Source organism: Erwinia psidii, assembly GCF_003846135.1.
GTDB classification, from domain to species: Bacteria; Pseudomonadota; Gammaproteobacteria; order Enterobacterales; family Enterobacteriaceae; genus Erwinia; species Erwinia psidii.
Genome location: NZ_RHHM01000015.1, coordinates 1 through 57,671, shown reverse-complemented (window position 1 = coordinate 57,671; position 57,671 = coordinate 1). Strand labels below are relative to the sequence as shown.

Below are 57,671 nucleotides of genomic sequence, written 5' to 3'. Positions count from 1 at the left end.
AGCTGACCAGCTGTTCAGGGAGTTTGGCTTCACCGTGGAAAATGTGGTCGCCAAAGCGAAAGAACTGCTGTAAGTCTCAGGTTCGCCCGCCAGCGGGCGAACCTGCTTTACGTTATACCAGGGTTTCTTCTCTCAGGTGCAAATCGTGGCTCAACGACATCACTGGCTCTGGTATCCTTGATGCTGCGTTTTTCTCTGCTTCCTGTGGCTGCGGCTCATAGGGTTTTGAATGACCATAGAAGCGTCCGTTGGGATTGACCGACAGCGAGTCGCATTCAACGGTACCGTTCAGATGGCCGCTGGCATTGACCGCCAGTTCGAGGCTCCTGCAGACACCTTTCAGCTCACCGCTTATCTCAATCCGTTTGGCATAAACTTCACCATCCACCCGACCATTTTTTTGCACAAAGACCGTCTTTTCAGAAGTAACAGTGCCGTTTACTGCACCATTGATATGAATATCACCCACTGCACTTATCTCCCCCACGATCAGGCAGGTTTCAGGGATCGTCGTGGTATCTGGTACATCGTTTCGGGAAACGGCAGAGATGATGTCCTCAATATTGCCGTTTTTTGCCAGCTCGTTCTCTTCCGGCGAGACACCTTCGGGCTGCAGGGAAAGAGAGGAGGTGGGCTGATTAACGGTGCTTTCCTTACGTCTGAACATAGTTGGTTCCTTTTTGGATAGTAAATACCTGAGTGTCACTCCGGCGACAGTGGCTGATATCAGCCCGGTCAACAGTTTTGGGTACTGACGCCCCAGTTCCAGTGACGTTTCCCAGCCCAGGCTGAAGGTAGCCAGCGTTAAAGACCAAATCAGCCAGACAAGCCAAAGCAGGTTGTAGTTCATATTTCGGTGCGGTTTAAGCCAGGGGGAGAAAACGATGGGCAGGTGAGTTGAAGACAGGTATTGAGCCGTGCGGCTTTTACCTTATACTTTAAAGCCCTTCGTTCCTTCCCTGGAACGATTGTTAAACAGTCACGCTTACTGTTGTGTCTGCGGTGTACGCTAATTAACTTGGTTTTGCTAACACCAGACAACGGAATATTACATCTGGCGTCATTTACTTTACTCTTCAGCGTAAGAGGGGAGGTCTGATTTTAAGCGCTACCATTGCTAAATGTGATCCTCGTCAGAGTTTTAGCTTATTGATGAGGTTACTCATTCCAATTATTCCGCACTATGATTATTGTAGCTGAAACGTTTCAGTAGGCGTTGCCACAGGCAAAAACAAGGTTGAGTCTGGTAACAGCAGAGCAAGAATTCTCTGTACAAACGCAGATACCTGGCTCAGGCTAACGCTCCAGTTTTGCACTGAATTCTGATGCAGGAGTGATATGACGGTTCGCATTGCCATAAACGGTTTTGGTCGCATTGGACGTAATGTATTGCGGGCGCTTTATGAATCAGGACGCCACGATAACATCACCGTAGTTGCCATCAATGAGCTGGCTGAAGCTGCCGGTATGGCACATTTACTGAAATACGATACCAGCCATGGCCGTTTCGCCTGGCCTGTCCGTCAGCAGCGCGATTCATTGTGGGTTGGGGAAGATTGCATTCGTCTTCTGCACCGTGCCGGGATTGAGGATTTGCCCTGGCGTGAGCTGAATGTGGATGTGGTACTGGACTGCACCGGCGTGTATGGCAGTCGGGCTGATGGGGAGGCCCATCTTAGCGCCGGGGCAAAAAAAGTCCTGTTTTCACATCCGGGTGACAACAACCTTGATGCTACCGTAGTTTATGGTGTCAATGAAAAAGCGTTGAAATCGGATGACCTGATTGTCTCTAACGCCTCCTGTACCACGAACTGCATTATCCCTGTGATCAAACTGCTGGATGATGCCTTCGGCATTGAGTCTGGCACAGTGACCACCATTCACTCTGCGATGCATGATCAGCAGGTGATTGATGCCTATCATTCCGATCTCCGGCGCACCCGCGCGGCCAGTCAGTCAATCATTCCGGTGGATACCCGCCTTGCTGCCGGTATTTCACGAATTTTTCCGAAATTCAGTGACTGCTTTGAAGCGATTGCCGTGCGTGTGCCAACGATAAACGTGACTGCCATTGACCTGAGCGTGAGCGTTCGTTCTGCGGTCAACGCCTGCGAGGTCAACGCCCTGCTACTTGATGCCGCAGAGGGGGCATTTAATGGTATAGTTGACTATACGGAATTACCGTTAGTCTCCATAGATTTTAACCACGATCCGCACAGTGCCATTGTGGACGGCACTCAGACGCGGGTCAGCGGTCAGCACCTGATCAAAACGCTGGTCTGGTGCGACAACGAATGGGGCTTTGCTAACCGGATGCTTGACACCACGTTAGTGATGGCCGCCAGCGGCTTCAGCCAGGGCGCGGATTGCGCTTTTAAAATTTAGAGAATCAACGAGAGGACTCACCATGTCTGTAATTAAGATGACCGATCTGGATCTTGCCGGGAAACGTGTACTTATTCGCTCCGATTTGAACGTGCCGGTAAAAGATGGGATCGTTACGTCAGATGCACGTATTCGTGCCTCGCTGCCTACCATTGAAGCTGCCCTCAAACAGGGTGCAAAAGTGATGGTAACCTCGCACCTGGGACGTCCAACCGAGGGCGAATACAATGAAGAATTCTCCCTGCTTCCTGTTGTTAACTATCTGAAAAATAAAATTTCCTCCCCAGTGCGGTTGGCTAAGGACTACCTCGAAGGCGTCGATATTGCAGCCGGTGAGCTGGTGGTTCTGGAAAACGTTCGCTTTAACAAAGGCGAAAAGAAAGACGACGAAACTCTCGCTAAAAAATATGCGGCGCTGTGCGATATCTACGTAATGGATGCCTTTGGTACCGCGCACCGCGCCCAGGCTTCCACGCATGGCGTTGGAAAATTCGCGCCCGTGGCCTGTGCTGGTCCGCTGCTGGCAGATGAGCTGGAAGCGCTGGGTAAAGCCCTGAAAAACCCCGCCCGTCCAATGGTTGCCGTCGTCGGTGGTTCTAAAGTTTCCACTAAATTCGATGTGTTGAATTCGTTGGTGAAAATTGCGGATACCGTGATTGTGGGTGGTGGTATTGCCAACACCTTCGTGGCTATTGATAACAATGTGGGTAAATCACTGTACGAGCCAGATTTTGTTGAGGCAGCGAAGAAACTGCGTGATGAATTCGGCATTCCTGTCCCAACGGACTCCCGTGTGGGGACAGAATTCTCTGAAACTGCGCCATCTGTTGTGAAGAAAGTGACTGAAGTAAATGATAATGAAGAGATCATGGACTTTGGTGATGAAACCGCGCTGGCGATGGCTAAATTACTGAAAGAAGCCAAAACTATTTTGTGGAACGGCCCGGTTGGCGTATTTGAGTTCCCTAACTTCCGCAAAGGAACCGAAATTGTGGCGAGAGCCATCGCGGACAGCGACGCATTCTCTATCGCCGGTGGCGGTGATACGCTGGCGGCTATCGATCTGTTCGGTATCGAAGATAAGATTTCTTATATCTCTACTGGCGGTGGTGCTTTCCTTGAGTTTGTGGAAGGCAAAAAACTGCCGGCGGTTGCAATGCTTGAAGAACGCGCTAAACAGTAATTTTGCGGCGGGAGTTGATCTCCCGCGATAAAAAATTTGCCTCACTGACCAAATCCATTACTACGACCGACGAAACAGGACAAAACACATGTCTAAAATTTTTGATTTCGTAAAACCAGGCGTTGTCACCGGTGACGACGTGCAGAAAATTTTCAAAGTTGCCAAAGAGAATAAATTTGCGCTGCCAGCGGTAAACTGCGTGGGAACTGATTCTATCAACGCCGTTCTGGAAACGGCAGCGAAGGTCAAAGCACCGGTTATTATCCAGTTCTCCAATGGTGGTGCCGGATTTATCGCCGGTAAAGGCATTAAGTCTGACAAGCCGCAGGCTGCTGCAATCCTCGGTGCAATTTCTGGTGCTCATCACGTCCATCAAATGGCGGAACATTACGGCGTACCGGTCATCCTGCATACTGACCACTGTGCCAAGAAATTGCTCCCCTGGATCGACGGACTGCTGGACGCGGGTGAAGCCCACTTTGCGAAAACTGGTAAGCCGCTGTTTTCATCCCACATGATTGATCTGTCAGAAGAATCTCTGGAAGAAAATATAGAGATCAGCGGCAAGTATCTGGCGCGGATGGCGAAGATCAACATGACGCTGGAAATTGAACTGGGTTGTACCGGTGGTGAGGAAGATGGGGTTGATAACAGCCACATGGATGCCTCAGCCCTGTATACTCAGCCTGAAGATGTTGATTACGCTTATGAAAAATTGAGCGCCATCAGCCCACGTTTTACCATTGCCGCTTCTTTCGGTAACGTGCACGGTGTTTACAAGCCTGGCAACGTCAAGCTGACCCCGACCATTCTGCGTGATTCTCAGGAATACGTGAGCAAGAAACACAATCTGCCACATAACTCGCTGGATTTTGTCTTCCACGGTGGTTCCGGTTCTTCTGCTGCTGAAATTGAAGAGTCCATCAGCTACGGCGTCATCAAGATGAACATTGATACCGATACCCAGTGGGCGACATGGGACGGTATTCTGCAATACTACAAAAAGAATGAAGGCTACCTTCAGGCCCAATTGGGTAACCCTGAGGGCGCTGATAAACCAAACAAAAAATATTATGACCCGCGCGTATGGCTGCGTTCAGCCCAGACTTCAATGATCACCCGTCTGGAGCAGGCATTCAAAGAACTGAACGCGGTAGATGTTCTGTAATTTTTTTCATCGACTTCATGAGTCCCACCCCGGGGCCTTAATGAGATGATGCCATCCACCCTGTGAGCGGCAAGCTGACAGGGTGTTTTTTCAGCTTTGTACCACCGTCCCGGAAGGTGGTGATTGTTCCTGTCAGGCTACCACCGCCGCAGGAAGCCCATACCACAAAATTGCACCACGCTGTTCTTTCAACTGGTGAACACACTTATTCATCATCGACCTGCCAACATTCATTGCCACAGCAGCAGCGGGAACGGTGCGAGAACAAGCTGGGCAGCTTCAGGGCGAAATTCGGGGCTAAAATTCCGGCATAACGTAACCTGTTTTGGTCAGGAGACAATAATATGGTAAAGACATCCGTTTTGGTTCCACGCACTTTTTGAGTTTTTGGCGTTGAAATTAATCATCCGGTACGCTTCCGGCGTCAGAATTTTCAGGGACTCATGCGGGCGTTCACGGTTAGTCATTTCTCGGTGATTTCCCGCACCTCGTTCAGTGACCCAAACAGGTAAAAATCCAGTATCTCTGTCCTGTCGGTCCGGTTCACGTTAAAAAATACATTCTGTGTTAGCTTGTCCGGTTTAATAAATTCCGGGGTCACACCACGATTGCCGGCCCATTCGGTCAGGTATGGCTTCTGATATTGCGGCTTCACGACAGAAATTCTTAACCGTTCTGCCGACCTCAGAGGACTTGAGGACGGCAATAATGCAATATGCAGTAAACGGATTTTACGTATGGCGATCTCCTTTGCGGCAGTGCACAAGTCGGCCGGAAGATCTCTAAAAGTGAATGGCGCCATTATGCGGGATGGTTACATAATGACCTCCCCGCTGAAAACAGAACCAGTATAAATTAAGAGTGCCCGGTCATTTTTCCACTTCACCGGGGACTTTACCGTCTGCCCGGATAACAAATTATTAATTTCACAGGCTATTTGGCAGGCGACGCCATTTTTGGTTAGGATTAGGGTTTGGGATGTCAGCCGTGCTGGCAATGTATAACTGGTCACGGAGCGCCGTGAATAACAGGACAGGTAAATGGAAGATCTTAATGTAGTCGATAGCATCAATCACGCGGGGGGCTGGCTGGTGGACCATCAGGCACTTTTGGTGAGCTATGCCGTCAATATTGTCGCGGCCATCGCTATTATCATTATCGGGATGATTTTGGCGCGTCTGTTTTCCAATGCGTTAAACAAGCTCCTGATTGCCCGGCACATTGATGCCACCGTTGCTGATTTTTTGTCCGCACTGGTGCGTTACGGGTTGATAGCCTTTACGTTTATCGCGGCGCTTGGTCGTATTGGAGTGCAGACAGCGTCGGTCATCGCGGTGCTCGGTGCGGCGGGTCTGGCGGTTGGTCTGGCATTGCAGGGATCGCTGTCGAATCTTGCGGCGGGTGTACTGCTGGTGACGTTCCGTCCTTTCCGTACCGGCGACTTTATTGATATCGGAGTGATGGGGACCGTGATCAGCGTTCAGATTTTCTCCACCACCCTGAAATCATCCGATGGCAAAATTGTGGTGGTGCCCAACGGTAAAATTATTGCGGGTAATATTGTCAATTATTCCCGCGAACCGGTGCGTCGCAACGAATTTATCATCGGCGTGGCGTATGACGCCGATGTCGATCAGGTCATCGGGCTTTTGCAGGACGTTGTTGATGCTGAACCACGCGTACTGAAAGATATGGGGGTGCAGATCGGTCTGAATGAACTGGCAGCCTCTTCGGTCAATTTTGTTGTGCGTTGCTGGAGTAATGCGGGTGATTTGCAGAGCGTGTACTGGGATCTGATGAAAAATTTCAAGCGCACGTTGGATGCGAATAATATCGGTATTCCTTATCCGCAGATGGATGTGCATTTGCATCATGAAAAGTCTGCGAAGCCGGCGGAAACGGCATCAGAATCATAACGCGACGCGGTACAAAACCGAATTAACCCTGCGTCAGGGTGGCCACCTTTTTTTATTCTTCTTCATTAGAAATACTGATTTAAGATTAAATTATTGAATTTTTTCTAATGATTTTTCTTCGCTACACTCCTCGCAACGGTTGATACGAGGGAAAAGGGATGTTGATGGTATATATGCAGGGGATGATGTTTGGGGCTGCCTTAATCATGCCGCTGGGTCCGCAAAATATGTTTGTGATGAATCAGGGAATGCAGCGTCAGTATCACCTGATGACGGCGGGCCTGTGTACGCTGAGTGATGTCATACTGATATGTGCGGGGATCTTTGGCGGCAGTGCGCTGCTGGTAAAATCCTCACTGCTGCTGAATCTGGTCACCTGTGGCGGCGTTCTTTTTCTGTTGTGGTATGGCGGGGGAAATTTTCGTGCTGCACTGGTCGGCATAAATAAAGTATCCCCGGATAGGGTAATAATACACGACCGGTGGCGAAGTATTGTTACGGTGATGGCAGTCACCTGGCTTAATCCGCATGTCTGGATCGATACTTTTGTGGTGACAGGCAGCGTGGGAGGACAGCTAGCCGCGGCGGCGCGTGGCTGGTTTGCATTCGGTTCTGTCAGTGCTTCGCTGCTGTGGTTTTTTAGTCTGGCGTGGCTGGCTTACTGGCTTTCTCCCTGGCTGCAAGCAGCCAGGGTGCAGCGCATGATTCATTTTTTGGTCGCGATGGTGATGTGGTGGATGGCTCTCAAACTGGCACAGGGAGCTTTCTGGTAAGGGAACTTACGTGGGCAATGGCAGTATCAGGTGGCGCGTTTTAAGGCGCTCCAATACGTCTGCTGTACTCTGATGCACAATGGTAACGTACGCCCATGGCAAGGGGGGAAAAACACACCGTTTGAAAAATTTCGTTTATCTGTTATAGCTAATCTATACTTATCCACCAAAGATCCAGGTGATATTTTTCCGAAAGAAAACCTCATAATAAAATGCTTAGTGCAAAAAACCGGGAAAGTAAAAAGCATTGATATAAAAAAAGACAATCATCTTACTGAGTAAAACGCACAATTCTTCTGGTGGGAATAAATAATTTGGAAAAATTATACGGATTATTTTTTATGTGTATATTAGCCGGTCTGCCAGCATTCAATATCGCGGCGCAGCCATTTTTAAAATTTCAATCTTTGGATTCGTCCTTGTATGCTTTTGGTGGCAATAAAGTCGATCCTTCAAAAACGTTATCACCGGTGGTTGAAGCCTGGGGGGACTACAGTATTGGTGATATGTATGTCTATGGTATCTGGCAACGTTCTTTACAGGGAGACTATGTTGGTAGCACAAGCACTTATTATTATAAGGCCGTGCCACGATTAAGTCTGTCCAGGAACATCAATAAAGATATCTCTTATGGGGTATTTAAAGACGCATCGGCTGCATTGTGGATATCACGCAGCAAAGGGGAGGGCTTCAGCTATTATCCAGGACTGGCACTGGACTGGCAGATCCCAGGTTTTTCATGGTTACGAACCATCTATTATTATGAGCATAATTACCATAAAGGCTGGGATGATCGGCGTTTACATATTGATTATGGCTATCCATTTCATACTACTATGGGGGATTTTCGCATTGTCGGTACTTTTGATATGACATCCGGTCAAGGAAATAACCCTGTGATGATCGATTTTAAACCTGAATTACACTACGACTTAGGTCAGGCACTGGGCTACCCGTCAGGGCATTTATGGCTTGGTGCAGTGATTGAACCAATTAAAAATAAATACAAGATTGAAGACTCATCCTACTACCACAGCAACCAGTTTAGTTATGGCATAATGGTTCGCTATAGTTTTTCTTTTTTTCCAGATTAACTTTCAGAACAGTAATGATAAAGAGGTGGAGTTCGATGGGGTATAATCCAGGTAAAATCTATTGCTGGTCCGTGTTAATTGTTTTTAGTTTGCTTTTTTTTATTATTACGGCAACAACATTTACTTCATTAGGTGTTGTGCTACCTGCAATGGTGCAGGAATTTAACTGGAGCTGGGCCAGTGCTGGGTTAGGATTCTCATTGCTTGGATTAGCTTGTGGGCTATCCAGCTATCTGCCAGCGATAACTATCCGCCATTATGGTGTCAGGATGACACTGTTTATTGGGGGCATTATTCTGGCTACGGGGTTTGCCTGTTTATATGCTCTGCATACATTGCAGGTATATTTTATTGCAACGATAATGTTGGGTATTGGGTTTAGTTTTGTGGCGACAGTACCAGGTACATTTGTTCTGAGCCGCCTGTTTCAAAGACAGACGCTTACATTTGGCATCTATTTTTTTGTTGGTGGTTTGGGTGGCGTTGTAGGACCGTTTCTCTATTTTTTATCCGTCGGGGTATGGCATAGCTGGCGTATGCACTGGGCGATAAGCGGTATCTCAATCGTGGTGATGCTGGCCATCACGATTATCACCATGAAAGAAAATGCAACGGAACAGGCACACAGTGAAAGTATCAGTAAACACCCCCTTCGCCATCAGAATGCCGCTAAGCCGGATGTGCAGCAAACCTGGTCTGTCACCGAGGCATTTAAAACCTGGCAGTTTTATGTCATTGCTGCCGCGTATACCTCTTTCCTGCTTTGTGACATCACGGTTAACAGCTTTGCTGTCACCCAAATCTGCGAACAGGGGTATTCCGCCACCTTCGCCGGTAGTCTGCTAAGTATTCAGGCATTAATTAATGCATTTTCCCGTGTCGGTGGTGGTATTTTGGGGGAGTTTGTTCGGTCGAAAAAACTACTGCTTATCAGCCTTTCCTTTATTATCGTGGGCATGCTTGCGATAAGTCAGGCCAATTCATCGTTGGCACTGTTCTTATTTACAGTCGGTATAGGGGTTGGTAGCGGCATAATATTTTTAGCAAGCAGTGTATTGCTGACCGAATACTATGGCCGACAGCCTTATCTTGAACTGTTTTCTGTCATGAACCTGATTTCAACCATTGCCTGCTTCGGGCCGCTGCTGGCTGGCATGATCAAAGATATTGGCGGAACCTTTTCGAGTGCTTTTCTGATTTATGCAGTGGTTCCACTGGTTATTTTTCTGCTGGTCATCCCGATGAAAAGACCTCAGAAGACAATCAATACGCATAACAGTGTGATATCTGAATAAGCCTCCTTCGCAATTAAAAATGGTGATATCTGAGAGAACTGAACATGTCTGATTCGAAAAAAAATATTGAGTTTGGTGTATTTTTACCCATTGCCAGTGGTGGATGGATTATTTCAAAAAATACCCCACCACTGACGGCTTGCTGGGCGCAAAACCGTGAGGCGGCTATTCTTGCCGATCAAATTGGCCTCGACTTTATTATGTCGATGGGGAAATGGCGCGGATTTGGTGGAGAAACAGATCACTGGGGAGCTTCACTTGAATCCGTTACCCTGATGGCGGCGCTGGCAGAATGTACTCATCACGCGAAATTAATCGCCACCATGCATGCAGGATTACATAATCCCGCCGTCACCGCCAAGATGATCACCACCCTTGATCAAATCAGTCATGGTCGCGCAGGATTAAATATTGTTTCTGGTTCATTCAAAAATGAATTTCATCAAATGGGCGCCTGGAATGAGCAGTTATCTCATGACGATCGCTACGATATGACCGAGGAGTGGACCACCGCAATTAAACGTTTGTGGTCCGAGCCAGAGGTCACATTTGATGGTCACTATTTCCAGTTGAATGCATGTGTTTCTGACCCCAAACCAATCTCCACACCACGACCTTATCTTCTTTGCGCTGGCCAGTCAGAAAAAGGGATGAGATTCACCGTACAAAACACGGATGCCTGTTTTATCGGTGGAAAAGATGAGGTGGAAACGAAAAAACTCAGTCAGATGGCTCGTCGCATCGCACGGGAATACCAGACAGAGATTAAAGTCTTTTGTATGTGTACGCTCATTATTGCCGATACGGATGCAGAGGCCGAGGCGTTGGCAGAGCATTATCGGGAAGGGCTGGATGTCGGTGCTGTTGAAGGAATGATTAGTAGTTTTGGTGTTGATATTGCAAGTGCCAAAAGCATGTTTGAACGTGCCTGTAATGCATTTATGACCCATACCGCCATTGGTTGTGCGCAAACCTGCCAGCAGCAGGTGGAGGAACTGATCCGGGAGTGTGAACTGGATGGCGTGATGCTGATTTTCCCGGACTATTTTGAGGGTCTGACACGCTTTGGTCGTGATGTGTATCCGGGGTTGAAAGTGTCCCTGGCTTCACATGCTGTGTAAAGGTTGATTGCAGCGTCTTGAAATATCATTGACGGAGTTTGTACTTTATCAGCGAAAAGAGGTGGTGAGCCCAATAGCTGAATATATATTGGTCGTATTGCATCAACGGCAGCAGTCCGGCAAAGAAGGCGAGTCAGCAGACAGGCAGACTGTTCTTCTCCGTCCATGTGCCGATACGGCCTTGTCCATCACTCAATATTTACCCAACTGGTTCTCAAACTGGCACAGGGGGCTTTCTGGTAAGGGAACTCACCCTGGCAATGGCGGTCATAACCTGGCGCGTTCAGGACATTGACAGGTTCTGAGGAACAACATGCTGACGGGGCGCTTTCCCGCTCCCGTCCCGACTATAACAACCAGCTCCCAGGGAGAAACCCAGTGAAGCTCACCACTATGGCTCTGGCCGCAGTAATTGGAGTAGGCGCCTTACCCAGCGTCTTACTGGCGGATGAACTGCCGAACGGCCCACATATTGTCACTTCTGGCCAGGCCAGTGTGGAGGCCATTCCTGATATCGCCACGTTGTCGATCGAAGTGAATGTTTCTTCAGGTGAGGCGGCAGAAGCCAAGAAACAGGCTGATGCCCGTGTGGCACAATATTTTGATTTTCTTGCTAAAAATGGCATTGAGAAAAAAGATATCAGTGCAGCCAATCTGCGGACGCAGCCAGAATATGATTATCTGAAAGACGGCAAATCGCAGCTGAAAGGCTATCGCGCTGTACGCCAGGTACAGGTTACCCTGCGTCAGCTGGATAAACTGAACGGGTTGCTGGATGGTGCACTCAAATCCGGTCTGAATGAGATCCGTTCTGTGGATCTGGGGGTGTCTGAACCTGCCCGATATCGTGATAAGGCCCGTCAGGCAGCGACAGAGGATGCCATACAGCAAGCCGGAGCGCTGGCAAAAGGCTTTAATGCGAAGCTGGGGCCAGTCTGGAGTATTCGTTATCATGTGGCAAATTATCAGCCAATGCCGGTTTCCCGCATGTTTAAAACAGCCGATGCAGCGCCGATGGCTTCTGCCGCACAGACCTATGAGCAGCAGAGCATTCATTTTGATGATCAGGTCGATGTGGTCTTCGAACTGCAGCGCAATCAGTAAAGCAGACGCACTTTCCTGCTCAGGGAGCCTGACGTAGTACCCGGTGGCCGTGGGCAATAAGCGCGTCGGTCACCTTACGCATCAGACGACTCTCCGGTGCAAAGCGGTGCCAGTAGAGCATCCTGCGCTGGAGTAATCCCGGCGTAAGGTCAATCAGTTCGCCCTCGGCCAGTTCGCGCTCGATTTGCAAGTGTGGGATCATACAACAGGTAGTGCCCTGGCGTGCCAGTTGTACGAACGCTTCTGAGGAGTTCACGATATGGCAGGGGACACTGCCCGGTGACAAATCAAAATTCTGCTGTAGAAAAGCCTGATGCATATCATCCAGATGGTCAAAGGCCACCGCTGGCGCTTTTAACAGTGCAGAACGGGTCACGCCGTTTTTAAAATAGCGTGCCGCAAACGATTTCGAGCCGACAAAAAGGTAATCCAGCGCGCCAAGCTGGTCAACCAGACAGCTTGGTAACGGTTGTGGCTGGATACTGACCGCACCGACCACTTCACCCCGGCGTAGCCTTTCCTGCGTGCGGCTTTCGTCCTCCACCTGTAAGTTAAGGCGCACCGGTGAGTCGGTCAGCACTGTTTTCAGGGCAGGCAGCAACCATGTTGCCAGACTGTCTGCGTTGACCGCCAGCGACAGGAGGAGTGGGGTGGTGCCACCATTTTCATCGCCCAGCCACTCTTCTTCCAGCAGCTCAACCTGATGCAGTAACGCCAGCAATTTTTGCCCCTGCTCTGTCGGCCGTGGCGGAACCGTCCTTACCAGCAGCGGCTGACCGAACATGTTTTCCAGTTGTTTGATACGCTGAGAAACGGCTGACTGGGTAATGCACAGTTTTTGTGCGGCACGTTCAAAACCGCGTTCACGGATCACTGCATCCAGCGCCTGAAGCGTTCGATAATCCGGGCGTTTCATTGGTTCATTCAACTCTCTGTCAGGTGTGGATGGAGCACTATGCCATAAATTTGTCACTTTGCGCTGTACAACAATCAGCGGTGCTTTGTGTGCCGGGCTGCAAACTGTCAACAAATGCTGCATGGCAGGGGCAGGGTTGTTTTATACTGTCGCCTTACTGTAGCAGCACGGATTGTAAAATTATCATGACGCAGGATGAACTGAAAAAGGCCGTTGGCTGGGCGGCTCTGGACTATGTTAAACCGGGTACGCTGGTGGGTGTGGGCACCGGGTCGACTGCCGCGCATTTTATTGATGCGCTGGCTACCATTAAACATCAGATCGATGGCGCCGTATCCAGCTCAGAGGCATCAACGCTTAAACTCAAAAGCCTGGGTATCCCGGTGTTTGATTTCAATGATGTGGATTCACTGTCGGTGTACGTTGATGGGGCTGATGAAATTAATGGCCAGATGCAAATGATCAAAGGGGGGGGGGCAGCGCTCACCCGTGAGAAAATTATCGCGGCGGTAGCGGATAAATTTGTGTGTATCGCTGATGAGTCAAAGCAGGTTGATGTGTTGGGAAAATTTCCCCTGCCGGTTGAAGTTATCCCGATGGCACGCAGTTATGTCTCGCGTGAACTGGTGAAACTGGGGGGACTGCCGGAATTCCGTCAGCATGTTGTGACTGACAACGGCAATATCATCCTTGATGTCCATAACCTGCAAATCCGTGATGCCATTGGGCTGGAAAAGTCGATCAACGCACTGGCTGGCGTAGTGACTGTCGGCTTATTTGCAGCCCGCCCTGCAGATATTGCGCTGATCGGCACGGCATCTGGCGTGAAAACTATTGTGAAATGATTTTGCTGTCATTTGTGACGGTGAGTTCAGCAAAAAAAATCTTTTATTCTGTTGCTGGTTTTTAGTGATTTATGTCACGAAATTTACCCTGATCGGGCTATCCTGCTAAAAATAATGTAGGCACCCTGATTATCTGTTGACGTTTTTACTTTGCGTTATGCCCAGGCTGGCAAGTGGGCAATCGTTTGTATTGCCGCTGGCGTAAATTTTGATATTTTGACATAAGGCTTAGCTATACCAGCCACATCTGAAGTCTGCAAAATAGGATCGGGAAATGGCAAAAGTATCACTGGAGAAAGACAAAATTAAATTCCTGTTGGTGGAAGGCGTGCATCAGAGTGCAGTGGATAATCTCCGTGCATCTGGTTACACCAACATTGAATTTCATAAAGGCGCACTGGACAGCGAACAACTGAAAGAGTCGATCCGTGACGCTCATTTTATCGGCATCCGCTCACGTACTCATCTCAGTGAAGAGATCTTTGCCGTGGCGGAAAAACTGGTCGCGGTGGGATGTTTTTGCATTGGTACTAATCAGGTCAGCCTCCCTGCGGCTGAAAAACGTGGGATCCCGGTCTTTAACGCCCCTTTTTCCAATACCCGATCCGTCGCCGAACTGGTTATCGGTGAGCTGTTACTGATGCTGCGTGGCGTCCCCGCGGCGAATGCCAAAGCGCACCGTGGCGTATGGAACAAGCTGGCGGTTGGCTCGTTTGAAGCGCGTGGTAAGAAGCTCGGTATCGTTGGCTATGGACATATTGGTATGCAGCTGGGCGTTCTGGCAGAAAGCCTGGGAATGCATGTGTTCTTTTATGATATTGAGAGCAAATTGCCGCTGGGCAACGCGACCCAGGTCACCCACCTGTCCGATCTGCTAAACATGAGCGATGTGGTCAGTCTGCATGTCCCGGAAACTCAGTCGACGCAGAATATGATCGGGTCGCAAGAGCTGGCGATGATGAAACCCGGCTCACTGTTGATCAACGCGTCACGTGGCACCGTGGTTGATATTCCTGCGCTTTGTAAAGTGCTGGCTGATAAGCACCTTGCCGGTGCGGCAATTGACGTATTCCCATTGGAGCCTGCAACGAACAGCGATCCCTTTAATTCACCACTGTGTGAATTTGACAACGTGATCCTGACGCCACATATAGGCGGTTCGACGCAGGAAGCGCAGGAGAATATCGGCATCGAAGTGGCGGGCAAGCTGGCGAAATATTCTGATAACGGCTCCACGCTCTCCGCGGTTAACTTCCCGGAAGTTTCGCTGCCGATGCACGGTGACCAGAGCCGTCTGCTGCATATTCATGAGAACCGTCCTGGTATACTGACCGCAATTAACAACATTTTTGCCGGGCAGGGGATCAATATTTCCGCACAGTATCTGCAAACTTCGCCGTCAATGGGCTATGTGGTTATTGATATTGACGCCCCGCAGGATATCGCGAACACCGCATTACAACTGATGAAGTCGATTCCGGGGACGATTCGGGCCCGTTTGCTTTACTGAGTTTTTCGCTGAAAGCGTTCAAAAGGGCGATGCAAATCCGCCCTTTTTTATTGCCAGGCGTAGCCCTCTGACAGGTTTCACCATTGCCAGATCTTCGAGGGCGTTATCATCGCCGGTAAGGGTACATCCCATGCTGCCACGGGCAGCGTTTCCACCTGCTGGCAATCATGTGCCAGACCAACAGGCAGAAAACCATGCTGCTGCCAGTTCTGTAATGTCCGGTCATAAAAGCCTCCTCCCATGCCCAGACGTTGCCCCAGGGCATCAAATGCGACCAGCGGAACCATCAGCACATCCAGTTCTCTCAAGGGGACGAGGTGGCGAATATCCAGCCGTGGTTCAGCAATACGCAGGCGGTTGATGGTGAGCGGGGTGGTGGGCTGATAGCGAATAAACAGCAGCTGGCCTGTCGAGAAAGGGTGAAGTACGGGAAGGAAGATGTCCTGTTGCCTCTGCCATAACCGGGTAATAAGCGGCTGTGTGTCCAGTTCGCCATCAAAAGAGAGAAACAGGGCTATTTTTCTGGCCTGACGGATGGGCGCAAAACTGAGTGCCTGCTGGGCGGCCTGCTCTGCGGCATGCTGCTGCTGTGCCGGGGTTAGGGCCCGACGCCGTTGGCGTATGTGGGTACGGATATCCTGGCGATGAGAGGAGACAAGAGACATCAAATTTCACCGTAGCGGAAGGAACGTAATGACGGCTTACTGCTGTTGAAGAAGGCTGACCGTTCAGCCGGAACTGGCGCTGGCCAGTAAGAATGAATAACGGGTAAGAAAAGGGATCTCCGAGATGCCGCCGCAGGCTGTAACCCTTGAACCCTTGGTTCAAGGTGAGCATGTCGTCGTCACCATCAGGCTTCCCGGACGGGCCGGGCATGCACACAGGTCACAGAGCGCCACACTCTGTTGGTATGAAATATCGGCTCAGGGGACTGGCCCGCTTGCAAACATCTCAGAGAATTTTTACACCGTCGTCACTCTATCATAATAAACGCTGATGTGTTATTCGAATCGCGGTCCGGTACGGTCGGTAATACGACCCTGCTCAAGCAATGCCTGTTCAATGGTTTGCTGTAGCATACGGATGCGTTGTTCCATGTTGCTGGCGTAATCGCGGGTTTTTGTTTTCTCCTGCGCCAGCTCATGACAAATATTCAGTGCAGCGATAAAAACAAGCTGCTCAGTATTTGTGACTCTAGTGCGAACTTTTAAATCCTGCAACCGCTGATTAAGGTCTTCTGCTGCCATGTTCAGCGCATCTTGCTGTTCAGGCGGACAATTCACCCTTAAGGAACGGCCAAAAATTTGAATATCTACGGGTTGAGCAGACATGAAACCATCCTGACTGATTATTTCGCCGTTAATCTCCCTTACCACTCAATGGGTTGGGAGGGGCGAAACTATAACTACCCCACTGAGAAGAAACAACCCCTTTCTGGAATCATCGAGGCACCTGATGGTAGCATAACATGAACTTAACCAGCCAACGATGACCAAAACGTATGTCACTATCAAACACAATGCCGGGTTATGATGCTCTGGCTTTAGCACTTACACAGCAGGGCGTGGCAATGACGCCTGCCGAAATGCATGGGCTGATTAGCGGATTGATTTGCGGCGGCAACAGAGGCGCTGGCTGGCAGACGCTGGTTTTTGATCTGACCAACGAGGGAATGGCTTTCTCCCAGGCACTTGCTCAACCTCTGCAACAGCTGCATCAGGCGACGGGTGATATGCTGGAAGACGAAGGTTTTATGTTTCAGCTTTATCTGCCAGAAGATGACGATATCAGCGTGTTTGACCGCGCCGATGCGCTTGCAGGCTGGGTGAACCATTTCCTGTTAGGGCTGGGCGTATCGCAACCGAAACTGAGCCAGGTAAAAGGTGAAACCGGCGAGGCCATTGATGACCTGCGCACCATCGCTCAGCTGGGCTATGATGAAAATGAAGATCAGGATGAGCTGGAGCAATCACTGGAAGAAGTCATTGAATATGTGCGGGTGGCGGCACTGCTTTGCCACGATACGTTTACCCGTACCTTGGCGAAGCAAGCGGCAGTGAAAAAAAATACCCTGCATTAAGCACAGATTGCCCCGGTAAGGACTGCAATAAGGAGAAATTGATGACACAGCAAGAGTTCGTGCGCCGTCGCCGTGCGCTACTGGCAAAAATGGCCCCGGCCAGTGCGGCAGTGATTTTTGCCGCGCCGGAAGCGACACGCAGCAATGACAGCGAATATCCTTATCGTCAGAACAGTGATTTCTGGTATTTCACTGGTTTCAACGAGCCGGAAGCCGTGCTGGTGCTGATTAAAAGCAGTGAAAGTCATCATCACAGCGTACTGTTCAACCGGGTTCGCGATCTGAGTGCAGAGATTTGGTTTGGCCGTCGGCTTGGGCAGGATGCAGCGCCGCAGAAACTTTCTGTCGATCGCGCGCTCCCGTTCGACGACATCAGCGAACAGTTACCACAGCTTCTGAACGGACTGGACGTGATTTATCACGCGCAAGGCCTGTATCCACAGGCGGATACCCTGCTATTTGCCGCGCTGGAAAAGTTACGTCGTGGTTCCCGTCAGAACCTCACCGCACCTGCCACGCTCACCGACTGGCGTCCGTGGGTGCATGAAATGAGGCTGTTTAAATCCCCGCAGGAACAGGCCATTCTGCGCGAGGCAGGCCGCATAAGCGCACTGGCACATACCCGAGCCATGCAGCAGTGTCGTCCTGGCATGTATGAATATCAGCTGGAAGGTGAGATTCACCACGAATTTAACCGACACGGGGCCAGATTTCCTTCCTATAACACCATCGTTGGTGCCGGTGAAAACGGCTGCATACTGCATTACACTGAAAACGAATGTCAGATGCGTGATGGCGAACTGGTACTGGTTGATGCGGGGTGTGAACTGCAGGGCTATGCCGGTGATATCACCCGAACTTTTCCGGTTAACGGTAAATTCACCGCGCCGCAGCGGGCGATCTATGACATCGTGCTGGCATCTTTATATAAAGCACTGGCGCTGTTTCGTCCGGGGACCAGTATTCGCGAAGTGAATGACCAGGTGGTACATATCATGGTCAGCGGTTTGCTGAAGCTTGGCGTTATGAAGGGTGATGTGGACACGCTGATTGCCGAACAGGCCCATCGTCAGTTTTATATGCATGGCTTAAGCCACTGGCTTGGGCTGGACGTTCATGATGTAGGATTTTATGGCCATGACCGGGACCGCATTCTGGAACCTGGCATGGTGATAACCGTCGAGCCGGGGCTGTATATTGCCCCGGATGCCGATGTGCCGCTGGAGTATCGCGGTATCGGTATCCGCGTGGAGGATGACATCATTATTACTGCGGACGGTAATGAGAATCTCACCGACAGCGTGGTTAAAGACGCGGATGAAATTGAAGCATTGATGGCGGCAGCGAAGACGCGATGAACATAGTGATTGCAGGCGGAGGAATGGCCGGAGCCACGCTGGCACTGGCTATTTCTCATCTTACTAAAGGAAAGGTAGCTATCACCCTGGTGGAAGCTAGTGAACCGGCAAATCGTAAACATCCGGGCTACGATGGCCGGGCAATAGCGCTGGCTGATGGAACCTGCCGGCAACTGGCAGCGATTAATTTGTGGCCAGCACTGAAAGCCTGTGCCACCCCCATTAGCGAAGTCCATGTCAGCGATCGTGGTCATGCAGGCTTTGTCTCTATTGAGGCGAGGGATTATGGCATTGCTGCATTGGGGCATGTTGTCGGGTTACACGATGCGGGGGCGCATCTGTTCGCACTGCTGGAGAAGGCGCCAGGCGTGCGGTTATGCTGTCCGGCAACGGTGTCATCGGTAGTGCGAAGTCCGCATCAGGTCAGCGTGAGGCTGGATAATGGTGAAGTGATTAATGCACAACTGCTGGTGGCGGCAGACGGTTCCCAATCTTCCGTTGCGGCATCCTGCGGCGTTCAGTGGCAGGTTGAGGATTATCAGCAGGTGGCGGTAATTGCCAATATATCCACCGCGCAGTCCCATAAAGGCAAGGCGTTTGAACGCTTCACTCCGCACGGCCCGCTGGCGCTGTTACCGATGTCTGAGGGGCGCAGTTCGCTGGTATGGTGCCATCCGCTGGCAGCCCGGGCGCAGGTTGATGGCTGGAGCGAGCAGTATTTCCGGGATGAATTACAAAAAGCTTTTGGCTGGCGGCTGGGGCGCATCACTCAGGTGGGACAGCGTTACAGCTACCCACTGCGACTTCAGGTAGCGACACAGCATATTTCGCACCGTCTGGCGCTGGTGGGCAACGCCGCACAGACCCTGCATCCTATTGCCGGACAGGGGTTTAATCTGGGCCTTCGCGATGTTATGTCTCTGGCGGAAACGGTAGCGGCTGCATCCTGTCACGGGCAGGATATCGGTAGCTATGCCATTCTGCAGGATTATCAGCAGAGGCGGCAGGCAGATGCCGCGATGACCATTGGTGTCACTGATACTCTGGTCAGGTTATTTGCCAATCGCTACACACCGCTGGTGGTGGGGCGTAATCTGGGGCTGATGGCGATGGATTCCCTGCCGATGATGCGTAACTGGCTGGCCAGGCGCACATTAGGCTGGGTTAAGCGTTGAGGAGAGTCAGGTGATGCAAACGTATGATGTTATCGTGGCGGGTGGCGGTATGGTCGGTCTGGCCGTCGCCTGTGGTTTACAGGGAAGCGGTATGAAAGTGGCGGTGCTGGAGCGGGAGACGCCGCCGCCGCCAGATTCCGGTGCGGCAACGGCGTTACGGGTTTCAGCCATCAACGCGGCCAGTGAACGCCTGTTGCAGCATCTGGGCGTCTGGAACCGCATTCTCGCCTGCCGCGCCAGCGCTTATCAGGCTATGGAAGTGTGGGATCGCGACAGTTTCGGTCATATCACGTTTGATAACGGACAGCAGGCGTTGTCCCACCTCGGACATATTATTGAAAATGTCGTAATCCAACAGGCTTTGTGGAACAGGGCCAGCGAGCTGAATGACATTACCCTGATTGCCCCCGCGCAGTTACAGCAGGTTGCGTTTGGCGAAAACGAAGCCTTTGTCACCCTCAGTGACGGCAGTATGCTCAGTGCGCGGCTGATGATTGCTGCTGACGGTTCCAACTCCTGGCTCCGCCAACAGGCAGATATTCCGCTGGTGTTTCATGATTATGAGCATCATGCACTGGTGGCGACTGTACGCACGCAGCAGCCACACGATGCCGTTGCCCGTCAGGTTTTTCATGGGGAAGGGATTCTGGCGTTCCTGCCATTGAGCGATCCTCATCTCTGCTCAATTGTCTGGTCGCTTCCACCACAGGAAGCGCTACGGCTGCAGTCAATGCCGGAAGCGGTATTTAACCAGCAGCTGTCGGTAACTTTCGATATGCGCCTTGGCTTATGTGCGCTGGAAAGCGAACGAAAAACCTTTCCGCTCATGGCGCGCTTTGCCCGCAATTTTGCCGCCCATCGTCTGGCGCTGGTTGGTGATGCCGCTCACACCATTCACCCGCTGGCGGGGCAGGGGGTGAATCTTGGCCTGATGGATGCGGCGGAGCTGGTGGGAGAACTGAAGCGTTTACATCAGCAGGGCAAAGACATTGGTCAGCACCTTTATTTACGTCGCTATGAACGCAGCCGTAAATACAGTGCAGCAATGATGTTGGCCGGGATGCAGGGCTTTCGCGAGTTGTTCAACGGCAATCATCCGGCGAAAAAACTGTTGCGGGATGTCGGCTTAAGCCTGGCCGACAAACTACCCGGTTTAAAACCACGTCTGCTCAAGCAGGCTATGGGCCTTAATGATTTGCCGGAATGGTTGCGGTAAATACTCATCAGGGCAGCGCCGTGCTGCCCTGAGTTATGCTGATACTGATTATTTTTCTTCGCTTTTAACCAAATATCCTTTTCCCTTTTTTCGCCAGTCCGCCTTATTACCCCTGTCCTACTGCCATACCAATCCCTCAGCTCAACCGCTTGCCCCATTTCAGGACATCATTTGAGAAATTCTAATTTTACCCACCTGTTCGCATTATATTTTCTCATGACTAAATGAAATCCGGGCAGATATATTCTGGCTGTATTTGCCTGTTTTTTTGTTTTTAAACTGACCTGGTGCGTAATGTATAAAATATATGTCTTTCTTTGCGTATTTTTATGGTTAAAAACCCTGAGTGGTTACCTGCCACGCTTTTTGCACCATAACAATTTCGACCTCATTCAACTTATGGTTAATGATCCTGTTCGGTGATAAGTTCAGCCTCAGGGTAACGTTTGCGCCTGCCTGTCAGGCAGACGCACAGCAACCAGCACAGTACAGGAAAAGGATATGACTCAGCAGACTCCCTTATTCGAACAACATCAGGCCAATGGTGCCCGTATAGTGGACTTCCATGGCTGGATGATGCCACTCCATTACGGCTCCCAGATCGATGAGCACCACGCGGTGCGCACCGATGCCGGTATGTTTGACGTGTCACACATGACCATCGTCGATCTGCATGGCGCACGCACCCGTGATTTCCTGCGTTACCTTCTGGCTAACGACGTTGCCAGACTGACCCAGCCGGGCAAGGCGCTCTACACCGCGATGCTGAATGCGTCTGCTGGTGTCATCGATGATTTAATTGTTTACTTTATGCGCGAAGACTTTTTCCGCCTGGTGGTTAACTCGGCCACCCGGGAGAAAGACCTGGCCTGGATCGGTCAGCATGCCGGGCCGTTTGACGTGCAGATCGTCGAACGTGACGATCTCTCGCTGATTGCCGTACAGGGGCCATATGCACAGGCCAAAGCACAACGTCTGTTTGATCGGGCGCAAACCGATGCCGTCGCCGGGATGAAGCCTTTCTTTGGCGTTCAGTCCGGCGAGCTGTTTATTGCCACCACGGGGTATACCGGCGAAGCCGGTTACGAGATTGCCCTGCCGAATGAGCTGGCGGTGGATTTCTGGCAGAAACTGATCGCGGCGGGAGTTAAACCTGCCGGTCTGGGCGCGCGCGACACCTTGCGCCTGGAAGCTGGGATGAATTTGTATGGCCAGGAGATGGACGAAGGGATCTGCCCGCTGGCAGCCAATATGGGCTGGACCGTGGCGTGGCAGCCTGAGGATCGTGATTTTATTGGCCGCGAAGCGCTGCAAACCCAGCGGGAAAAAGGCACCGAACAGCTGGTCGGCCTGATAATGACCGAAAAAGGGGTGCTGCGTAATGACCTGCCGGTGCGCTTTACTGATGCCGGGGGCAACCAGTGCGAAGGCAAAATCACCAGCGGTTCTTTCTCGCCGACCCTGGGATACAGCATTGCGCTGGCCCGCGTTCCGGCGGGAATTGGAGCAACGGCTGTTGTGCAAATCCGCAACCGTGAAATGCCCGTTACCGTCACCAAACCGATTTTTGTTCGCGCCGGTAAACCGGTCGCATAACGTCCTCCGGGCCGCGAGCTGTGGCTGGCGGCCCGTGATGGCAAGCCATTTAATAATTACTTTCAGGAGAGCTGGCGATGAGCAATGTGCCAAATGAGTTGAAATACCGTGACAGCCACGAGTGGGTGCGTAAAGAAGCAGATGGCACCTGGACCGTAGGAATTACTGAGCACGCACAGGAGCTGCTGGGCGATATGGTGTTTGTTGATTTGCCCGATGTTGGTAACACATACAGCCAGGGCGATGACTGTGCCGTTGCTGAATCCGTAAAAGCGGCTTCTGATATCTACGCCCCGCTCAGCGGTGAAGTGGTTGCAGTAAATGACGCGCTGAATGGCGAGCCGGAACTGGTCAACAGTGCGCCCTATGCCGAAGGCTGGCTGTTTCGTATCAAAGCCAGTGATGAATCTGAACTGGATTCACTGCTGGACGCCGACGCTTATAAAACCAGCATTGATGAATAACCCGTAATCAGGATTTATTGCTAATGACTCAGACTCTCCGCCAGCTTGAACATACCGGCGCATTTATCGAACGCCACATCGGTCCTTCAGAGGAGCAGCAGGAGGCGATGTTAAACGCCATCGGCGCCCGTTCTCTTGGCGATTTGATCGCCTCCATTGTGCCAGCAGACATTCAGCTCCCCGGCCCTCCGGCAATGGGTGATGCCATGACTGAGCATCAGGCTCTGGCGGAGCTTAAGGCAATAGCCAGTCAGAACCAGCGCTACAAATCCTACATTGGCATGGGCTATACCCCGGTGCTGACACCGCCGGTTATTCTGCGCAACATGCTGGAAAATCCCGGCTGGTACACTGCTTATACGCCGTATCAGCCTGAAGTGTCCCAGGGACGTCTTGAGGCGCTGCTCAACTTCCAGCAGGTGACGCTGGACCTGACCGGTCTGGATATCGCTTCCGCCTCACTGCTGGATGAAGCCACCGCAGCCGCTGAAGCGATGGCGATGGCAAAACGTGTCAGCAAGCTGAAAAATGCTAACCGTTTCTTCGTGGCTGATGACATTCACCCACAGACGCTGGACGTGCTACGCACCCGGGCAGAAACCTTTGGTTTTGAGGTGTTGATCGACAAGGCAGAGAAGGTGCTGGAGCATCAGGATGTGTTTGGTGTGCTGCTGCAACAGGTGGGCACCACGGGAGAGGTGCATAATTACGCCAGCCTGATGGCAACCCTGAAAGAACGTAAGGTGATTGTGGCGGTGGCGGCGGACTTTATGTCGCTGGTGCTGCTGGCGGCACCGGCCAGGCAGGGGGCCGATATTGTGTTCGGCTCTGCCCAGCGCTTTGGGGTGCCAATGGGCTATGGTGGGCCACACGCCGCTTTCTTTGCTGCCCGCGACGAGCACAAACGCTCAATGCCTGGCCGTATCATTGGTGTTTCCCGCGATGCCGCCGGGAATACTGCGCTGCGTATGGCGATGCAGACGCGTGAGCAACATATTCGTCGCGAGAAAGCCAATTCCAACATCTGTACTTCTCAGGTGCTGCTGGCCAATATCGCCAGCCTGTACGCCGTTTTTCACGGCCCGGTGGGGTTAAAGCGCATCGCCACGCGCATTCACCGTCTGACCGATATTCTGGCTGCCGGACTGCAAAAAGGCGGTCTGAGGCTGCGCCATCAGAGCTGGTTTGACACACTGACCGTGGAGGTTGCCGACAAAGCCGCCGTGCTGGATCGTGCGCTCAGCTTTGGGGTGAACCTGCGTACTGATATTCATAATGCGGTGGGTATTACGCTGGATGAAACCACGCTGCGTGAAGATGTGGCGGCGCTGTTCTCCATTCTGTTGGGAGAAAATCACGGTCTGGATATTGAGCAACTTGATCGGGAGCTGGCGGCCAACAGCCACTCTGTACCTGTCGGGATGCTGCGTGAGGATGCGATCCTGACCCATCCGGTATTTAACCGTCATCACAGTGAAACGGAGATGATGCGTTACATGCACAGCCTGGAGCGCAAAGACCTGGCGCTGAATCAGGCGATGATCCCGCTGGGATCGTGCACCATGAAACTGAACGCTGCCGCCGAGATGATCCCCATCACCTGGCCAGAATTCGCAGAACTGCATCCTTTCTGTCCGGCAGGGCAGGCCGAGGGCTATCTGCAAATGATTGCTCAGCTGTCTCAGTGGTTGGTGCAGCTGACGGGCTACGACGCGCTTTGTATGCAGCCCAACTCAGGTGCTCAGGGAGAATACGCAGGGCTGCTGGCGATCCGCCGTTACCACGAAAGCCGTAATGAAGGCCGACGTCATATTTGCCTGATCCCCAGCTCCGCTCACGGCACCAATCCGGCATCTGCCCAAATGGCGGGAATGTCAGTTGTGGTGGTGGCTTGCGATAAACAGGGCAATATCGACCTGCACGATCTGCGTGAGAAAGCTGAAAAAGCGGGTGACGCGCTCTCCTGTATCATGGTGACTTACCCGTCGACGCACGGTGTTTATGAAGAAACCATTCGTGAAGTGTGCCAGATTGTTCATCAGTACGGTGGCCAGGTCTATCTTGACGGAGCGAACATGAATGCCCAGGTCGGTATCACTACGCCTGGCTATATCGGTGCGGATGTATCGCATCTCAACCTGCATAAAACGTTCTGTATTCCACACGGCGGCGGTGGCCCGGGTATGGGACCCATCGGCGTGAAAGCCCATCTGGCACCTTTTGTTCCGGGTCACAGCGTGGTGCAGATTGACGGCGTGCTGACGCAACAGGGAGCGGTTTCCGCCGCGCCGTTCGGCAGCGCCTCCATCTTGCCGATCAGCTGGATGTATATTCGCATGATGGGCGCCAAAGGGCTGAAGCAGGCCAGCTCTGTGGCGATCCTCAATGCCAACTACATTGCCACCCGTTTACAGTCAGCTTATCCCATTCTTTATGCCGGTCGTGATGGTCGCGTGGCGCATGAGTGTATTCTGGATATTCGTCCGCTGAAAGAACAGACCGGTATCAGCGAGCTGGATATTGCCAAGCGCCTGATTGATTACGGCTTCCATGCGCCAACGATGTCCTTCCCGGTGGCGGGTACGCTGATGGTTGAGCCGACGGAATCAGAGAGCAAAACCGAGCTGGACCGCTTTATCGATGCGATGCTGGCTATTCGTATGGAAATCGACCGCGTGGTATCGGGCGAATGGCCGGTGGAGGATAATCCGCTGGTTAACGCCCCGCACACGCAGAAGGAAATCGTGGAAGAGTGGTCGCATCCGTACACCCGTGAGCTGGCGGTCTTCCCGGCAGGCAGTGAGAATAAATACTGGCCAACGGTGAAGCGTCTTGATGACGTTTATGGCGACCGTAACCTGTTCTGCTCCTGTGTCCCCATGAGTGAATACGACCAGTCCTGCTGATTTTTGGCTACGGTAAAAAGGGCACATCATGTGCCCTTTTTTATTGTCTATGGCTCCCTCCAGCCAGGCTGGGGGTTCAGAAAAGCTTTCAGCTTTAAGCCAGTTATTAAAACCCCTTTTGATTTGTTAAAACATCTTGCGCTCTGGCAACTGCAAAAGTTCAACAGGAAATCAAAGGGGGTCCCAATGGGGGACGAAAAGAGCTTAGCGCCTACCCGATGGAACTGTAAATATCACATAGTTTTTGCGCCAAAATACCGAAGACAGGCCTTCTGCGCTGAGAAACGTCTGGCGACAGGTAGCATCTTAAGAAAGCTGTGCGAGTGGAAAACGTGCGTATCCTGAAAGCTGAATGCAGCGCAGATCATATCCATATGCTTGCCGAAAATAAGTGTGTCGGGTTCGATAGGATATCTGAAAGGAAAGAGCAGCCTTATGCTGTATGAGCAGCCTGGTGATCTGAAATTCAAATACCGCAGCAGGGAGTTCTGGTGCCAGGGCTACTATGTGGAAACGGTTGGCAAGAACACGGTGAAGATACAGGAATACATAAAGCACCAGCCTGAAGAGGATAAAATGGGAGAGCAGCTATCGCTCCCTTATCCGGGCAGCCCGTTTACGGGCCGTAAGTAACGAAGTCTGATGCAAATGTCGATCGTATGCGCCTGTTAGGACGCTGCTGGTAACAGGGCCTTACAGGCGCACCTGAAAAACCTCCGGCTATGCCGGAGGATATTTATTGTGGAGCGGCAGATGAAAATCGCATTAGTAACCGGTGGCAGCCGGGGTATTGGACGTGCAACCAGTATGTTGCTGGCCCGTCAGGGATACTGTGTGGCGGTGAATTATCATCAAAACAGGGAAGCCGCGGAAGAGGTCGTAAAGCTTATACATCAGCAACGCGGTCAGGCATTTATTCTGCAGGCGGATATTGCTGATGAAGACCAGGTACTGGCGATGTTCCGGCAGATCGACAGCCTGCCGGGAACACTGAGCGGGCTGGTGAACAATGCCGGGATCCTGTTTCAGCAGTCAGCGGTTGAGCAACTGACGGCAGAGCGGATTAACCGGGTGTTCGCCACCAATGTTACCGGGCCTTTCCTGTGCTGTCGCGAGGCGGTTAAAAGGATGGGGCACCATCATGGTGGCCAGGGTGGGGCTATCGTTAATGTGTCCTCTGCTGCTGCCCGTATTGGTGCGCCTGGAGAGTACGTGGATTATGCTGCCTCTAAAGGCGCGATGGATACCCTGACCAGAGGGTTATCGCTGGAAGTGGCAGCACTGGGTATTCGGGTGAATGGTGTGCGGCCCGGTTTTATCTACACCGGGATACATGCCGACGGCGGTGAGCCGGGCAGGGTTGATCGGGTTGCGCCGGCTATTCCGATGCAGCGCGGCGGTCAGCCGGAAGAGATCGCTCAGGCTATCAGCTGGCTGCTGAGTGAAGCAGCTTCTTACGTCACCGGTACTTTTATCGATGCGGCCGGTGGGCGTTAAAATCGCAATAAAAGCGGCACCATCGGTCAGGTGTATCGGTCGCCTTAAATGGCGACCTTTTTTCCGATCGTTTATCCAGGGTAGGCGTTAATGCATGCCAGCGGTAACTGAACGCGCTGGCTTCGTTTCAGAGAGATTCGCCGTTGCTGGCAATAACGCGCTGATACCAGTCAAAGCTTTTTTTCTTCGAACGCTTCAGCGTGCCGCTGCCATCGTCATTTTTATCGACGTGAATAAACCCATAGCGTTTGCTGTACTGACCGGTGGTGAAGGAGACGCAGTCAATGCACCCCCACGGCGTGTAGCCCATCAGCTCAACCCCATCACAGACCACTGCCAGTTTCATCTGTTCGATATGCGTCCGCAGATAGGCGATACGATAATCGTCGTTAATCTGGCCGTCAGGTCCGGCCCGATCAATCGCACCGAAGCCGTTTTCGACAATAAATAACGGTTTCTGATAGCGCTCGTACAGGGCGGCAAGGCTGTAACGGAGTCCGACCGGATCAATTTGCCAGCCCCAGTCAGAGGCTTTAACGTGAGGATTAGGTACGCTGCCTTCAAAACCTGAAACGGCGTTGCCGCTGCCTTCGGCATTGGCCTGCACCGCGTTGCTCATGTAATAGCTGAGGCCAAGGTAATCGGCACAACCTTCACGTAGCGCGTTGGCATCCCCCTCATGCATTTCAATGTTATAGCCCTTACGCGCCCATTCATTGACAATGTAAGAGGGGTAGTAACCGCGCATATGCACATCGCTGAACAGATAGCGTTCACGCATCGCCTGCTGGGCCAGCATCACATCATCGGGATGGCAGGACCACGGGTACAGCGGCACCATGGCAATCATACAGCCAATCTGAAAATCCGGGTTGATCCCGTGGCCCAGTTTGACCACCTTCGCGCTGGCGACGAACTGGTGATGCAGCACCTGATACATCGCCTGCTCAGGTTTATCGTGGTCGGTAAACACCACACCGGAACAGCAGTAACCGAACAGCGGATACTTCCAGTTGCGCTGATTATTGATCTCGTTAAAGGTCATCCAGTATTTCACTTTGCTTTTGTAACGTTCCAGCACCACCTCGCTGAAGCGAACAAAGAAATCCACCACTTTGCGGTTCAGCCAGCCACCATACTCCTTCACCAGGTGATACGGCATTTCGAAGTGCGACAGCGTAATAACCGGTTCGATATTGTATTTCAGCAGTTCATCGAACAGGTCGTCATAAAACTGCAGGCCCGCTTCATTCGGCTCCAGCTCATCGCCATTGGGGAAAATGCGCGTCCAGGCGATTGAGGTGCGAAAGCACTTAAACCCCATCTCGGCGAACAGCGCCACATCCTCTTTATAATGGGAGTAAAACTCCACGGCCTGATGGTTAGGGTAGCTGTAGCCTGGCTGAATGCCATCGGTCATCACCCGGTCCACGCCGTGCGCGCCGCCGGAAAGAACATCCGCAATACTGACGCCCTTACCGCCCTGGTCCCAGCCGCCTTCAACCTGATGCGCGGCAACGGCACCTCCCCAGAGGAAATCTTTTGGTAACTGCTGATGTGTGGTCATCAATTCTGTCCTTTTAGCTGATACATTTTTTAGTGGCGATTCAGGCCTGTGAAGGTTCTGGCAGGCCAGTGCGGCGTGCCTTAGCCATCGGCTGCTCTTTAAATCCGGCAAACCAGGTAAACACCACGCCGGGCACGAAGGCCACGCCTATCGACAACAGGAAGCCGATAAACTGCGGCATATGTCCCTCTTTGAAAAACACCGGCACTACAGCAATGCCCGGCAGGCAATAACGCCATGAAACGGCGTTGAAAAAAACTGCAACAGTTTGTTCTGAGGCACCCGCCAGGCAGCCGCAGATCATTGGCCGTTTCAGCCGTAGTGCCACGCCATAGATTGCCGGTTCGGTAAGACCAAACAGCGCGGTCATTCCGGCTGAAAGGGCGACCAGTTTCACTTTGGCATCTTTTGCTTTCAGCCATACCCCGAAGGTGGCCCCAGCCATGGCAAAGACGGCGGACGCCTGCAACCCGATGAAGGTGTCGTACCCCAACATGGCATAATTACCCACGGTCACCGGTGTGATGCCCCAGTGCACGTCCAGCGTCACCAGCGGCATCCACAGTGCGCCAACCACCAATCCGGCAATGGGCGGGTTAAGGTGATACAGCGTGTTATAAACACCGCCGATTGCGCCGCCTGTCGCATTCCCAATCGGCCCGAAGGCCAGCAGCGTCAACGGCACCATAATGGCGATGCCGAACATCGGCGTGAACAGGTTGCGGATCACCAACGGCAAAATGCGTTCAAAGAAATGCTGAACATATGACATTATCCAGACCATCAGGATGATCGGGATCACCGAAGCGCTGTAAGTCAGGTATTTGACCGGAATGCCGAAAAAGTCCAGCGTTGGTGCATTCACCGGGATCCCGACAACCTCCACCAGGATTTTGGCGATATCCGGGTTGGTTACCGCCTCTTTCATCAGTTGTTGCATGGCGGGATCGGCTGAGTTGGCAAGCACAATGTTATTGGCGGTCAGCACATTAATATAATCAGGGCTGATTAGCGCACAGGCGGCAATGACAGCGGTGAAAGGGTTAACGTTAAATTTCTTCGCAGCGGTAAAAGCCACCATCACCGGCAGGAAGGTGAAGCCGGTCCACGAGATAAAGTTAAGAATACGGTATGCACCGCTGGCCTGATCCATCCAGCCCAGCGCGGTGATCAGCGAGAGAATGCCCTGCAGGACACCACAGGCCGCCAGCGGATAGAGAAATGGGGCGAAAATACTGGAGATGATATCCATCAGGCGGCTGATGATACCCACATTTGGGGCAGCTATCGCGGCATTATCGTCAATATTCACCTGCTTCATTACTGCCTGGCCTCGCCGACGTGGTTGCCAATCACCACCTGTAACTGACCACCCGCCTCAATTACAGTAATAGCGCCTTTTACTCTTTTTACCTGTTCTTTATTAACGCTATCGTGTTTTTTAAAATAAAGCGCAGTCTTGTGGCACAATGCGTGACATTGATCACGTTATCATTGCCACCAACAAAGCGAATAATATCTTCAGCAACCTTATCGTAATTCAGAGCCATGTTACTCCTTGCCAGGGTTCATTAATTTCGGAGGGAGAAACTTCTGGAATGTTCTTTATTATTATCGCAAGTGTAGCAAGGTGGCGAAGAATGTCACGATATAATAAATTCACAGGCAGGTGATTTGTCACATTGAAAAAACAGATTGTTTTTTTATTTCAGCTGTCTGGCCAGTTGACGACCAATCGTTTCCAGAATATAAATTACCGGCAACTGGGTCGTGACGTCATATACCCCGGCCATACGCAACTGTGGCATATGGTAAGACAGATTAAAGTCGGCTATGCGAGCCAGCGAAGAGTTATCATTATCGGTGATTGATATCACCTGGCAGTGATGCAGGTTAAATGGCGTGGCCAGACGTAGTATTTCCGGTGTTTCGCCTGGGACAGATAAGGTAACCGCGACGACGTATTTATACATATCACTGTTAACCGGATATTAAGGATCGTCAATATGGTTGCTGAATTTTCCAACGTTAGAAAAAAACGTGCGCCATATTTCCCCAGCGTCCCGGACGTTCCCGCTCCAACAAATATGATACGTTCCGCTTTAACCAGATGTTTTACCGCTTCCGCTATTAACGTTTCGAACTCAGCATTATTAATGCTTTTACGATTTCACTGATACCGGACTGGCCCGGCAATGGCTGTTCCTGCTCAAGATATAATTTAAAGCGGATACGAAATTCTGAATAGCCATCGCAGTGCATCTTTTTGCAAAAACGTAACGCGGTTGTGGTCGAAACCGCTGACGCATCGGCCAGTTCGCGAATAGTCATATACATGATCTTGTCACGGTTTTTTTATTGCGTAATGGTAGATCTGTAATTCCAGTGCGTTGAAGGTGGCAGGGGTATTATGGCTAAACATAGCGGTGCTCGAATTGCGTGGAATCGCTACTTTAGCAGATTTTTTTACTGTCAGGCAGGCGTTTTACTCATGCAGGTCGCAGTGGCGTCTTTACGAAACCAGTTCACCCTCTGATTTTAGGCTGTTTATGTTACAGGCGTTCACAGTTTATTTTTAGCTTACATGTGTACTCTGAAATTGTTCTCAGTTACTCTTACACCGCTCAATTTTTGCGCGGGCTGGCCGATATTACATTAGTGCTGAACGCTGATACCAACTGGCCTCAGACACGTCCGTTTCATTCCAGGGAGTAATTGTTATGACTAATAAAACGTTATTAGCACACGACTATTCGCTGGCCGAGGAAGTGGCAAACAGCATCAGCCACGGTATCGGCTTTATTTTTGGTATTGTCGGGCTGCTGCTGTTGCTGAACCAGGCGGTCAACAGCCAGGCTGGCCCCCTGGCTATCACCAGCTACAGCCTGTATGGCGGTAGCATGATCCTGCTGTTTCTGGCGTCCACCCTTTATCATGCGATTCCGCACCCGCGGGCGAAATACTGGCTGAAAAAGCTCGACCATTGCGCTATTTATATTTTGATAGCGGGCACTTACACTCCTTTCTTACTCGTCGGGCTAAATTCTTCGCTGGCACATGGCCTGATGGTGGTTATCTGGAGTCTGGCGTTAATTGGGGTAGTGTTCAAACTGGCGTTTGTTCACCGTTTTGAGGCGCTGTCGGTGATAACCTATCTGCTGATGGGCTGGCTGTCGCTGATTGTGATTTATCAACTGGCAATCAAACTTTCGCCGGGCGGGGTCTGGCTGCTGGCGGCGGGTGGGGTGATTTATTCGCTGGGGGTGTTCTTCTATTTGTCGAACCGCATCCCGTACAACCATGCTATCTGGCATGGGTTTGTGCTGGGCGGCAGTATCTGCCATTTCCTGTCAATTTATTTCTATATCTCATGACGCCCGTGGTTTTTCATCCCAACGCACACGGCAGAGAGTGTGGTGAGCGGAAACCTGGCGTGGCGGTTCGCGCCATTGACGGCGCGAACCAAGGCCCGTGGCGTTTTTGTCCGCCGCCAGCATCTTCTTTACGGAGACTGTTTTATCAGGCTGTGCGGCACTGACCGCCTCATCAGGTTAACTCGTAGGGCAGCGGCCGGATGGTGAGTTTGCCGCCTTCATCACCCTGTACGCGCAGTTCGCTGTCCGGTTGCAAATCATTATTCAGCACCACCTGTACCCACGCGTCACCATTATCAAGCGTGCAGGCTGCCAGAACGGTTCCGGTGCGACGCCAGTTATCACCCAGTTTTATCTCCAGCGCATCGCTGGCCGCAGGGAGACGACTGGCGACTCCAGCCAGCCAGTAGAGCGCCCGCTTGTTGGCACCGCGGAATTTCGCACGGGCAACCATCTCCTGGCCGGTGTAACAGCCTTTCCTGAAACTGATGGCATCCAGCGCCTGAAGATTGGTGGCCTGTGGAATTAACTGGCAGCTGTTGACGTCATCAATGACCGGGAAACCCGCTTCAATATCCATTGCCAGCCACTGTGAGCTGTCGGTCAGCTGTGCCTGGCCTTCCAGCACCGCACAGAGAGCTGACGCCTTATCACTGCTGGTGACAACCAGGAAGCGTTCGGCTGGCAGGGCAAACCACAGCAGAGAGGTTTTCTCATGCTGTATGACTGGATTGTCCGCATCCGGCAGCGTGTTGAAAAAGTGGGCTAAAGCAGAACGTGCCTGTAAGCCGGCGATGCCAAGCAGTACTGCTTCGTCGTCGGCGGTAATACTGACTTTAGAAAACACGGCATATTTTTTCAGTTCGGTAATTTGTGTATCGCGCAGACTGCGTCGTACCAGATAAGACAGCCCTTCACCACGATGAAACAGACGCAGATTGCTCCACATTTTACCTTTGGCGTCGCAATGTGCCGCTGGCAGGTGATTAGCTGCATCCAGAGCGGCAACATCCAGCGTCACCTGTCCCTGGAGATAGCTGATACGGTCAGCGCCGGTAACGTTAACCAGCGCCCACTCTTCCAGTGAGACAAGCGTAAGTGGCAGACGTGATGATGCCACCGGTTGACGAGGCAAAAAAGGGAAAGTCGGCATAATGTCTTCCTGAATAAAATAAACCTCCCGTCATGTTAAAAGAGCCGACCGGCTTTGCAACCGCTTTTCGGGAAATGAGGCACAAAACCTGTGATCTCCCTGTTATTGCACCACTGCTTTGCGAAGCGGCTCGTAAGCTGAAAATTGCTGCATCAACTTCCCGCTAAAACGCGATACACTGCTCTGCATGTTTGACTGACTGACGATGGATAAAATGGATATCAGCAATAAAGCCCGCGTTCACTGGGCCTGCCGTCGTGGCATGCGTGAACTGGATATCTCAATCATGCCGTTTTTCGAGTATGAGTATGATTCACTGAGTGACAGTGATAAACACATCTTTGTCCGCCTGCTGGAAAATGATGATCCCGATCTTTTCAACTGGCTGATGAACCACGGCGAGCCACCAGATGCTGAACTGAAGCGTATGGTGCATCTGATTCAGCAGCGAAATAAGCAACGTGGCCCTGTGGCACTGTGATCTGCGGATTTCATGGCGAGCGCAGTGGGTTTCCCTGCTGCTGCACGGCATGGTGATCCTGATTTTGCTACTGGCACCCTGGCCTGCCAGTTATACGGTTGTATGGATGCTACTACTGACGCTGGTGGTATTGGAGTGTGTACGCAGTCAACGGCGAATAGGCAGCCGTGAAGGAGAAATCGCACTTTTCGAGGGGCGACAGTTGCAATGGCGGCAGAGACGTTGGCAGATATCCGGGCGTCCGTGGATAACCCGTCAGGCGATTCTGCTAACGCTGCGTTCTGCAAACGGGGAGCGGGAAAAATTGTGGCTGCTGTGTGACAGTATGTCCGGGGAAGCGTGGCGCTCACTGCGAAAGCAGCTGCTCCGTCCTGCCCGGCGTGCCTGATAACGCCGAAGACGTCGGCGTATGGCACCCAACTGACCCACCGTGGATATTCTGCCGGTCAGCTCAAAACCCGGTTGAATTTGTTGCCTACGCGCCGGACAGATACCCGGCGTACGGTTTTTCTTTGCGATGTCAACAGTGCAGGCAGACGGCTTTTTTACCTGTCAGAGTAAGTCGGCCATCTCGGTCAGAATCTGTTCACACCACTGTGCGATGCGCTCATCGGTAGCGTCAAACTGATTGACGTCATCCAGGGCAAGGCCAACAAACTGGCTGCCATCCGACGTAAGTGGTTTTTTGCTGGTGAACTGATAGCCCTCCTTTGGCCAGTAGCCAACGAATTTCACTGCCAGCGGAACCAGAATGTCATGCAACATGCCAAGCGCATCAAGAAACCATTCGCTGTAATCTGCCTGATCACCCATACCGTAAAGCGCGACCACCTTGTCGCGTAGATTAAGCGATGGCAGTTTGTGCCAGATGGCTTCCCAGTCTTCCTGCAACTCGCCAAAATCCCAGGTGGGAATACCCAGAATCAACATGTCATACTGTTCCATCAGTTCGGGAGCATCGTCTTTCAGATTGTGTAGGGTAACGAGATCCTCACCGATAAAATCGCGGATTTTCTCTGCTGCCATTTCGGTATAGCAGGTGCTTGAACCGTAAAAAAGGCCAATATTCATTTCTGGTAAGCTCAATGTTCGTGGTGCAATGGCGCGGATTATATCAGAATTGAACCCTGGCGGGGTGTCGCCAGCATCGGCGTAATGAGGAGGCGATGTGCAGGACTGCAACCTGATAGAGCAGTTTCTTGACGCAATATGGCTGGAGCGAAATCTGGCGGAAAATACGCTGGCTTCCTATCGGATCGACCTGAGGTTACTGGCAGACTGGCTGGCTCATCACAACCTTGATTTATTGCAGGTAACGTCAGCTGAATTGCAGGGCTTTCTGGCCGAAAGGCTTGAAGGAGGCTACAAAGCGACCAGTTCTGCACGGCTGCTCAGTGCCATGCGTCGTCTGTTTCAGTACCTCTACCGTGAAAAGCTGCGTGAGGACGATCCCAGTGCGGTGCTGGCTTCTCCAAAACTGCCGCAGCGGTTGCCGAAGGACCTCAGTGAAGCGCAAATTGAGCGTCTGTTGCAGGCGCCGGGAACGGAACAACCTGTTGAGCTACGCGATAAAGCCATGCTGGAGTTGTTATATGCCACCGGTCTTCGCGTGACGGAACTGGTCAGTCTGACCTTCAATAATCTCAGCCTGCGGCAGGGTGTCGTGCGTGTGACAGGAAAAGGTAACAAGGAGCGGCTGGTGCCGCTGGGGGAAGAAGCTATTTACTGGCTTGAGCAGTTTATTGAGTATGGCCGTCCGTGGTTACTTAATGGGCAAACCCTCGATGTGCTGTTCCCCAGTAATCGGGCGCAACAGATGACGCGTCAAACTTTCTGGCATCGTATTAAACATTACGCCACACTGGCAGGGATCGACAGCGAGAAGCTGTCTCCACATGTATTGCGACATGCATTTGCCACTCATTTGCTGAACCACGGTGCCGATCTCCGTGTCGTACAGATGCTGCTTGGACACAGTGACCTGTCGACCACGCAGATCTACACGCATGTCGCGACAGCGCGTTTGCGTCAGTTGCATCAACAGCATCACCCTCGCGCCCGGCGTGAAGACAAACAGCCTGATAATGAGGCTTAAAGGACATTAAATGAACAAGCGTCACCTTTTACTTTCTCTGCTGATCACCACCGTCACTGGTTTTGCACATGCTGATGATACGGCTATCCGCCAGTCGCTGGCGAGGCTGGGTCTGCAACAGATTGATATTCAGCCCTCCACGTTGCCAGGCATGAAAACCGTTCTGACTGAAAGCGGCGTGCTGTACATCACTGAAGACGGCAAACAATTTATCCAGGGGCCGCTGTACGATGTGAGCGCCGCCGGGCAGCCAGTCAACGTCACTAACAAACTGCTTGAGAAAAAAGTCGATGCGCTGCGCGATGAGATGATCATTTACAAAGCGCCGAAAGAACAGCATGTCATTACGGTATTTACCGACATCACCTGTGGCTACTGTCATAAGCTGCACTCGCAGATGGCGGATTACAACGCGTTGGGTATCACCGTGCGTTACCTTGCTTTCCCGCGTGAAGGGATGAATGGCCAGGTTGCCAAAGAGATGAAGTCCATCTGGTGCGTGGCGGATCGCAAGAAAGCCTTCGATGCGGCAATGAAAGGTGAGGCCGTATCGAAGGCAGACTGCAAAATCGATCTTGCCAAACAATACCAGTTGGGGGTGCTTTACGGTATTCAGGGGACGCCGGCGATCCTGTTACAGAATGGCATGGTTATCCCTGGCTACCAGGGTCCTCAGGAAATGAAGCAGATGCTTGACAGCCAGAAGCGTGGTTGATCGAATTGAACGCTAAAACCGAACTTCGCCGCCGGGAGGCAGTGGAAGACTGTTCGCTTTCTGACCATCTTCATCCTTTGCTCCGCCGCCTGTATCTTTATCGCGGCATCCGGCAGGAAACTGAACTGGATCGCGGGGTAAGAAACCTGCATCCGTTCCATTCCCTGAACGGTATTGAACGCGCAGCAGAAATTTTGCATCAGGCCATTACTGCCAACCATTGCATGATGGTCGTCGGTGATTTTGACGCAGACGGCGCAACCAGTACCGCGCTGGCGGTGCTGGCATTGCGCGCGATGGGCGGGCACAACGTCAAATATCTGGTGCCTAATCGTTTCGATGATGGTTATGGTCTCAGCCCGGAAGTGGTGGAGCAGGCCGCTGCCCGTGGTGCACAGCTGATTGTCACCGTGGATAACGGCATATCTTCCCATGCGGGCGTCAGCCTGGCGCATGAAAAAGGGATTGCCGTGGTGATTACCGATCATCACCTGCCCGGTGAAACGCTGCCTGATGCAGATGCTATCGTTAATCCAAATCTGAACGATTGTGCTTTTCCTTCCCGTTCTCTGGCTGGCGTCGGCGTGGCTTTTTATCTGATGCTGGCCCTGCGTGCCAGATTGCGCGAGCAGGGTGCAGAGGCATTGCCTAACCTGGCGGAACTGCTCGATCTGGTGGCGCTGGGCACGGTTGCCGACGTGGTGCCGCTGGATATGAATAACCGCATTCTGGTCTGGCAGGGGCTGAACCGTATTCGTGCAGGTAAATGTCGTGCCGGTATCAAGGCGTTACTGGAGGTGGCTAACCGTGATGCCCGTCAGCTGGCCGCTAACGATCTGGGCTTTGCGCTGGGACCGAGGCTGAATGCGGCGGGACGACTTGATGACATGTCCGTCGGCGTGGCGCTGCTGCTCAGCGAGGATCTTGCACAGGCACGGATGCTGGCGGCGGAGCTGGATTCACTGAACCAAACCCGTAAAGAGATTGAGCAGGGGATGCAGGCAGAGGCGCTGGCGTTATGTGAACGGCTGGAGCAAAGCAGTGAGTCATTGCCGTTAGGTATCGCCATGTATCACCCGGAGTGGCATCAGGGGGTAGTGGGTATTCTGGCCTCCAGGCTGAAAGAGCGTTTTCACCGGCCGGTTATCGCATTTGCCCCGGCGGGCGAAGGAATGCTGAAAGGATCTGGTCGTTCAGTTGCCGGGTTTCACCTGCGTGACGCGTTGGAACGGCTCGACACGCTTAATCCCGGACTGATGCTCAAATTTGGCGGACATGCTATGGCTGCCGGACTGACGCTGGAAGAGGCGAGGTTTGAGGAGTTCCGCCAGCATTTTGGCGTGCTGGTGGGTGAATGGCTGGACGCGGCGTCGTTACAAGGGGTTATCTGGTCTGATGGTGAGTTGTTGGCGCAGGAGCTGACGTTGCCAACGGCGGAGTTGCTGCGTGATGCAGGCCCCTGGGGACAGGCTTTCCCTGAGCCGCAGTTTGACGGTAAGTTCACGCTCATCCAGCAGCGGCTGTTGAAGGAACGCCATCTGAAAGTGATGGTAGAACCGCTGGGCGGTGGCCCGCTTCTTGATGGTATTGCGTTTAATATTGATACCTCGCAGTGGCCCGATGCCGGTGTAAAACAGGTTGAACTGGCCTATAAGCTGGATATTAACGAGTTTCGCGGCAATCGCAGCGTTCAGCTGATCATCGATCATATCTGGCCGTTGTAAAATGCCATGCGCTAATAACCGCACCCTCTGCGTGCGGTTATTCCGGCGTGACAGACCCTTGCCGCTGGCCTGCCAGTGTATCAACCTGCCTGATTATTCCTCAGCCGATGGTAATCCGCCCCTGTAATCCTGTGGCTGCATAATTCCCCTCAGCGTCACTTATATTGCTGCGCGCCGATGGCGGATTTTATATCGGGAAAATTGTGTAAGTGGCCGGAAATAAAAAACGCTGAGTGAAATTGCATTTAAAAATGTCCTGAACTTATTTAAAGAAAATGGCGACCGTTTTTAACGAAGAAAGCAAAGTATAAAATTTGCCGGATAGCAGACAGCGGGTGAGTCAACGGCATCTCCGTAGCCGGATCTGATGATCGGAATGCGGTGATGTCGTGCGAACAGTGCACGGATTTGCTCAGCAAAATCGCGCCTTTCAATGCTACAAACCATGCACAAATTCGGTTAAACTGCCTCATTACATTACAGACCGTTGAAGACCCAAATTATGTTTGAAATTAATCCTGTAAAAAACCGGATTCAGGATCTCTCTGAGCGCAGCGGCGTTCTCAGGGGGTATCTTTGACTACGATGCAAAGAAAGAGCGCTTAGAAGAAGTTAACGCCGAGCTGGAACAGCCGGACGTGTGGAATGAGCCGGAACGCGCGCAGGCGCTGGGTAAAGAGCGTTCCTCACTGGAGGCGATTGTCGCAACGCTTGAGCAGATGAGCCAGGGGCTGGAAGACGTTTCCGGTTTGCTGGATCTGGCGGTGGAAGCGGAAGACGAAGACACCTTCAACGAAGCCGTGACAGAACTTGATGGGCTGGAGAAGAAGCTCGCTGAACTGGAGTTTCGTCGTATGTTCTCCGGCCAGTACGACAGCGCCGACTGTTACATTGATATTCAGGCTGGTTCCGGTGGTACTGAGGCTCAGGACTGGGCCAGTATGCTGGTGCGAATGTATTTACGCTGGGCCGAAGCGAAAGGCTTTAAAACTGAAATCATTGAAGAATCCGAAGGCGATGTCGCAGGTACAAAGTCTGCAACGCTGCGGATCATGGGCGACTATGCCTTTGGCTGGTTGCGCACGGAAACCGGCGTACACCGCCTGGTACGTAAAAGCCCATTTGACTCAGGCGGCCGCCGTCATACGTCGTTCAGTTCTGCGTTTATCTATCCTGAAGTGGATGACGATATTGATATTGAGATCAACCCGGCGGACCTGCGTATTGACGTTTACCGTGCTTCCGGCGCGGGTGGTCAGCACGTAAACCGTACTGAATCGGCGGTACGTATTACCCACATTCCTACCAATACCGTGACGCAATGTCAAAACGATCGCTCTCAGCATAAGAACAAAGACCAGGCGATGAAGCAGATGAAGGCGAAGCTGTACGAGCTGGAAATGCAAAAGAAAAATGCAGAGAAACAGGCGATGGAAGATAATAAATCTGATATTGGCTGGGGCAGTCAGATCCGCTCTTATGTGCTGGACGACTCGCGTATTAAAGATCTGCGTACCGGCGTGGAAACCCGCAATACCCAGGCGGTGTTGGATGGCGATCTCGACCGATTTATTGAAGCAAGTTTGAAAGCAGGGCTATAAGGAACTGACATGTCTGAACAACAACCGCAGAGCGCTGACGCCGCACTGGATCTGAATAATGAACTGAAAGCGCGTCGCGAAAAACTCAGCGCGCTGCGTGAAAATGGCGTGGCATTTCCGAACGATTTCCGTCGCGACACGATTTCAGAGCAGCTTCATGCTGCCTATGACGCGAAAGAAAACGAAGAACTGGAAGCTCTGGGCGTGGAAGTGAGTGTCGCCGGGCGCATGATGACCCGTCGCATCATGGGTAAAGCTTCCTTTGTGACCCTGCAGGATGTAGGTGGTCGCATCCAGCTTTATGTTTCCCGCGACGATCTGGCGGAAGGTATCTATAACGAGCAGTTCAAGAAATGGGATCTCGGTGATATTGTTGGCGCCCGCGGTAAGCTGTTTAAAACCAAAACGGGTGAGCTGTCCATCCACTGCCATGAACTACGCCTGTTGACCAAAGCACTGCGTCCGTTGCCGGATAAATTCCACGGCCTGGCCGATCAGGAAACCCGCTATCGCCAGCGCTATCTTGATCTGATCGCTAACGACGAATCCCGTAATACTTTCAAAGTTCGTTCAAAGATCATGGCCGGTATCCGCGCCTTTATGGTGGGGCGTGACTTTATGGAAGTGGAAACGCCAATGATGCAGGTGATCCCCGGTGGCGCGTCAGCCCGCCCGTTTATCACCCATCACAATGCGCTGGACATCGATATGTATTTGCGCATCGCCCCGGAACTTTATCTGAAGCGTCTGGTGGTGGGCGGTTTTGAGCGCGTTTTTGAAATCAACCGTAACTTCCGTAACGAAGGTATTTCACCACGTCATAATCCTGAGTTCACCATGATGGAACTCTATATGGCGTATGCCGATTACAGGGATCTGATCGAACTCACCGAAAGCCTGTTCCGCACTCTGGCCCAGGACGTATTGGGAACCACGGTGGTGCCTTATGGCGAGCAGCAGTTTGATTTTGGCCAGCCGTTTGCAAAGCTGACGATGAAAGAGGCGATCCTGAAATACCGGCCTGAAACCATTCTTGCCGATCTTGACGACATTGACAAAGCGACCGCCATCGCGCAGTCGCTTGGCATCAAAATCGAAAAGAGCTGGGGACTGGGCCGTATGGTGACTGAGATCTTCGAAGAAACAGCAGAGCACCATCTGATCCAGCCTACCTTTATTACCGAGTACCCGGCAGAAGTGTCACCGCTGGCGCGTCGCAATGACACCAACCCGGAGATCACCGATCGTTTCGAGTTCTTTATCGGCGGTCGTGAAATCGGTAACGGCTTCTCCGAGTTGAACGATGCGCAGGATCAGGCTGAGCGTTTTCTCCAGCAGGTTAATGCCAAAGACGCCGGTGATGATGAAGCCATGTTCTACGATGAAGATTATGTCACGGCGCTGGAGCACGGTTTGCCCCCCACGGCCGGTCTGGGCATTGGTATCGACAGAATGGTAATGCTGTTTACCAACAGTCACACTATTCGCGATGTGATCCTGTTTCCTGCCCTGCGACCCGGCAGTAAATAACTGATTCTGCATTGTGCATCAGGGGCGAATATATTCGCCCCTTTTTTATGGTGAGGCAGACAGCGGAAAAAGAACGATATACTTTTTGCCATTGCTGAAGATACCGATTACGGATTAAATTTTGTCCGCATTTTTCCGACCGGAACGTTATCAACTCCGCTATAAGCAACAGGGAATATTCTGTCAGAGCAACGCCGTTTTTTGTAAGGGTAACCTGGCGTTATGTACAATTATTTCGGCCTGTATGGCAGGCGTAATTTCGTAACAGCAGGTAAACAGTATTAAGTTTTATGCAGATTCCCCCCAGAAATAACTGATTCAACTATGCTCTGAGAACGCTATCGGGCGTTAATTATCTATCAGGGAGTCAATCGGATGCATAAATGTTCAGCGATCGTCATCACAGCAGGTCTGCTTATGGCTATCAGTTCGCAGGCTGAAGCAAAAGGTTGCCTGAAAGGGGCCGCCGTTGGAGGCGTGGCGGGGCATATCAAACATCACGGTGTCGCCGGTGCGGCGGCTGGCTGTGCGATAGGGCACCATATGGCCAGTAAAAAACAAAAAAAAGCTGACAGCAAACAGCAGGCTCAGCAATAAGCGGATTACCTTGCTGTTAATCTCTGGCGCTACTCCACGTCGGCTATCTTCAACGCTCACCGCTGGCTGAAAATACGCATGGCGTCAGCGGTTTGCTAAATGGTCTGACGGGTGCCTACCCGTCATCAAGTCAGTTGAGCAATCCCGCGCCGACATTCACTGATAATCCCAGAATGACCAGATTGAAAATAAAGGAGATCGCTGACTGTAGCAGCGCGAGTTTACGCATTTCTGTGGTGCCCGTTGCCACGTCCGCTGTTTGCGAGGCGACGGCAATGGTAAAGGAGAAGTAGAGAAAATCCCAGTACCCTGGATGGGTGGGTTTTTCCGGGAAGATCATCGGTGTGACGCTGTTGCTAAAGTGCAGGTAGTGCTGATGAGCATAATGCATGGCAAAGGAACTGGGCAATAATGCCCATGAAGCAAACAGTGTTGTCACTGTCAGCAGCAGATGCAGCGCTCGCGGTGTGCCGGTGAGATGTTTTAGCGTGGGCAGTTCACTGATGATCGCGATGATACTGGTTGCGCAGGCGAGGATAACGAGAGTCAACACCAGGCTGGCGCTCTGATCCTGTATTTGGGCAATGCGTCTGATTCTTGCTGCGTCAGTGCGCAGCATGCGAAACCAGATCAAGAACAGATAAAGCCATGCCAGTATATTCCAGCTTATCAGCAAACGTTGCAGATGCCCTGATTGTGCGGGCAGTAAAAAATAGCTGAACACGCCGGCAGCGATGGCGGTCAGCAAACGTGAACGTGCGAAAAGATGCGTGGTCAGTGAAGCGGCCATGATATCTGTTTTCTTTCCGGCGACTTAATCAGTCAACTGTAGTCGGTGCCAGCGAAAACGCGCGGGCTTTCTGCATGTTAAATGTCGCGGTGACGCTTCAGGCACCGGGGAGCGGTAAAGGATACGCTGTCGCGTTCTCCTGTTACATAATTGGTGAGTATGAAGAACGGCATGCTGATCAACCTGAGTGCCGTTCGTGACCGTGCGATTATGATTTGATGGCACCGTCCAACCAGTCTTTAAAGCTGGCATAGGGGATGTACAGCGACGCGTCTTTATACAGCGTCTTGCCGGTTTTCATGTCATTAATGCGCGAAGAATAACCGACAATTACTCCGGCAACAGAGTCATCAGAGGCATTGTAAACCGCCCCCCCGGACATGCCCTGAACCACACCCGCATCGGAGGCCACCACCACACATCCCAGTTTATTCCAGTCATTTTTCAGCCCGGTATTCACCAGATTGGTGCCGCTTGAAGCAACCGGCATTGCGGAGATAAAGCTGTAGCCGTACATATTGATTTTGTCGCCAATGCGACCATTGCGAAAATGGGGAGGTTTAAGATTGGGATTATGATGATACACCACGGCGAGATCGCACAGCGGATGTCTGGCTTTCACCCTGTACAGTGAATATTTCGCCACATGGGCTGCTGTCAGGCTGTATTCCGACGTCAACGGGATAGTGGTGCCCAATGTACCCGCACCCAGTATCGTAGGTATGCCGGTCACGGTCATATCAACCCGTTTTTCTGCTTCTTTGCTGTACTCATAATGTCCAACTGAGCATCCTGCCAGAATCAGAGAAAACAGGCTTATTGCGCATCGCATTTTTAATCCTCGGCAGGGAATTGATCAAGCACGTACATGAAACGCCCGGTAATCCATCATCGAGGTATCGGTAAACGCTCAAAATCTTTACTATTTTAACGTAACACAAGCCTGATACATTCGGGAAAAAATGACAATTCTTTGTCGCCCTGAATGGTAAAACTAAGATCGTTCCTGGTTTTAACTATAAGCAAATTTTATCATTGAGCCTGATAAAGCCTGGCCCATGAATAGCGTTTTGCAGGGTGAGAATGCGGTCCGCCCGGGCTTGGGCCTGCGTGCTGATGGAGCCGCGCGCAAAACTGACGCTTGACGTTAACCGTATGTCGTCATCTGCAAGCTGTGCTTAAATGGTATTTGTGACGCAGATCAATTTTAGCTAAAACAAACGCTGAGTCCATTCTCTTACCTGCCCATTATCGCTGGCAGGAAGCCTGAAGAATATCTGGAGAAAGAACATGCCCGTTTCCTTACTGGCGCTGGCGTTAAGCGCCTTTGCTATCGGCACCACGGAATTTGTCATCATGGGGCTGCTGCCGGAAGTCGCTGGTGATCTTAAAGTATCGATCCCGTCAGCCGGTTGGTTGATCAGCGGATATGCACTTGGCGTGGCGATTGGTGCGCCCATTATGGCGATATTGACGGCGAAGCTGCCACGTAAAAGCACGCTGATTTTACTGATGGTCATCTTCATTGTCGGCAATGCCCTGTGCGCTCTCGCTGGCGACTATCATCTGTTAATGCTTGCCAGGATCATTACCGCCCTGTGTCACGGCGCTTTTTTTGGTATTGGATCGGTGGTGGCTGCCAGCCTGGTTGCACCAGGCAAACAGGCTTCAGCGGTTGCACTGATGTTCACCGGACTGACGCTGGCCAATGTGCTGGGGGTGCCTCTGGGTACGTGGTTTGGTCAGCTTTTTGGCTGGCGATCTACCTTCTGGGGAGTGTCTGTGATTGGACTGCTGGCTTTTATGTCGCTGATTTTCAGTCTGCCTGGCAATCGTGATGAAAAACCGGTCCATCTGGCAAGTGAGATTGGCGCACTGTCCAACGGCAGACTATGGCTTTCGTTGCTGATGACGGTATGTTTTGCCGCGGCAATGTTTGCGCTTTTCAGTTATATCGCGCCACTGCTGTTGCAGGTTACCGGGATCGGCAATCGGGGCGTGAGCTGGACACTGTTCCTGATCGGTGCGGGTCTTACCGCAGGCAATATTCTTGGCGGCAGACTTGCCGACTGGAAAGTCTCTTTCAGTCTGATACTCAGCTTTTCGCTGATTGCGCTGTTCTCTCTGGCGTTCAGCTGGACCAGCCATGTGCTGTGGCTGGCAGAAATCACCCTGCTGCTGTGGGCGATAGCAACCTTTGCTATTATACCGGGCCTGCAAATCAACGTGGTGCGCCACGGCAAAGAGGCACCCAATCTGGTGTCAACGCTCAATATTTCGGCATTCAATGTGGGAAATGCGTTCGGTGCCTGGGCCGGTGGCGCGGTGATCGCGGGGGGCTATGGGCTGACGGCGGTGCCTGTGGTGGCAGGTTTGCTGGCACTGGCAGGGTTGCTGGTTTGTTTGCTGACCTTTAGCCGTTCTGGTGGGCAGCCGCAGGCGGTGATGTTGCAAAAAGAGTCCTGACCCGCCTTTTGCCCCAGCTGCCCGGCGAGCGAAAATGTGCTTCACCGGGCATGAAAAGTCCGTAATGACGCGATCCCGTTTAAAGCGACTCAGCTCATCAGCGCCGACAGGCGCTGGTTAAACAGACTGGCCTGCTGTCGCAGGTGCGTGCTGAAGCCTTCCACCAGTGCGGAAGAGGGGCGATGTCGCGGTCTGATCAGACTGACCGTAAAAGGTACGTCGATACTGAAGCGCCTGATCGCCACGCCGCTGTCGGCATAGTCCAGCGCCGTCAGGGGGTTCACCACCGAGACGCCGATCCCCGCCCTGACCATCGAACAGACCGAGGCCGCACTGTGCGTTTCCATCACCATCCTGCGCTGTACGCCATACTCGTTGAAAAGATGATCCAGGAGCTGACGGTAGCTGTCGGTGCGCGACAGGCTGATATAATTCTGATGGCTAAAATCCTCAGGTGTCAGGCAGATTTTTTCTGCCAGTGGATGTGCCTCCGGCAGGACGCACACTTCCATTCCGGTAAACAGTTCGGTTCGTTCCGTACCCGCAGGTGTCTGCGTGGTTTCTGTCAGTCCCAGATCATAACGCTGAGCGGACAGCCACTCATCCAGTAGCGGCGACTCCTGAGCAATAATATTCAGGCTGACGTCCGGGTAGCGCTGTAAAAAGGAGTGACAGAGTAGTGGCAGCAGCGACTGAGAAAAAACTGGCAGGCAGGCGACGGACAGCTCCCCCTGGCGAAACTGGCGAAGGCCTTCAGCGGCACTGATAATCCGGTCCAGCCCGTACCATGATCGCTGGACTTCTTCGAACAGTCGTAGCCCTTCGGTTGTTGGTTGCAGGCGGCCACGAACGCGATCAAACAGCGTCAGCCCGCTGAGTTTCTCAAGCCTTGCCAGCTCGCGGCTCACCGTCGGCTGGGAAGTATGCAGCAGTGCGGCCGCTTCAGTGAGGTTGCCGGTGGTGACCACCGCATGAAATATTTCGATATGCCGCAACGTGATACCTGCCATTGCCCGCTCCATCAAAAAGAAAGCCATATCATGGATGAATAGACTTAGATAAAACAGATATTTTTCATCACTGGCGGGGTGTGGCGTAATAGGTTTTCACATTCAGGAGAAACACCATGCCACGTCTGCTTAACAACACCGACACTGCGCTTAACCGTGACAACCTTCTGGCGCTGGTGCAAAAATCAGCCAGCCCACTGTGGGTCTATGACGCTGATATTATTCGTGCGCGTATAGCACAGCTGAAGCAGTTTGACGTGGTACGCTTTGCCCAGAAAGCCTGCTCAAATATTCATATCTTGCGGCTGATGCGGGAGGCCGGTGTCAAAGTGGATTCGGTTTCTGTCGGTGAAATTGAACGTGCACTGGTGGCCGGGTTTAAACCCGGTGGCGATGAGATTGTTTTTACCGCTGATCTGCTCGACCCACCGACGCTGGCGCGGGTAGCCGAACTCAATATCCCGGTTAACGCTGGCTCAGTGGATATGCTGGAGCAGCTGGGAGAGGTGTCTCCCGGCCATCCGGTCTGGCTTCGTATCAATCCCGGTTTTGGTCACGGTCACAGTCAGAAAACCAACACCGGGGGTGAAAACAGTAAACACGGTATCTGGCCTGAGGATCTTGCGCTGGCGCTGACGGCCATACAGCGGCATCAGCTGAAGCTGATGGGCATCCATATGCACATTGGTTCCGGCGTCGATTATGCGCATCTGGAGCAGGTATGTGATGCAATGGTCAATCAGGTGGTCAGTTTTGGCCAGGATCTCCATGCCATCTCCGCCGGAGGCGGTTTGTCCATACCGTATCGCCCCGGTGAGGAAGCGATCAACACCGACAACTATTTCAGTCTGTGGCATGCGGCGCGTCAGCGCATTGAGCAGCACCTTGGTCATCCGGTGAAGCTGGAAATTGAACCCGGTCGCTTTCTGGTGGCGGAATCCGGCGTGCTGGTTTCCCAGGTCCGCGCGGTTAAGCAGATGGGCAGCCGTCACTTTGTGCTGGTGGATGCCGGTTTTAACGATCTGATGCGCCCGGCGATGTATGGCAGCTATCATCATATCTCCGCGATAGCGGGGGATGGACGTGAGCTGAATGAGCATCACACCCAGGAAAGCGTGGTTGCCGGACCGCTGTGTGAATCAGGCGATGTATTTACCCAGCTGGAAGGGGGCACCGTAGAGACGCGGGCATTGCCCGCGGTACGTGTCGGTGATTACCTGGTGTTTCATGATACCGGTGCCTATGGCGCATCCATGTCTTCCAATTACAACAGTCGTCCTCTGCTGGCGGAAGTGCTGTTCGATGCGGGTCGGCCAGTACTTATTCGCCGGGCGCAAACGATGCAGGATCTGCTGACGCTGGAACAGTCGCTGTAACACGCCGCTTCAGCCCGGTGCACCCACCGAATGACGACGGACCAGTGTCGGGCTGAACATGTTTGTTACCTCAGGCAGCGGCTGATTATTCGCTAACGCCAGCGCCAGCGCGGCGGCCTGTTGCGCCATGGTAACAATCGGATAGCGAACGGTGGTCAGACGTGGCCTGACATAGCGAGAAACCAACACATCATCAAAGCCAATCAGTGACATCTCCTCCGGCACCTGCACGCCGTTATCACTGAGCACCGCCAGTGCACCGGCTGCCATAGAATCGTTATAGCAGGCGACGGCACTGAAAGGCTTACCCCGTCCGAGCAGCTCCGTTATTGCCTGTTCACCGCCCACTTCATCCGGTTCTCCGTGCGCCACCAGATGGTCATTGCAGGGTAAATTATGCTCACGCAGTGCATCGTAATAGCCCTGAAGACGTTCCTCCGCATCGGAAATGGCGTGATTGGAGCAGATAAAGGCAATATTTTGATGCCCCTGCTGGATCAGATGGCGAGTCGCCAGCCAGGCTCCGTAGCGGTCATCCAGCGCGATGCAGCGTTTTTCATATCCCGGCAGCGCCCGGTTAATCAGAACCATACCGGGGATCTGTGTCATCAGTGATAACAGCTCATCGTCGGGGATCTTTTTTGCGTGGACCACCAGCGCACCGCAGCGATGGCGAATTAACTGCTCAATAGCCTGACGCTCTTTCTGTTCAATATGATAACCGTTACCAATCAGTAAAAAATTGCCGGTTTCATAGGCAACCTGCTCGACCGCTTTCACCAGTGCACCGAAAAAGGGGTCAGAAACGTCGCTCACCAGCAGCCCCATCGTTTCGGTGGACTGTTGCGCCAGCGCTCGGGCGTTGGCATTGGGATGATATTGCAATTGCTGCATTGCGCGGTTTACCGCCTGACGCGAAAGATGACTTGCTTTGGGCGAGTTGTTGATAACGCGGGAAACGGTGGCGACGGAAACGCCAGCCAGTCTGGCAACATCCTTAATCGTGGGCATAAATCGTAAGCCTTCCTGGGTAAACGTTTACAGGCGTTAAGTGTTGCGGAATTCTTCTGCCACTTCAAGCACTCAGAGTGTCAGTGATGTCGCAAAGCTGAAGAAAATGGCGCTAAATATGCACCGCCGGGTCATTCAAAAGCGACACTGAAAAATGCTATTCTGCCGATAAATTACGCGGATAAGCCTAACGGATCGCCAGATGACCATTATAAAAGTGCCGCACCTTGCCCACTGGGGTGCTTTCACCGCCGTTGTGGAAGACGGAAAATTGTTGCGCTGTGAGCCTTTTTTCGCCGACCAGGACCCGTCTCCGATGCTTAACACCATTCCTGAACTGGTGTATTCCGATAAACGGATCCGACAGCCAATGGTGCGTCGTTCGTGGCTAAAATCCCGTGAAAAAAGCGACGGTCGCCTGCGTGGGCGGGAGGATTTTGTGGCGGTGGACTGGGAAACCGCACTGGATCTGGTGGCGGAAGAGAATCGTCGGGTCCGCGATCGCCATGGGCCAGAGGGCATTTTTTCTGGCTCTTACGGCTGGTCCTCTGCCGGACGTGTTAACCATGCCCGTACGCTTGTCCGCCGCTTTTATTTTACCGGCGGCGGTGGCGTGGATCAGCTGGGTAACTACAGCTGGGGAGCGGCGCAGTTTTTTCTGCCTTATATCATTGGTACTTACCTGCCACTGACCGGCCGTGTCACCGACTGGCCAGAGGTGGTTGAACACTGCGACATTTTTGTCGCCTTTGGTGGGTTGGCGCTGAAAAACAGTCAGGTGGCATCCGGTGGCGCGGGGCAGCACAGCCTGAAACCAGCGCTGTTGGCGCTGGCGGCGAAGGGCACGCCGGTAATTAATATCAGTCCGATGCGCGATGACTGCCCGGCATTTGTCAATGCAGAGTGGATCCCGATCCGGCCGAATACGGATGTGGCGCTGATGCTGGCGCTGGGGTATGAAATCGAACATGCCGGTGCCGTGGATAATGCGTTCCTCGCTTCACACTGCGTTGGCTACCCGCAGCTGCGTAGCTATCTGCTGGGGGAAACGGACGGCACGGCTAAAACGCCGGAATGGGCCAGTGATATTACCGGCATTCCGGCACAGCGAATTAAAACGCTGGCCGGGCAACTGGTGGGCAGGCGCAGCTTTATCACCTGTTCGTACTCGGTACAGCGTGCCCATCGGGGGGAACAGCCTTACTGGATGATGATTGCGCTCTCCTCAATGCTTGGTCAGCCGGGACTGCCGGGCGCGGGTTTCTCGTTCGGTCATGGCTCAATGAACAGCGTCGGCAATCCTCGTATTGAAGGCCCGGCTCCGCTGATGTCCACCGGGGTCAATCCGATTGCCGATCGTGCCATCCCGGTTGCCCGTATCAGCGATATGCTCCTTCATCCCAACGAGCCTTACCGTTTTCAGGGGCAAACGCATACCTATCCTGAAATCCATCTGATCCACTGGGCGGGCGGCAATCCTTTCCATCATCATCAGCAGCTGAACCGGCTGGTGGAAGGCTGGCAGCGACCGGACACGGTGATCGTGCAGGATATCGTCTGGACACCGGCGGCGCAGATGGCGGATATCGTGCTGCCGGTCACGACGACACTGGAGCGCAATGACATTGGTGGATCCTCGCGTGACCGCTTTGTGCTGGCTATGCATCAGGCCATCAAACCGCAGCATCAGGCACGTAATGATTTTGATATTTTTGCCGATCTGGCCGAACGTCTGGGCTACCGGGATACTTTCACGGAGAACCGCAATGAGGCGGAGTGGATAGCGCATCTTTATCACCAGTGCGCGCAGGCGCATCAGGAAAAGGGCATCCACTGGCCTGATTTCCACACCTTCTGGTCAGAGGGGTATGTGGAGGTGCCGCAGGGTGGCAAGCCTTTTATTTTTATGGAGGCATTCCGCCATGATCCGGTTGCTAACCCGATAAAAACCGCCAGTGGTAAAATTGAACTGTTCAGTAAGACCATCGCGGATTATCAACTGGACGACTTCGCGCCGCACCCGGAATGGCGGCCACCTGAAGAGTGGCTGGGGGCAGGGATCAGCCAGCGTTTCCCTCTGCATATGATCTCAATCCAGCCAGGCGACCGTCTACACAGTCAGATGGATCCCACGCCGACGGTTCAGGCAAATAAAACGGCAGGCCACGAAACGCTGTGGATGCATCCTGATGATGCCGCTTCGCGTGATATTGCTGATGGTGATGTTATCGACGTCAGTAACGATCGCGGACGGATGTTGGCGGGGGTGCGGCTGACTGACGGTGTTAGCCCCGGCGTGGTGCTGATTTCCACCGGAGCCTGGTTTGATCCCGGCTTTGGCAGAGCCTGGAAATCTTACGATCGGGCCGGTAATCCGAATGTACTGACGCTGGATATTGGCACCTCTTCGCTGACCCAGGGGCCAAATGCCATGAGCTGCCTGGTGGAGATAAAACGCGCCGCGCGGGGCTGAAATCGTCGGGCAGTAAAGCCAGGCGGAAAAATGGCGCACAGGATGTAGCGCTTTTGTTGTTGGCCAAAGGGTAGCGCAGGAAGATTGCAATTTAAGATAACAATCTCATACATGGTTACATTTTGCAGGTAACTGTTGCGAATCATGGCTGGCTACCGGATTAGCCGTATTGCTACAGTTTCAGTCCCAGAGGTATTGATGGGTGAACTTCAAAAAGCCTTCATGCTTTGTTTCACCGACCTGCGCAGACGCGCAGGTTTTTTTTGCCCCAATTCGGCAAAAATTTGCTAATTAAATGAATTTTATATAAAAATATTGCTTTTTTGGCCACCTGGTGACGGTGTAATCACAGGCTGAAACACAGTTTCCCTGTTCTCCGGTCGACATTTTTTATATAACCCACTGTCAGTTATCCCACCAGCTTATGAAAGAACCATGCCCCGCTTAACGAAATTACCGGCTAAAGACCAGGCTAAAACGCCTTTTCACCCTGTTCGTTTCCGCCTGATTTGCCTTGGCGTTCTGAGTTGTCTGGTTTTTTTGCTGGCCAGGGTTGCCGATCTTCAGTTGATCAATCATCCGATGCTGGAAAAACAGGCGGATGAACGATCCCTGCGAACGGTGGTGCTGCCTACCAACCGGGGTACCTTGCTGGACCGAAATGGTGAGACGCTGGCATTAAGCGTGCCTTCGCGCGATATTATTGCCGATCCGCAGCGGGTGCTGGAAGCCCACCCTGATTTCACCAGCGCAAAATGGCAGTATCTGGCAAACGCGCTTGAACAGCGCCCGGAAGATATTGCCCGGCAAATTAACGCCAACCCCGCGCGTCGCTTTCTTTATCTCGGCCACAAAATTGAGCTGGGTATTGCTAAAGATATCGCCAAACTTCATCTGGCCGGGATCACAACCGTTTATGACGACAGCCGTTTTTATCCGATGAGCGAAGCCACCGCGCCATTGATCGGCATTGTCGGTGCGGAAAATAATGGTCTGACCGGGTTGGAAAAAGGCTTTGATAAGGTGCTTCAGGGAGCGCCGGGTGTGGAAAAGTATCGCCAGGATGCCAACGGTAATATTGTGGCGATGATCAATTATGAGCCGCCCCGCCAACCACCAACGGTGCAGCTCAGTATTGATAAATTTGACCAGTACACGCTTTATACCAAACTACGCGATGGGGTGATGTTGAACAAAGCGGACTCCGGTGCCGCGGTACTGGTTAGAATTGATACCGGCGAGATTCTGGGCATGGCCTCCTATCCGTCATTCAACCCCAATAATTTTGGTGATGTTTCTCCGGCACAGATGCGTAATACGGCCATTAACGACAGCTATGAACCAGGGTCAACGGTTAAGCCGCTGGTGGTGATGGAAGGATTGATCCGCAAGCTGGTGCGACCAGATTCGGTGCTGGACACCACGCCGTATCGTGTCAACGGCCATCTGATCCGCGACGTCGGTCACTGGCCGCGTCTGACCATGACCGGCATTTTGCAAAAATCCAGCGACATTGGCGTATCGCATATTGCGCTGGCGATGCCTGCTGAAGTGCTGGTCAATACCTATCGTTCGTTTGGGCTGGGCAAGCCAACCGGGCTGGGGTTGACCGGTGAAAGCGTGGGCTATTTCCCGCTACACCGCGAGCGCTGGGCTGACATTGAACGTGCCACCTTCTCATTTGGCTATGGTTTGCGTGTAACACCGCTGCAAATTGCCCGTGAATACGCCACACTCGGCTCCTTCGGTATTTATCGGCCGTTATCAATCACTAAAGTGACTCCGCCGGTGATGGGGACCCGGGTGGCTGATGAGGATACGGTCCGTGCGGTGGTACATATGATGGAGAGTGATGCGCTACCGGGAGGAAGTGGAGTACGGGCGGCGGTGCCGGGGTACCGCCTGGCGATTAAAACCGGTACGGCAGAGAAAATGGGCAGCAGCGGTAAATACGATGGTGGCTATATTAACTACACGGCAGGTGTGGCACCGGCCAGTAATCCGCAGGTGGCACTGGTTATTATGATTAACCATCCAACGGCGGGAGATCACTTTGGCGGTTCGGTTGCCGCGCCGGTGTTTGGCAATATTATTGGGCCGGTGCTGAAACATATGAATGTGGCACCGGATGCACTGTATGACACCCACAGTGGCACCTGAGACGAAAGAAAAGTGCAGGTTGCCCGGTGTATTTTGCACCTGTCCCCTGTGGACGCGTGGCGTTTTACACGAAAACCTTAAGCTATATCGGGCACCTGAACAGAGACTAAGTGACGGTCCAGGCCTCCGAATACTCTTCTTCCGCAAACAGATTGTATAGCCCTGAAATTTGCTTCAGGCGCAAAACCTCATCATGCTCCATGCCCAGCTCATGTGATATTTTGTCGATACTCCATCCTGACTCAGTCAGACTGGCAACAATATTTATCATTCCCTTAATACAGTGCTTTCCTCTGGCCCTGTTGTGACGGATGGCTGTCGCCATATCTTGCGAAGAATAATGAGGTTCATTAAGTTGAGCGACAGGAAAGTAACCAAAATTCAGCTGCTGAAGTTCGGCTGATCGCATAGCAATGTTAAAGCGACAGACGCCATCGATGATAACATGACCGTTTTTTTCTTTCCGAACCAGCAACGGCTTTGTATACCCGCTGCGCAATATGCTCAAATGAAGGAGCTTTTCTTCTGCCGGTGGCATTGTATTGGGATTATAGTCATTGGTTCTGATATCACCCATTTTTACCCACTGGATACAATCCACAGGATGGTGTCCGAAAGGACTGTGTTTTGATATTGTGGATTTGATGGTGTTAATTATTTCAATTTTTTGTTCAAGGGATACTCTGGAAAGCATTTCATCTATGATTCTGATCATTGCATTAACGTTCATAGCAACTTCCATTGTTTACGACGTGATTGTATTCTTTTACAGTACCTCTCATAAGAAGACATTTTTGTGGGGCTGAAAGATAATATGCGGCACCAATAGTCATTTTTCATAATACATTTGCAAATTCGTCTCCATGACGGTATATCCTTTGCACCCAAATCATTATCCTGTTCCTCCGGTATATTATTAGGGTAGTTCCGTTGTTGATGCCAGGACAGATAAATAAATATTTTGTTTTTGTAATGCTCTGCTGTCTGGTGAGGTGATGTCTTGAGTAAGAAACTGACATATTTCTGCCACGATAAATTATCAGGTTTGCTTAAGTTCTTCTGCCCATAAAATAGTGAACATGATCTACCATATAATGCGCCAGAGTTGGCCCCTTTTACTCTCTGGCTGGCTTTATTCCAGATATCAGGATCAAGTATCTGAAAAAGCCACAGACTCTTTCTCTGTTCCGAGCCATAGGGTTCGCAGATACGCATTTTGTAAGGCGGGATCCCTGCTTTATGCATCAGTTCATAAATGGGATTCATGGGTCTCTGCTCTTTGGCACAATATAACCATATATCTTTAATTCTCCAGTCATACAGCGGATAGATATAATAGCTGAACCCTGATTCAGAAGCGGTTGTCCAGGGCTTGTCATCCATGTAGCGCATTTTTCTGCCTGAGATGATACTTCTGTAACGGTTAAGCGATTCTTCAGCACGTATGCCTACCAGAATGGCGGTGCTTCTGTTTCCGGCAAACCATTTTCCGAATTCTGGAATGAATTCTTCAAAATCTATTCCATAGTAGTAAAAGGGAAAAAAATTCTTATCTGTAATAGCATCAGAGGGAGGGGATCTCACCCATTCAGCTTCTTTATCCCAGCAGGTCCAAAAAGGCTGGTATTGCGATGTACCATTGGTGGTCGTCAATGGCAAGGCAACCCAGAAAAATGTCTCGATAACGTCAGAATATAATTCTTTCATCTGTGTAACATGAGTGATGGTATGAGAAAATTGAACTTCCCAGTCGACAAACAGTACGCTAAATTTTCGGTTCTGTTTCCTTGCTCCCTCTGCAGCCAAATGTAGCATGACAGTTGAGTCTTTCCCTCCAGAGAAAGAGAGGCATACTTTATCAAACGTTTCAAAAACCCAGAATATCCTATCCTGTGCAGCGGTAAGAACACTCTTCCCTAATGTGATTTTTTCCATTTTCTTCCATTTTTTTTATTAGTAATATTAATAAATATGGATGTTAATATTGTTACTTTTCTTTTAGTACATTAAATTATAGTAATAAGTCGTGCAGAGAGTATAACTAAAATATTACCAAGAAAAAAGAAGACTGTTAACGTTTACTTATGTTTCTTTTTGTGTGTTTTTTTACATGATTAATAATTAAAGGTTAGGTTGTTGTTAATTTACCAGGGTCGGAGAAAAACTGAAGTTGAAACTGCTGTTGATGTCATTTTTATCCTCAAAAAGCCATGATGGATTATTAAGTTCGAGGGAGAAAAGTTGTGGTTTAATACCCAGTGAGAGTGTTTTACTGCCTTTGCCGGAAGCGATCGGAATATTGACAGTTGTTGAGCTTCCCGGTGACATGACAGAACCATCATAGCTGACCGCCAGTCCCAGGTTATTCTGGTTGGTAGAAAATAAAGTATTGTCATCGCTCAGTGCTGAACCGGATATACTGAATTTTCCTTTGACAGAAGAGACGGCGTTAAGAATGCTACCTGAGCTACTTGTACAGGAAAGACTGATAGTGGAATAGCTTGTACTGTAATTTTCCGTGCCGGCGTAGGCTTTATCGGTCATTATTCCTGAAAGCGTTATGGGTGTGACTGATAGTGAAGTGTCACAATTGACGGTGCCTGCATTATCCCAGCCAGTGATATACATATTATAATTTGAATTAGGTGTGGTGTTAATACCGCCGACACCATCAAGCCGGAAAAGAGTAATGCCGCTGGTAATCTTTGTGGTGTCGATATCACCTTCTTTCACCATATAGGCCTGAAATGTTAACGTTTTACTTTCTGGTGAATTCTTTTTTATTCTCCAGCCTGTATCCTTTCTGTTTGCTATGGTTGTTCCGCTTGTTGTAAAGGTCCCCAGGTCTTCACCATCAAGAATTAATCCCATTTTCACACCAGAAGGAAAAGTTTGACTACTTCTTACAGGATAAGGGTAGACATAAATATTCTCCTCAATTCCGCTTGAACAGGTGATATCTCTCGTGTAGCTGGGGGAATACCAAATGATATCAGAATTTGAAGATCCTGAGAGAAAAATCAGTGAGTCGAGGTTAACGGTTTCAGTCACTGTGTTGTCGGACGTCAGTTTACACGCAAGGGCATTTGCTTTTTGAGTTGATAACAGGATTAATGAAACAATCAATATGCTGATGTTTAATATCGTTTTGCACACGCTATATCTCCTTTCTTTTTTCATAGCCTGCCTTCCGGCAGGCTGTTTACGAATATATTTTTAGTAATGGCAGTTTTCCATTTGTTGCCATTGTCTGGCGTTACCAATCCTTTTGTCTGTTAACTGGTACCAACGTCAACGCTAATAGTGAAGTCTTTCATGTAGAAACCTATACCCAGTGCCTCGCCATCATCGAGTGAAGAACCATTCACATAAACTGAAATTGTGCCGCTGCCTGCCTGTGTTGCCACGATTGTTGCAGTGTACACCCCCTCTTCTTCAGACACGTTGCTCACTGTGATATCTGTGTAATCGATTGATATAAAACTGATATCTGCCCCGGTGACGTCATTACCGTATAAATCTTTTGCCGTAAGCGTCAGGGTCAGTGAGGTTTCACCATCAGCGGGTGCAATGCTGTTGCTGATGGTGAACGTGGAGTTCCCAGCGTTGATCTCTCCGGCGACAAAGGTGATCTCCGCGCTGGCAGACGAACCGTTGGCTTTGGCGGTAACCGTCAGGGTGGCCGCGGTGGTGCTGGTGGCGGTCAGTGAGGCGGTGCCGTCGCTGCCGGTGGTGACGCTGGCGGCGGAGAGGGTCAGTCCTTCCGCGGCGCTCAGGGCAACCACCTGATCAGCCACCGGATTACCGTTGCCATCCAGTACGGTAACCTGCAGGGCGTTAGCAGCCTTGCCGTCGGCGGTGGCGTTGTCGGTGGTGACGGTCAGCGCACTGATTACCGCGGTGCTGCGGTCGGCGACAAAGGTGATCTCCGCGCTGGCAGACGAAC

Annotated in this window: 48 protein-coding genes, 1 other RNA gene and 4 pseudogenes (1 of these 53 running past the window's edge); 34 read left to right on the top strand and 19 right to left on the bottom strand. The window is 51.7% G+C overall.

Translation table 11 applies throughout. The features are described 5' to 3' along the window. On the top strand, positions 1 to 73 hold the end of the coding sequence (gene tkt, locus EB241_RS17105; RefSeq protein WP_124234308.1) for a transketolase. 1,919 nt of this gene lie to the left of the window's left edge; only the last 73 of its 1,992 coding nucleotides appear in the window; its start codon lies off the left edge, out of view; the stop codon is at positions 71 to 73. 39 nt (positions 74 to 112) lie between these two features. Here the strand turns inward: tkt and EB241_RS17100 are convergent, their stop codons facing one another. Continuing rightward, positions 113 to 850 carry a bactofilin family protein gene (locus EB241_RS17100; protein ID WP_124234307.1) on the bottom strand — a complete coding sequence of 246 codons (738 nt, stop codon included), beginning with the start codon at positions 848 to 850 and terminating at the stop codon, positions 113 to 115. Positions 851 to 1,338: 488 nt separating this feature from the next. On the opposite strand from EB241_RS17100, the gene epd reads away from it, so the two are divergent. The 3 genes from epd (at position 1,339) to fbaA (ending at position 4,736) form a co-directional block, all read left to right on the top strand. After that, complete coding sequence (epd, locus tag EB241_RS17095; RefSeq protein WP_124234306.1) at positions 1,339 to 2,385, top strand: erythrose-4-phosphate dehydrogenase; 1,047 nt, start codon at positions 1,339 to 1,341, stop codon at positions 2,383 to 2,385. A 22-nt stretch (positions 2,386 to 2,407) separates the two neighbouring features. Further along, positions 2,408 to 3,568: a phosphoglycerate kinase gene (gene pgk / locus EB241_RS17090; RefSeq protein WP_124234305.1), complete on the top strand. Its 1,161-nt coding sequence runs from the start codon at positions 2,408 to 2,410 to the stop codon at positions 3,566 to 3,568. 88 nt (positions 3,569 to 3,656) lie between these two features. Continuing rightward, positions 3,657 to 4,736, top strand: a complete 1,080-nt coding sequence (fbaA, locus tag EB241_RS17085; protein ID WP_124234304.1) for a class II fructose-bisphosphate aldolase — start codon at positions 3,657 to 3,659, stop codon at positions 4,734 to 4,736. Positions 4,737 to 5,065: 329 nt separating this feature from the next. Here fbaA and EB241_RS21640 read toward each other — a convergent pair. Then, positions 5,066 to 5,364 (bottom strand): annotated as a pseudogene (locus EB241_RS21640) (integrase core domain-containing protein); the annotation flags it as partial. A 412-nt stretch (positions 5,365 to 5,776) separates the two neighbouring features. Here EB241_RS21640 and mscS point away from each other — a divergent pair. The 6 genes from mscS to EB241_RS17050 all read left to right on the top strand — a co-directional run bounded on the left by mscS (position 5,777) and on the right by EB241_RS17050 (position 12,039). After that, complete coding sequence (gene mscS / locus EB241_RS17075) at positions 5,777 to 6,652, top strand: small-conductance mechanosensitive channel MscS (protein WP_124234302.1); 876 nt, start codon at positions 5,777 to 5,779, stop codon at positions 6,650 to 6,652. Positions 6,653 to 6,810: 158 nt separating this feature from the next. Continuing rightward, positions 6,811 to 7,425: a LysE family transporter gene (locus EB241_RS17070; protein WP_124234301.1), complete on the top strand. Its 615-nt coding sequence runs from the start codon at positions 6,811 to 6,813 to the stop codon at positions 7,423 to 7,425. Between the two features lie 341 nt (positions 7,426 to 7,766). Further along, the gene (locus EB241_RS17065; RefSeq protein WP_124234300.1) at positions 7,767 to 8,519 is read left to right on the top strand and encodes a hypothetical protein; all 753 of its coding nucleotides are present in this window, start codon (positions 7,767 to 7,769) and stop codon (positions 8,517 to 8,519) included. 35 nt (positions 8,520 to 8,554) lie between these two features. Further along, a complete protein-coding gene (locus EB241_RS17060) occupies positions 8,555 to 9,814 on the top strand; it encodes an MFS transporter (protein WP_124234299.1) in 1,260 nt (419 codons plus the stop codon). 44 nt (positions 9,815 to 9,858) lie between these two features. After that, on the top strand, positions 9,859 to 10,935 hold the full coding sequence (locus EB241_RS17055; RefSeq protein WP_124234298.1) for an LLM class flavin-dependent oxidoreductase: 1,077 nt from the start codon (positions 9,859 to 9,861) through the stop codon (positions 10,933 to 10,935). Between the two features lie 378 nt (positions 10,936 to 11,313). Continuing rightward, positions 11,314 to 12,039, top strand: coding sequence for an oxidative stress defense protein (locus tag EB241_RS17050; protein ID WP_199737380.1), 726 nt, complete (start codon positions 11,314 to 11,316; stop codon positions 12,037 to 12,039). 19 nt (positions 12,040 to 12,058) lie between these two features. Here EB241_RS17050 and EB241_RS17045 read toward each other — a convergent pair whose 3' ends face one another. Then, positions 12,059 to 12,955: a LysR family transcriptional regulator ArgP gene (locus EB241_RS17045; RefSeq protein WP_124234297.1), complete on the bottom strand. Its 897-nt coding sequence runs from the start codon at positions 12,953 to 12,955 to the stop codon at positions 12,059 to 12,061. A gap of 185 nt (positions 12,956 to 13,140) precedes the next feature. Here EB241_RS17045 and rpiA point away from each other — a divergent pair, with 185 nt between their 5' ends. Both rpiA and serA read left to right on the top strand, forming a co-directional pair. Beyond that, positions 13,141 to 13,800 (top strand): ribose-5-phosphate isomerase RpiA, encoded by a 660-nt coding sequence (gene rpiA, locus EB241_RS17040; protein WP_124234296.1) that lies wholly within the window; start codon positions 13,141 to 13,143, stop codon positions 13,798 to 13,800. A gap of 274 nt (positions 13,801 to 14,074) precedes the next feature. Continuing rightward, positions 14,075 to 15,310 carry a phosphoglycerate dehydrogenase gene (serA, locus tag EB241_RS17035; protein WP_124234295.1) on the top strand — a complete coding sequence of 412 codons (1,236 nt, stop codon included), beginning with the start codon at positions 14,075 to 14,077 and terminating at the stop codon, positions 15,308 to 15,310. Between the two features lie 77 nt (positions 15,311 to 15,387). Here serA and EB241_RS17030 read toward each other — a convergent pair whose 3' ends face one another. The 3 genes from EB241_RS17030 to zapA form a co-directional block, all read right to left on the bottom strand. Further along, on the bottom strand, positions 15,388 to 15,975 hold the full coding sequence (locus tag EB241_RS17030) for a 5-formyltetrahydrofolate cyclo-ligase (protein ID WP_124234294.1): 588 nt from the start codon (positions 15,973 to 15,975) through the stop codon (positions 15,388 to 15,390). Positions 15,976 to 16,087: 112 nt separating this feature from the next. Next, positions 16,088 to 16,271: non-coding RNA, 6S RNA (gene ssrS / locus EB241_RS17025), on the bottom strand. Between the two features lie 40 nt (positions 16,272 to 16,311). Further along, the gene (gene zapA, locus EB241_RS17020; RefSeq protein ID WP_124234293.1) at positions 16,312 to 16,641 is read right to left on the bottom strand and encodes a cell division protein ZapA; all 330 of its coding nucleotides are present in this window, start codon (positions 16,639 to 16,641) and stop codon (positions 16,312 to 16,314) included. Positions 16,642 to 16,811: 170 nt separating this feature from the next. Here zapA and EB241_RS17015 point away from each other — a divergent pair, with 170 nt between their 5' ends. From EB241_RS17015 to EB241_RS16970, 9 genes and pseudogenes are all read left to right on the top strand, one after another. After that, complete coding sequence (locus EB241_RS17015) at positions 16,812 to 17,390, top strand: YecA/YgfB family protein (RefSeq protein ID WP_124234292.1); 579 nt, start codon at positions 16,812 to 16,814, stop codon at positions 17,388 to 17,390. Positions 17,391 to 17,431: 41 nt separating this feature from the next. Next, positions 17,432 to 18,748, top strand: a complete 1,317-nt coding sequence (gene pepP / locus EB241_RS17010) for a Xaa-Pro aminopeptidase (protein WP_124234291.1) — start codon at positions 17,432 to 17,434, stop codon at positions 18,746 to 18,748. Beyond that, positions 18,745 to 19,923 (top strand): 2-octaprenyl-6-methoxyphenyl hydroxylase, encoded by a 1,179-nt coding sequence (gene ubiH / locus EB241_RS17005; protein ID WP_124234290.1) that lies wholly within the window; start codon positions 18,745 to 18,747, stop codon positions 19,921 to 19,923. The genes pepP and ubiH overlap by 4 nt, the downstream gene beginning before the upstream one ends. A 13-nt stretch (positions 19,924 to 19,936) precedes the next feature. Next, complete coding sequence (gene ubiI, locus EB241_RS17000; protein ID WP_124234353.1) at positions 19,937 to 21,139, top strand: FAD-dependent 2-octaprenylphenol hydroxylase; 1,203 nt, start codon at positions 19,937 to 19,939, stop codon at positions 21,137 to 21,139. A gap of 501 nt (positions 21,140 to 21,640) precedes the next feature. Beyond that, complete coding sequence (gene gcvT, locus EB241_RS16995; RefSeq protein WP_124234289.1) at positions 21,641 to 22,735, top strand: glycine cleavage system aminomethyltransferase GcvT; 1,095 nt, start codon at positions 21,641 to 21,643, stop codon at positions 22,733 to 22,735. A gap of 77 nt (positions 22,736 to 22,812) precedes the next feature. Beyond that, complete coding sequence (gene gcvH / locus EB241_RS16990) at positions 22,813 to 23,199, top strand: glycine cleavage system protein GcvH (RefSeq protein WP_124234288.1); 387 nt, start codon at positions 22,813 to 22,815, stop codon at positions 23,197 to 23,199. Positions 23,200 to 23,222: 23 nt separating this feature from the next. Further along, positions 23,223 to 26,105: an aminomethyl-transferring glycine dehydrogenase gene (gene gcvP, locus EB241_RS16985; RefSeq protein WP_124234287.1), complete on the top strand. Its 2,883-nt coding sequence runs from the start codon at positions 23,223 to 23,225 to the stop codon at positions 26,103 to 26,105. A gap of 186 nt (positions 26,106 to 26,291) precedes the next feature. Then, positions 26,292 to 26,738, top strand: a pseudogene (tnpA, locus tag EB241_RS16975) (IS200/IS605 family transposase). Between the two features lie 120 nt (positions 26,739 to 26,858). After that, the gene (locus EB241_RS16970) at positions 26,859 to 27,602 is read left to right on the top strand and encodes an SDR family oxidoreductase (protein WP_124234286.1); all 744 of its coding nucleotides are present in this window, start codon (positions 26,859 to 26,861) and stop codon (positions 27,600 to 27,602) included. A 127-nt stretch (positions 27,603 to 27,729) separates the two neighbouring features. Here EB241_RS16970 and EB241_RS16965 read toward each other — a convergent pair whose 3' ends face one another. From EB241_RS16965 to EB241_RS16955, 3 genes and pseudogenes are all read right to left on the bottom strand, one after another. Beyond that, complete coding sequence (locus tag EB241_RS16965; RefSeq protein WP_124234285.1) at positions 27,730 to 29,169, bottom strand: 6-phospho-beta-glucosidase; 1,440 nt, start codon at positions 29,167 to 29,169, stop codon at positions 27,730 to 27,732. A gap of 40 nt (positions 29,170 to 29,209) precedes the next feature. Further along, positions 29,210 to 30,719 (bottom strand): annotated as a pseudogene (locus tag EB241_RS16960) (PTS transporter subunit EIIC). Between the two features lie 153 nt (positions 30,720 to 30,872). Continuing rightward, positions 30,873 to 31,591 (bottom strand): annotated as a pseudogene (locus EB241_RS16955) (MurR/RpiR family transcriptional regulator). A gap of 298 nt (positions 31,592 to 31,889) precedes the next feature. Here EB241_RS16955 and trhA point away from each other — a divergent pair. Beyond that, complete coding sequence (trhA, locus tag EB241_RS16950) at positions 31,890 to 32,543, top strand: PAQR family membrane homeostasis protein TrhA (protein WP_124234284.1); 654 nt, start codon at positions 31,890 to 31,892, stop codon at positions 32,541 to 32,543. A gap of 172 nt (positions 32,544 to 32,715) precedes the next feature. Here the strand turns inward: trhA and ygfZ are convergent, their stop codons facing one another. Then, positions 32,716 to 33,696, bottom strand: a complete 981-nt coding sequence (gene ygfZ / locus EB241_RS16945) for a tRNA-modifying protein YgfZ (RefSeq protein ID WP_124234283.1) — start codon at positions 33,694 to 33,696, stop codon at positions 32,716 to 32,718. Positions 33,697 to 33,910: 214 nt separating this feature from the next. Here ygfZ and sdhE point away from each other — a divergent pair, with 214 nt between their 5' ends. Together sdhE and EB241_RS16935 are read left to right on the top strand one after the other, a co-directional pair. Next, a complete protein-coding gene (gene sdhE / locus EB241_RS16940) occupies positions 33,911 to 34,177 on the top strand; it encodes an FAD assembly factor SdhE (protein WP_124234282.1) in 267 nt (88 codons plus the stop codon). Next, entirely contained in the window at positions 34,158 to 34,565 is a 408-nt protein-coding gene (locus EB241_RS16935) for a protein YgfX (protein WP_124234281.1), read from the top strand. Before sdhE ends, EB241_RS16935 begins: the two co-directional genes overlap by 20 nt. A gap of 164 nt (positions 34,566 to 34,729) precedes the next feature. On the opposite strand, the gene fldB is transcribed toward EB241_RS16935, so the two are convergent. Then, entirely contained in the window at positions 34,730 to 35,248 is a 519-nt protein-coding gene (gene fldB, locus EB241_RS16930) for a flavodoxin FldB (RefSeq protein WP_124234280.1), read from the bottom strand. A 97-nt stretch (positions 35,249 to 35,345) separates the two neighbouring features. On the opposite strand from fldB, the gene xerD reads away from it, so the two are divergent. From xerD to EB241_RS16900, 6 genes are all read left to right on the top strand, one after another. After that, positions 35,346 to 36,272, top strand: coding sequence for a site-specific tyrosine recombinase XerD (gene xerD, locus EB241_RS16925; protein ID WP_124234279.1), 927 nt, complete (start codon positions 35,346 to 35,348; stop codon positions 36,270 to 36,272). 10 nt (positions 36,273 to 36,282) lie between these two features. Then, the gene (dsbC, locus tag EB241_RS16920; protein WP_124234278.1) at positions 36,283 to 36,987 is read left to right on the top strand and encodes a bifunctional protein-disulfide isomerase/oxidoreductase DsbC; all 705 of its coding nucleotides are present in this window, start codon (positions 36,283 to 36,285) and stop codon (positions 36,985 to 36,987) included. A gap of 5 nt (positions 36,988 to 36,992) precedes the next feature. Next, a complete protein-coding gene (gene recJ, locus EB241_RS16915; protein ID WP_124234352.1) occupies positions 36,993 to 38,711 on the top strand; it encodes a single-stranded-DNA-specific exonuclease RecJ in 1,719 nt (572 codons plus the stop codon). 502 nt (positions 38,712 to 39,213) lie between these two features. Beyond that, positions 39,214 to 40,312 (top strand): peptide chain release factor 2 gene (prfB, locus tag EB241_RS16910; RefSeq protein WP_124234277.1). Its coding sequence is split into 2 segments (ribosomal slippage): positions 39,214 to 39,288 and positions 39,290 to 40,312, totalling 1,098 coding nucleotides; the frame shifts between segments, so codons are not numbered across the junction. A gap of 9 nt (positions 40,313 to 40,321) precedes the next feature. Further along, entirely contained in the window at positions 40,322 to 41,842 is a 1,521-nt protein-coding gene (gene lysS, locus EB241_RS16905; protein ID WP_124234276.1) for a lysine--tRNA ligase, read from the top strand. Positions 41,843 to 42,217: 375 nt separating this feature from the next. Further along, on the top strand, positions 42,218 to 42,439 hold the full coding sequence (locus EB241_RS16900; RefSeq protein ID WP_124234275.1) for a hypothetical protein: 222 nt from the start codon (positions 42,218 to 42,220) through the stop codon (positions 42,437 to 42,439). 130 nt (positions 42,440 to 42,569) lie between these two features. Here EB241_RS16900 and EB241_RS16895 read toward each other — a convergent pair whose 3' ends face one another. Then, positions 42,570 to 43,229 (bottom strand): DUF1345 domain-containing protein, encoded by a 660-nt coding sequence (locus tag EB241_RS16895; protein WP_124234274.1) that lies wholly within the window; start codon positions 43,227 to 43,229, stop codon positions 42,570 to 42,572. Between the two features lie 208 nt (positions 43,230 to 43,437). Next, a complete protein-coding gene (locus EB241_RS16890; protein WP_124234273.1) occupies positions 43,438 to 44,061 on the bottom strand; it encodes a serine protease in 624 nt (207 codons plus the stop codon). A gap of 458 nt (positions 44,062 to 44,519) precedes the next feature. Here EB241_RS16890 and EB241_RS16885 point away from each other — a divergent pair, with 458 nt between their 5' ends. After that, complete coding sequence (locus tag EB241_RS16885; RefSeq protein ID WP_124234272.1) at positions 44,520 to 45,695, top strand: MFS transporter; 1,176 nt, start codon at positions 44,520 to 44,522, stop codon at positions 45,693 to 45,695. Positions 45,696 to 45,784: 89 nt separating this feature from the next. Here the strand turns inward: EB241_RS16885 and EB241_RS16880 are convergent, their stop codons facing one another. Then, positions 45,785 to 46,705: a LysR family transcriptional regulator gene (locus tag EB241_RS16880; RefSeq protein ID WP_124234271.1), complete on the bottom strand. Its 921-nt coding sequence runs from the start codon at positions 46,703 to 46,705 to the stop codon at positions 45,785 to 45,787. A gap of 116 nt (positions 46,706 to 46,821) precedes the next feature. On the opposite strand from EB241_RS16880, the gene lysA reads away from it, so the two are divergent. Further along, positions 46,822 to 48,081 (top strand): diaminopimelate decarboxylase, encoded by a 1,260-nt coding sequence (lysA, locus tag EB241_RS16875; protein ID WP_124234270.1) that lies wholly within the window; start codon positions 46,822 to 46,824, stop codon positions 48,079 to 48,081. 9 nt (positions 48,082 to 48,090) lie between these two features. On the opposite strand, the gene galR is transcribed toward lysA, so the two are convergent. Continuing rightward, positions 48,091 to 49,092, bottom strand: coding sequence for an HTH-type transcriptional regulator GalR (gene galR, locus EB241_RS16870; RefSeq protein WP_124234269.1), 1,002 nt, complete (start codon positions 49,090 to 49,092; stop codon positions 48,091 to 48,093). Positions 49,093 to 49,294: 202 nt separating this feature from the next. Here galR and EB241_RS16865 point away from each other — a divergent pair, with 202 nt between their 5' ends. Together EB241_RS16865 and EB241_RS16860 are read left to right on the top strand one after the other, a co-directional pair. Continuing rightward, complete coding sequence (locus EB241_RS16865) at positions 49,295 to 51,565, top strand: molybdopterin guanine dinucleotide-containing S/N-oxide reductase (RefSeq protein WP_124234268.1); 2,271 nt, start codon at positions 49,295 to 49,297, stop codon at positions 51,563 to 51,565. A 435-nt stretch (positions 51,566 to 52,000) separates the two neighbouring features. Next, positions 52,001 to 53,725, top strand: coding sequence for a penicillin-binding transpeptidase domain-containing protein (locus tag EB241_RS16860; RefSeq protein WP_124234267.1), 1,725 nt, complete (start codon positions 52,001 to 52,003; stop codon positions 53,723 to 53,725). 106 nt (positions 53,726 to 53,831) lie between these two features. Here EB241_RS16860 and EB241_RS16855 read toward each other — a convergent pair whose 3' ends face one another. The 4 genes from EB241_RS16855 to EB241_RS16840 form a co-directional block, all read right to left on the bottom strand. Continuing rightward, positions 53,832 to 54,455 (bottom strand): ParB N-terminal domain-containing protein, encoded by a 624-nt coding sequence (locus tag EB241_RS16855; RefSeq protein WP_158612423.1) that lies wholly within the window; start codon positions 54,453 to 54,455, stop codon positions 53,832 to 53,834. Next, positions 54,452 to 55,660: a phosphoadenosine phosphosulfate reductase gene (locus EB241_RS16850; protein WP_124234265.1), complete on the bottom strand. Its 1,209-nt coding sequence runs from the start codon at positions 55,658 to 55,660 to the stop codon at positions 54,452 to 54,454. Before EB241_RS16850 ends, EB241_RS16855 begins: the two co-directional genes overlap by 4 nt. A gap of 204 nt (positions 55,661 to 55,864) precedes the next feature. After that, the gene (locus EB241_RS16845) at positions 55,865 to 56,905 is read right to left on the bottom strand and encodes a hypothetical protein (RefSeq protein WP_124234264.1); all 1,041 of its coding nucleotides are present in this window, start codon (positions 56,903 to 56,905) and stop codon (positions 55,865 to 55,867) included. 95 nt (positions 56,906 to 57,000) lie between these two features. After that, positions 57,001 to 57,671 (bottom strand): Ig-like domain-containing protein (locus EB241_RS16840; protein WP_199737379.1); only part of this gene is annotated, 671 nt, incomplete at its 5' end.

Coding starts and splice junctions, on each gene's coding strand:
- EB241_RS17100 (WP_124234307.1), bottom strand. CDS start 850: ATGAACTACAACCTGCTTTGGCTTGTCTGGCTGATTTGGTCTTTAACG.
- epd (WP_124234306.1), top strand. CDS start 1,339: ATGACGGTTCGCATTGCCATAAACGGTTTTGGTCGCATTGGACGTAAT.
- pgk (WP_124234305.1), top strand. CDS start 2,408: ATGTCTGTAATTAAGATGACCGATCTGGATCTTGCCGGGAAACGTGTA.
- fbaA (WP_124234304.1), top strand. CDS start 3,657: ATGTCTAAAATTTTTGATTTCGTAAAACCAGGCGTTGTCACCGGTGAC.
- mscS (WP_124234302.1), top strand. CDS start 5,777: ATGGAAGATCTTAATGTAGTCGATAGCATCAATCACGCGGGGGGCTGG.
- EB241_RS17070 (WP_124234301.1), top strand. CDS start 6,811: ATGTTGATGGTATATATGCAGGGGATGATGTTTGGGGCTGCCTTAATC.
- EB241_RS17065 (WP_124234300.1), top strand. CDS start 7,767: ATGTGTATATTAGCCGGTCTGCCAGCATTCAATATCGCGGCGCAGCCA.
- EB241_RS17060 (WP_124234299.1), top strand. CDS start 8,555: ATGGGGTATAATCCAGGTAAAATCTATTGCTGGTCCGTGTTAATTGTT.
- EB241_RS17055 (WP_124234298.1), top strand. CDS start 9,859: ATGTCTGATTCGAAAAAAAATATTGAGTTTGGTGTATTTTTACCCATT.
- EB241_RS17045 (WP_124234297.1), bottom strand. CDS start 12,955: ATGAAACGCCCGGATTATCGAACGCTTCAGGCGCTGGATGCAGTGATC.
- rpiA (WP_124234296.1), top strand. CDS start 13,141: ATGACGCAGGATGAACTGAAAAAGGCCGTTGGCTGGGCGGCTCTGGAC.
- serA (WP_124234295.1), top strand. CDS start 14,075: ATGGCAAAAGTATCACTGGAGAAAGACAAAATTAAATTCCTGTTGGTG.
- EB241_RS17030 (WP_124234294.1), bottom strand. CDS start 15,975: ATGTCTCTTGTCTCCTCTCATCGCCAGGATATCCGTACCCACATACGC.
- zapA (WP_124234293.1), bottom strand. CDS start 16,641: ATGTCTGCTCAACCCGTAGATATTCAAATTTTTGGCCGTTCCTTAAGG.
- EB241_RS17015 (WP_124234292.1), top strand. CDS start 16,812: ATGTCACTATCAAACACAATGCCGGGTTATGATGCTCTGGCTTTAGCA.
- pepP (WP_124234291.1), top strand. CDS start 17,432: ATGACACAGCAAGAGTTCGTGCGCCGTCGCCGTGCGCTACTGGCAAAA.
- ubiH (WP_124234290.1), top strand. CDS start 18,745: ATGAACATAGTGATTGCAGGCGGAGGAATGGCCGGAGCCACGCTGGCA.
- ubiI (WP_124234353.1), top strand. CDS start 19,937: ATGCAAACGTATGATGTTATCGTGGCGGGTGGCGGTATGGTCGGTCTG.
- gcvT (WP_124234289.1), top strand. CDS start 21,641: ATGACTCAGCAGACTCCCTTATTCGAACAACATCAGGCCAATGGTGCC.
- gcvH (WP_124234288.1), top strand. CDS start 22,813: ATGAGCAATGTGCCAAATGAGTTGAAATACCGTGACAGCCACGAGTGG.
- gcvP (WP_124234287.1), top strand. CDS start 23,223: ATGACTCAGACTCTCCGCCAGCTTGAACATACCGGCGCATTTATCGAA.
- EB241_RS16970 (WP_124234286.1), top strand. CDS start 26,859: ATGAAAATCGCATTAGTAACCGGTGGCAGCCGGGGTATTGGACGTGCA.
- EB241_RS16965 (WP_124234285.1), bottom strand. CDS start 29,169: ATGACCACACATCAGCAGTTACCAAAAGATTTCCTCTGGGGAGGTGCC.
- trhA (WP_124234284.1), top strand. CDS start 31,890: ATGACTAATAAAACGTTATTAGCACACGACTATTCGCTGGCCGAGGAA.
- ygfZ (WP_124234283.1), bottom strand. CDS start 33,696: ATGCCGACTTTCCCTTTTTTGCCTCGTCAACCGGTGGCATCATCACGT.
- sdhE (WP_124234282.1), top strand. CDS start 33,911: ATGGATATCAGCAATAAAGCCCGCGTTCACTGGGCCTGCCGTCGTGGC.
- fldB (WP_124234280.1), bottom strand. CDS start 35,248: ATGAATATTGGCCTTTTTTACGGTTCAAGCACCTGCTATACCGAAATG.
- dsbC (WP_124234278.1), top strand. CDS start 36,283: ATGAACAAGCGTCACCTTTTACTTTCTCTGCTGATCACCACCGTCACT.
- lysS (WP_124234276.1), top strand. CDS start 40,322: ATGTCTGAACAACAACCGCAGAGCGCTGACGCCGCACTGGATCTGAAT.
- EB241_RS16900 (WP_124234275.1), top strand. CDS start 42,218: ATGCATAAATGTTCAGCGATCGTCATCACAGCAGGTCTGCTTATGGCT.
- EB241_RS16895 (WP_124234274.1), bottom strand. CDS start 43,229: ATGGCCGCTTCACTGACCACGCATCTTTTCGCACGTTCACGTTTGCTG.
- EB241_RS16890 (WP_124234273.1), bottom strand. CDS start 44,061: ATGCGATGCGCAATAAGCCTGTTTTCTCTGATTCTGGCAGGATGCTCA.
- EB241_RS16885 (WP_124234272.1), top strand. CDS start 44,520: ATGCCCGTTTCCTTACTGGCGCTGGCGTTAAGCGCCTTTGCTATCGGC.
- EB241_RS16880 (WP_124234271.1), bottom strand. CDS start 46,705: ATGGCAGGTATCACGTTGCGGCATATCGAAATATTTCATGCGGTGGTC.
- lysA (WP_124234270.1), top strand. CDS start 46,822: ATGCCACGTCTGCTTAACAACACCGACACTGCGCTTAACCGTGACAAC.
- galR (WP_124234269.1), bottom strand. CDS start 49,092: ATGCCCACGATTAAGGATGTTGCCAGACTGGCTGGCGTTTCCGTCGCC.
- EB241_RS16865 (WP_124234268.1), top strand. CDS start 49,295: ATGACCATTATAAAAGTGCCGCACCTTGCCCACTGGGGTGCTTTCACC.
- EB241_RS16860 (WP_124234267.1), top strand. CDS start 52,001: ATGCCCCGCTTAACGAAATTACCGGCTAAAGACCAGGCTAAAACGCCT.
- EB241_RS16855 (WP_158612423.1), bottom strand. CDS start 54,455: ATGAACGTTAATGCAATGATCAGAATCATAGATGAAATGCTTTCCAGA.
- EB241_RS16850 (WP_124234265.1), bottom strand. CDS start 55,660: ATGGAAAAAATCACATTAGGGAAGAGTGTTCTTACCGCTGCACAGGAT.
- EB241_RS16845 (WP_124234264.1), bottom strand. CDS start 56,905: ATGAAAAAAGAAAGGAGATATAGCGTGTGCAAAACGATATTAAACATC.